Annotated in this window: 48 protein-coding genes (1 of these 48 running past the window's edge); 19 read left to right on the top strand and 29 right to left on the bottom strand. The window is 74.0% G+C overall.

Annotated features, from left to right (window positions below):
- Nucleotides 1-688 carry the 5' end (the start) of a DEAD/DEAH box helicase gene (locus ACZ6O2_RS17895; RefSeq protein ID WP_466023573.1) on the bottom strand. Its footprint begins 2162 nt before the window's first position, so only the first 688 of its 2850 coding nucleotides appear in the window; its start codon is at nt 686-688; its stop codon lies beyond the left edge, outside the window.
- A gap of 86 nt (nt 689-774) precedes the next feature.
- Here ACZ6O2_RS17895 and ACZ6O2_RS17890 point away from each other — a divergent pair, with 86 nt between their 5' ends.
- Nucleotides 775-1548, top strand: coding sequence for an HAD family hydrolase (locus ACZ6O2_RS17890; protein ID WP_466023572.1), 774 nt, complete (start codon nt 775-777; stop codon nt 1546-1548).
- A 60-nt stretch (nt 1549-1608) separates the two neighbouring features.
- The gene (locus tag ACZ6O2_RS17885) at nt 1609-2325 is read left to right on the top strand and encodes a TetR/AcrR family transcriptional regulator (protein WP_350704243.1); all 717 of its coding nucleotides are present in this window, start codon (nt 1609-1611) and stop codon (nt 2323-2325) included.
- Between the two features lie 42 nt (nt 2326-2367).
- Here the strand turns inward: ACZ6O2_RS17885 and ACZ6O2_RS17880 are convergent, their stop codons facing one another.
- On the bottom strand, nt 2368-3300 hold the full coding sequence (locus ACZ6O2_RS17880; RefSeq protein WP_466023617.1) for a diacylglycerol kinase family protein: 933 nt from the start codon (nt 3298-3300) through the stop codon (nt 2368-2370).
- Between the two features lie 339 nt (nt 3301-3639).
- Between ACZ6O2_RS17880 and lanKC the strand changes: the two genes are divergently transcribed.
- The 4 genes from lanKC (at nt 3640) to ACZ6O2_RS17860 (ending at nt 9864) form a co-directional block, all read left to right on the top strand.
- Nucleotides 3640-6177: a class III lanthionine synthetase LanKC gene (gene lanKC / locus ACZ6O2_RS17875; protein WP_466023571.1), complete on the top strand. Its 2538-nt coding sequence runs from the start codon at nt 3640-3642 to the stop codon at nt 6175-6177.
- A 6-nt stretch (nt 6178-6183) separates the two neighbouring features.
- A complete protein-coding gene (locus ACZ6O2_RS17870) occupies nt 6184-6303 on the top strand; it encodes a SapB/AmfS family lanthipeptide (RefSeq protein ID WP_350704247.1) in 120 nt (39 codons plus the stop codon).
- A gap of 73 nt (nt 6304-6376) precedes the next feature.
- Nucleotides 6377-8104, top strand: a complete 1728-nt coding sequence (locus ACZ6O2_RS17865; RefSeq protein WP_466023570.1) for an ATP-binding cassette domain-containing protein — start codon at nt 6377-6379, stop codon at nt 8102-8104.
- The gene (locus ACZ6O2_RS17860; protein ID WP_466023569.1) at nt 8101-9864 is read left to right on the top strand and encodes an ATP-binding cassette domain-containing protein; all 1764 of its coding nucleotides are present in this window, start codon (nt 8101-8103) and stop codon (nt 9862-9864) included. The genes ACZ6O2_RS17865 and ACZ6O2_RS17860 overlap by 4 nt, the downstream gene beginning before the upstream one ends.
- Before the next feature lie 116 nt (nt 9865-9980).
- Here ACZ6O2_RS17860 and ACZ6O2_RS17855 read toward each other — a convergent pair whose 3' ends face one another.
- The 7 genes from ACZ6O2_RS17855 to ACZ6O2_RS17825 form a co-directional block, all read right to left on the bottom strand.
- On the bottom strand, nt 9981-10556 hold the full coding sequence (locus ACZ6O2_RS17855) for a response regulator transcription factor (RefSeq protein ID WP_350704252.1): 576 nt from the start codon (nt 10554-10556) through the stop codon (nt 9981-9983).
- A gap of 145 nt (nt 10557-10701) precedes the next feature.
- Nucleotides 10702-11307 (bottom strand): LuxR C-terminal-related transcriptional regulator, encoded by a 606-nt coding sequence (locus tag ACZ6O2_RS17850; protein WP_466023568.1) that lies wholly within the window; start codon nt 11305-11307, stop codon nt 10702-10704.
- A 638-nt stretch (nt 11308-11945) separates the two neighbouring features.
- Nucleotides 11946-12896 carry a twin-arginine translocase subunit TatC gene (tatC, locus tag ACZ6O2_RS17845; RefSeq protein ID WP_363701985.1) on the bottom strand — a complete coding sequence of 317 codons (951 nt, stop codon included), beginning with the start codon at nt 12894-12896 and terminating at the stop codon, nt 11946-11948.
- A gap of 17 nt (nt 12897-12913) precedes the next feature.
- Nucleotides 12914-13201: a Sec-independent protein translocase subunit TatA gene (gene tatA, locus ACZ6O2_RS17840; protein ID WP_357456895.1), complete on the bottom strand. Its 288-nt coding sequence runs from the start codon at nt 13199-13201 to the stop codon at nt 12914-12916.
- Between the two features lie 198 nt (nt 13202-13399).
- Entirely contained in the window at nt 13400-13648 is a 249-nt protein-coding gene (locus ACZ6O2_RS17835; protein ID WP_357456897.1) for a hypothetical protein, read from the bottom strand.
- Between the two features lie 10 nt (nt 13649-13658).
- Nucleotides 13659-14723, bottom strand: a complete 1065-nt coding sequence (locus tag ACZ6O2_RS17830) for a helix-turn-helix transcriptional regulator (protein WP_466023567.1) — start codon at nt 14721-14723, stop codon at nt 13659-13661.
- Nucleotides 14720-15718 (bottom strand): helix-turn-helix transcriptional regulator, encoded by a 999-nt coding sequence (locus ACZ6O2_RS17825; protein ID WP_350704263.1) that lies wholly within the window; start codon nt 15716-15718, stop codon nt 14720-14722. The genes ACZ6O2_RS17830 and ACZ6O2_RS17825 overlap by 4 nt, the downstream gene beginning before the upstream one ends.
- 123 nt (nt 15719-15841) lie before the next feature.
- Between ACZ6O2_RS17825 and ACZ6O2_RS17820 the strand changes: the two genes are divergently transcribed.
- Complete coding sequence (locus ACZ6O2_RS17820) at nt 15842-16804, top strand: cation diffusion facilitator family transporter (RefSeq protein ID WP_350704265.1); 963 nt, start codon at nt 15842-15844, stop codon at nt 16802-16804.
- A 140-nt stretch (nt 16805-16944) separates the two neighbouring features.
- Nucleotides 16945-18030 carry a DUF3866 family protein gene (locus tag ACZ6O2_RS17815; RefSeq protein ID WP_466023566.1) on the top strand — a complete coding sequence of 362 codons (1086 nt, stop codon included), beginning with the start codon at nt 16945-16947 and terminating at the stop codon, nt 18028-18030.
- A 54-nt stretch (nt 18031-18084) separates the two neighbouring features.
- Here ACZ6O2_RS17815 and ACZ6O2_RS17810 read toward each other — a convergent pair whose 3' ends face one another.
- The 9 genes from ACZ6O2_RS17810 to arc all read right to left on the bottom strand — a co-directional run bounded on the left by ACZ6O2_RS17810 (nt 18085) and on the right by arc (nt 26916).
- Nucleotides 18085-18633, bottom strand: a complete 549-nt coding sequence (locus ACZ6O2_RS17810) for a carboxymuconolactone decarboxylase family protein (protein WP_363702061.1) — start codon at nt 18631-18633, stop codon at nt 18085-18087.
- A 162-nt stretch (nt 18634-18795) separates the two neighbouring features.
- Nucleotides 18796-18981: a hypothetical protein gene (locus tag ACZ6O2_RS17805; RefSeq protein WP_350704269.1), complete on the bottom strand. Its 186-nt coding sequence runs from the start codon at nt 18979-18981 to the stop codon at nt 18796-18798.
- A 69-nt stretch (nt 18982-19050) separates the two neighbouring features.
- The gene (gene pafA / locus ACZ6O2_RS17800; RefSeq protein ID WP_350685647.1) at nt 19051-20409 is read right to left on the bottom strand and encodes a Pup--protein ligase; all 1359 of its coding nucleotides are present in this window, start codon (nt 20407-20409) and stop codon (nt 19051-19053) included.
- 351 nt (nt 20410-20760) lie between these two features.
- On the bottom strand, nt 20761-21591 hold the full coding sequence (gene prcA / locus ACZ6O2_RS17795) for a proteasome subunit alpha (RefSeq protein WP_466023565.1): 831 nt from the start codon (nt 21589-21591) through the stop codon (nt 20761-20763).
- Nucleotides 21592-21653: 62 nt separating this feature from the next.
- A complete protein-coding gene (gene prcB, locus ACZ6O2_RS17790; RefSeq protein WP_350704275.1) occupies nt 21654-22493 on the bottom strand; it encodes a proteasome subunit beta in 840 nt (279 codons plus the stop codon).
- Nucleotides 22412-23098 (bottom strand): endonuclease VII domain-containing protein, encoded by a 687-nt coding sequence (locus ACZ6O2_RS17785; RefSeq protein ID WP_466023564.1) that lies wholly within the window; start codon nt 23096-23098, stop codon nt 22412-22414. Before ACZ6O2_RS17785 ends, prcB begins: the two co-directional genes overlap by 82 nt.
- 21 nt (nt 23099-23119) lie before the next feature.
- The gene (locus ACZ6O2_RS17780) at nt 23120-23335 is read right to left on the bottom strand and encodes a ubiquitin-like protein Pup (protein WP_067366797.1); all 216 of its coding nucleotides are present in this window, start codon (nt 23333-23335) and stop codon (nt 23120-23122) included.
- Nucleotides 23336-23439: 104 nt separating this feature from the next.
- Nucleotides 23440-24957: a depupylase/deamidase Dop gene (gene dop, locus ACZ6O2_RS17775; RefSeq protein ID WP_350704279.1), complete on the bottom strand. Its 1518-nt coding sequence runs from the start codon at nt 24955-24957 to the stop codon at nt 23440-23442.
- A gap of 177 nt (nt 24958-25134) precedes the next feature.
- Nucleotides 25135-26916, bottom strand: coding sequence for a proteasome ATPase (gene arc / locus ACZ6O2_RS17770; protein ID WP_350685640.1), 1782 nt, complete (start codon nt 26914-26916; stop codon nt 25135-25137).
- A 177-nt stretch (nt 26917-27093) separates the two neighbouring features.
- On the opposite strand from arc, the gene ACZ6O2_RS17765 reads away from it, so the two are divergent.
- The gene (locus ACZ6O2_RS17765; RefSeq protein WP_350685639.1) at nt 27094-27390 is read left to right on the top strand and encodes a ferredoxin; all 297 of its coding nucleotides are present in this window, start codon (nt 27094-27096) and stop codon (nt 27388-27390) included.
- Between the two features lie 52 nt (nt 27391-27442).
- Here the strand turns inward: ACZ6O2_RS17765 and ACZ6O2_RS17760 are convergent, their stop codons facing one another.
- From ACZ6O2_RS17760 to ACZ6O2_RS17750, 3 genes are all read right to left on the bottom strand, one after another.
- Nucleotides 27443-28015 (bottom strand): hypothetical protein, encoded by a 573-nt coding sequence (locus tag ACZ6O2_RS17760; protein WP_466023563.1) that lies wholly within the window; start codon nt 28013-28015, stop codon nt 27443-27445.
- Nucleotides 28016-28096: 81 nt separating this feature from the next.
- Nucleotides 28097-29116, bottom strand: a complete 1020-nt coding sequence (locus ACZ6O2_RS17755; protein ID WP_466023562.1) for a tRNA (adenine-N1)-methyltransferase — start codon at nt 29114-29116, stop codon at nt 28097-28099.
- Nucleotides 29113-30264, bottom strand: a complete 1152-nt coding sequence (locus ACZ6O2_RS17750) for a M50 family metallopeptidase (protein WP_466023561.1) — start codon at nt 30262-30264, stop codon at nt 29113-29115. The genes ACZ6O2_RS17755 and ACZ6O2_RS17750 overlap by 4 nt, the downstream gene beginning before the upstream one ends.
- Nucleotides 30265-30346: 82 nt before the next feature.
- Between ACZ6O2_RS17750 and ACZ6O2_RS17745 the strand changes: the two genes are divergently transcribed.
- The 5 genes from ACZ6O2_RS17745 to ACZ6O2_RS17725 all read left to right on the top strand — a co-directional run bounded on the left by ACZ6O2_RS17745 (nt 30347) and on the right by ACZ6O2_RS17725 (nt 37249).
- The gene (locus ACZ6O2_RS17745) at nt 30347-31258 is read left to right on the top strand and encodes a RecB family exonuclease (RefSeq protein ID WP_350704284.1); all 912 of its coding nucleotides are present in this window, start codon (nt 30347-30349) and stop codon (nt 31256-31258) included.
- A 364-nt stretch (nt 31259-31622) separates the two neighbouring features.
- Entirely contained in the window at nt 31623-32819 is a 1197-nt protein-coding gene (locus ACZ6O2_RS17740) for a sensor histidine kinase (RefSeq protein WP_466023560.1), read from the top strand.
- An 83-nt stretch (nt 32820-32902) separates the two neighbouring features.
- Entirely contained in the window at nt 32903-33589 is a 687-nt protein-coding gene (locus ACZ6O2_RS17735) for a response regulator transcription factor (protein ID WP_350704288.1), read from the top strand.
- Between the two features lie 343 nt (nt 33590-33932).
- A complete protein-coding gene (locus tag ACZ6O2_RS17730) occupies nt 33933-34700 on the top strand; it encodes an ABC transporter ATP-binding protein (protein ID WP_350704290.1) in 768 nt (255 codons plus the stop codon).
- On the top strand, nt 34700-37249 hold the full coding sequence (locus ACZ6O2_RS17725) for an ABC transporter permease (RefSeq protein ID WP_466023559.1): 2550 nt from the start codon (nt 34700-34702) through the stop codon (nt 37247-37249). The genes ACZ6O2_RS17730 and ACZ6O2_RS17725 overlap by 1 nt, the downstream gene beginning before the upstream one ends.
- A gap of 51 nt (nt 37250-37300) precedes the next feature.
- Here ACZ6O2_RS17725 and ACZ6O2_RS17720 read toward each other — a convergent pair whose 3' ends face one another.
- The 4 genes from ACZ6O2_RS17720 to ACZ6O2_RS17705 all read right to left on the bottom strand — a co-directional run bounded on the left by ACZ6O2_RS17720 (nt 37301) and on the right by ACZ6O2_RS17705 (nt 40885).
- Nucleotides 37301-37954 carry an HAD family hydrolase gene (locus tag ACZ6O2_RS17720; RefSeq protein ID WP_350704294.1) on the bottom strand — a complete coding sequence of 218 codons (654 nt, stop codon included), beginning with the start codon at nt 37952-37954 and terminating at the stop codon, nt 37301-37303.
- A 187-nt stretch (nt 37955-38141) separates the two neighbouring features.
- Nucleotides 38142-38900, bottom strand: a complete 759-nt coding sequence (locus ACZ6O2_RS17715; RefSeq protein WP_466023616.1) for a neutral zinc metallopeptidase — start codon at nt 38898-38900, stop codon at nt 38142-38144.
- A 149-nt stretch (nt 38901-39049) separates the two neighbouring features.
- Nucleotides 39050-40150, bottom strand: a complete 1101-nt coding sequence (locus tag ACZ6O2_RS17710) for a calcium:cation antiporter (RefSeq protein ID WP_350704295.1) — start codon at nt 40148-40150, stop codon at nt 39050-39052.
- Nucleotides 40151-40255: 105 nt separating this feature from the next.
- Nucleotides 40256-40885 carry a DUF899 domain-containing protein gene (locus tag ACZ6O2_RS17705; RefSeq protein WP_466023558.1) on the bottom strand — a complete coding sequence of 210 codons (630 nt, stop codon included), beginning with the start codon at nt 40883-40885 and terminating at the stop codon, nt 40256-40258.
- A gap of 476 nt (nt 40886-41361) precedes the next feature.
- Between ACZ6O2_RS17705 and ACZ6O2_RS17700 the strand changes: the two genes are divergently transcribed.
- Nucleotides 41362-41739: an iron chelate uptake ABC transporter family permease subunit gene (locus ACZ6O2_RS17700; protein ID WP_466023615.1), complete on the top strand. Its 378-nt coding sequence runs from the start codon at nt 41362-41364 to the stop codon at nt 41737-41739.
- Complete coding sequence (locus ACZ6O2_RS17695) at nt 41736-42527, top strand: ABC transporter ATP-binding protein (protein ID WP_350704305.1); 792 nt, start codon at nt 41736-41738, stop codon at nt 42525-42527. The genes ACZ6O2_RS17700 and ACZ6O2_RS17695 overlap by 4 nt, the downstream gene beginning before the upstream one ends.
- Here ACZ6O2_RS17695 and ACZ6O2_RS17690 read toward each other — a convergent pair.
- Both ACZ6O2_RS17690 and ACZ6O2_RS17685 read right to left on the bottom strand, forming a co-directional pair.
- A complete protein-coding gene (locus ACZ6O2_RS17690; RefSeq protein ID WP_350704307.1) occupies nt 42449-42988 on the bottom strand; it encodes a MarR family winged helix-turn-helix transcriptional regulator in 540 nt (179 codons plus the stop codon). The two genes, ACZ6O2_RS17695 and ACZ6O2_RS17690, sit on opposite strands and share 79 nt — an antisense overlap.
- A 223-nt stretch (nt 42989-43211) precedes the next feature.
- Nucleotides 43212-52880 carry a hypothetical protein gene (locus ACZ6O2_RS17685; RefSeq protein WP_466023557.1) on the bottom strand — a complete coding sequence of 3223 codons (9669 nt, stop codon included), beginning with the start codon at nt 52878-52880 and terminating at the stop codon, nt 43212-43214.
- Nucleotides 52881-53294: 414 nt separating this feature from the next.
- On the opposite strand from ACZ6O2_RS17685, the gene ACZ6O2_RS17680 reads away from it, so the two are divergent.
- On the top strand, nt 53295-54170 hold the full coding sequence (locus ACZ6O2_RS17680; protein ID WP_466023556.1) for an alpha/beta fold hydrolase: 876 nt from the start codon (nt 53295-53297) through the stop codon (nt 54168-54170).
- Nucleotides 54171-54264: 94 nt separating this feature from the next.
- Nucleotides 54265-54600: a YnfA family protein gene (locus tag ACZ6O2_RS17675; RefSeq protein WP_350704311.1), complete on the top strand. Its 336-nt coding sequence runs from the start codon at nt 54265-54267 to the stop codon at nt 54598-54600.
- Between the two features lie 104 nt (nt 54601-54704).
- On the opposite strand, the gene ACZ6O2_RS17670 is transcribed toward ACZ6O2_RS17675, so the two are convergent.
- A complete protein-coding gene (locus ACZ6O2_RS17670; protein ID WP_466023555.1) occupies nt 54705-55466 on the bottom strand; it encodes a hypothetical protein in 762 nt (253 codons plus the stop codon).
- Nucleotides 55467-55529: 63 nt separating this feature from the next.
- On the bottom strand, nt 55530-56534 hold the full coding sequence (locus ACZ6O2_RS17665) for an AraC family transcriptional regulator (RefSeq protein WP_466023554.1): 1005 nt from the start codon (nt 56532-56534) through the stop codon (nt 55530-55532).
- Between the two features lie 88 nt (nt 56535-56622).
- Here ACZ6O2_RS17665 and ACZ6O2_RS17660 point away from each other — a divergent pair, with 88 nt between their 5' ends.
- On the top strand, nt 56623-57456 hold the full coding sequence (locus tag ACZ6O2_RS17660) for an NAD(P)H-binding protein (protein ID WP_466023553.1): 834 nt from the start codon (nt 56623-56625) through the stop codon (nt 57454-57456).
- Nucleotides 57457-57671 lie beyond the last annotated feature (215 nt).

Here is a 57671-nt window from a genome sequence, read left to right as displayed (position 1 = left end):
CGCGCACGGTGACCAGCCAGTCGGCGAACTCCTCGGCGTTGGACACGGTGGCCGAGAGGGAGACCAGGGTGACGGAGGCGGGCAGGTGGATGATCACCTCTTCCCAGACCCCGCCGCGGAACCGGTCGGCGAGGTAGTGCACCTCGTCCATCACCACGTACGCCAGGCCCTCGAGGGTGGCCGAGCCGGCGTAGAGCATGTTGCGCAGCACCTCGGTGGTCATCACCACCACCGGGGCGTCGCCGTTGATGGCGTTGTCGCCGGTGAGCAGACCGACCTGCTCGGCGCCGTAGCGGTCGACCAGGTCGTGGTACTTCTGGTTCGACAGCGCCTTGATCGGGGTGGTGTAGAAGCACTTGCGCCGCCGGGGCGCGGCCGGGGCCGGAGCGGCCTCGCCGCCGGCCGCGGGCACCACCTCGTCGCCCGCGCCGCCGGGACCGCCGGCCTCGCGCCCCGACGCGCCGCGCAGCGCCAGGTGTACGGCGAACTCGCCGACCACCGTCTTGCCGGCGCCGGTGGGGGCGCAGACGAGCACGCCGCTGCCGCGCTCCAGCGCCTGGCACGCCTCCCGCTGGAAGTCGTCGAGATCGAACCCCAGATCGAGGGCGAACTCGTCCAGCGCCGGGAACTGGGAGGCCTGCGCGGCCCGGCGGCGCGCCGCGGCGTACCGCTCGGCGGGGCTCGACATGTCCTCAAGATTAGTGCGTGCCGACGGCGGCCACGTGACAAGGCCAACCGACAGCGGGGTCGGGGGCGGTCGGTAGGGTGCACGACGTGCCGGACCATGCCGAACCGCCCCACGCCTCACCCGGGGCCGACGACGCCGTCGTCCCGGGCCCGTCCCGCCGCCCCGTGGAGGCGGTCCTGTTCGACTTCCACGGCACGCTGGCCCAGGTGGAGGAGCCCCGCGAGTGGGTGCTCGCCGCCGCGGCCTCCTGCGGCGTGACGCTGGAGCGGATGCGGGCCACCGCGCTGGCCGACCGGCTGTTGACGGCGGGCCGGGCGGGCGGGCCCCTGCCGGCCCGGGTGCCGCCCCGGCTGGCCGAGCTGTGGGCCGACCGGGATCTCTACCCGCACGCCCACCGCGGCGCCTACACGGGGCTCGCCGAGACGGTCGACGCGGGCATCGAGGGCTTCGCCGAGGCGCTCTACGAGCGGGTGCTGGTCCCCGACGGCTGGGTGCCGTACCCGGACACCGCGCCGACCCTGGCCGCCCTGCGCGCCGCCGGCGTCCCGGTGGCCGTGGTCAGCAACATCGGCTTCGACATCCGGCCGATGTTCGCGGCGTGGGGGCTGGCCGACCTGGTCGACGCCTACGCCCTGTCGTACGAGGTCGGGCGCTGCAAGCCGGACCCGGGGATCTTCCTGCGCGCCTGCGGAATGCTCGGCGTCGACCCGGAGCGCGCGCTGATGGTGGGCGACACGCCGGCCGACGCGGGCGCCGTCGCGGCCGGGTGCGGGGTGCTGGTGCTGCCGGCCGCCGAGGCGGGGCGCGCCAACGGCCTGGGCACCGTGCTGGACGTGGCCGGCGTCGACCAGCACCGCTAACAACGAGGCGACAGCAGCGTTAGCCACCGTCGCTAACGCGAGGGCGTTATCGTCGTTGCCATGATCACCGAGACGTCGCCCCGGGACCGGATCGTCCGGGCCGCCGCCGCCCTGCTCGCCGAAGGCGGCCGGGAGGCGGTCTCGACGCGCGCGGTGAGCCGGGCGGCCGGGGTGCAGGCGCCGACCATCTACCGGCAGTTCGGCGACATGCGCGGCCTGCTGGACGCGGCGGCCAGCTACGGGTTCGCCGCGTACCTGCACGCCGAGGCGTCCCGGGACCTCGCCGGCGACCCGGTCGACGACCTGCGCCGGGGCTGGGAGCTGCACGTCGGCTTCGGCCTGGCCAACCCGGCCTGCCACGCCCTGATGTACGGCGACCCGCGCCCCGGCGAGACCCCGACCGCGGCCCGGGTCGCGGCCGACATCCTGCGCCAGCTCGTGCACCGGGTGGCCGAGGCGGGCCGGCTGCGCGCGGGCGTCGACGAGGCCACCGAGATGCTGCACGCCGCCGCCTGCGGGGTGACCCTCGCCCTGATCCGCACCCCGCCGCCTCAGCGTGACCCCGCCCTGTCCACCCGGACGCGGGAGGCGGTGCTCGCCGCGCTGGTCACCGACTCCCCCGCCGCCCGGGCGACCTCCCGGGCCGGCAACCCGGTCCGGCACGCGGTGGCGCTGCGCGCCGCCCTCGACGGGCTGACCACCGACCTCTCCCCGGCCGAGCGCGCCCTGCTCGCGGAGTGGCTGGACCGCATCGTCCGCACCACCCCCACCCCCTGACCGCGAGGATGCAGGAGCGGACCGACCCGGCCAGCCTCGCAGTCAGCGGAGCAGGTGGACGGCGGCCGGGACGGCGGTCACGGTCACCGGGAGGTCCATCGCCCGCTCGCCGTCGGCGTACGTGGTGATGCCCTCGGCGCTCAACTCGACCGTACGGACGCGGTAGCTGCGCACCAGCGGGTGCGCCACGTGGGTGCCCTGGTAGATGCGCGGCTTGACCCGCATCAGGGTGCGCCTGTCGAACCGGCCGCCCACCACCACGTCGAGCAGCCCGTCGGCGGGGTCCGCGTCGGGGCAGATCCGCATGCCGCCGCCGTAGCTGGCACAGTTGCCCACCGCCACCAGAACGGCGTCCACCTCGTGCGTCACCCCGTCGAGCCGCAGCGTGTAGCGGCGCGGGCGCAACCGGGCCAACTCCACCAGGATCGCCAGGTCGTAGCGGCGCGGCCCGCGCGGCAGGCGCATCCGGTTGGCGCGCTCGTTGACGATCGCGTCGAAGCCGGCCGCGAGCACCGCGCCGTACCAGCGGCGCACGCCGCCGGCTCCCGTCAGCCGCGCCAGGTCCACCGGCCGGGTGCGGCCGTCGCGCAACGCCGCCGCGATCACGTCGACGGCGGCGAGCGGGTCGGCCGGGAAGCCGGTGTCGACCGCGAAGTCGTTGCCGGTGCCGGCCGGCACCGGACCGAACGGCACCGCCGTGCCGGCGACCGCCTGCAACGCGCGGTGCACCGTGCCGTCGCCGCCCACCGCGACCAGGGCGGACGCGCCGTCGCCGACCGCCGCGCGGCAGGCCGACTCGGCCTCGTCGGCGCTGTGCGCGTGCAGCAGGCGCACCGGCCGGCCGGCGGCCGCGAGCCGGTGCAGGACCTGCGGCAGCAGCCCCCGGTGCCGTCCTCGGCCGGCGGTCGGGTTGGCCAGCACGGCGACGGGTCCGCCGGCGGCGGAGGGGTGATCGTCTGCGGTCACGGCGAGCACCGTACCGCCACCCACCGGGGCGCCCGCACCGCCCGCCCCGGCGACGGCGACATCGCCCGCCAGCCGCTGGCGCGACCGACGAGCACCCCGGGCGCACCTGACATTTGTCACGGCCGGCCGTGCAGCACGCATCCACTGTCATGACTGATCGCACTGGATCCGCCATGGCCCGAACGGACAAACTCAGATCAGCCAGCAGGACCAAGGGATGGACCGAACAGCGGAGGGAGTGGTCACGGTGGACGATCGCTACGACAGCTACTGCGCCGCCGACCGGCTGTTCTACGACTCGCTCGGCAGCGCGGTCGAACAGCCCACCTTGCGGCGGCCCGGCGGCCCGTGCCCGACGGCTGGCGCTCGGAGCCGCTCGACGACTGGCTCATCTACGCCCCCGAGGGCGGCACGCTGCCCCAGCAGGGCTGGAAGATCCACGTGTCGGCGACCCTGGCCAACGCCGAGCGGGTGCTGGACACCGTCTGGGAATACTGCGTCCCGCGGGGGCTGTCGTTCAAGTTCCTCCGCGGCCCGCGCACCCTGCTGCTGCGCAACGCCAAGTACGCCTCCCGCGGGGCCAGCGGCAAGTTCGTCACCGTCTATCCCCGTGACGACGCGGAGCTGGAGCTGGTCTGCAAGGAGCTGGACGAGCTGCTCGCCGGCGAACCCGGCCCGTACATCCTCAGCGACCTGCGCCACGGCACCGGGCCGGTGTACGTGCGCTACGGCGGCTTCGCGGCCCGCTACTGCCACTCCCCCGACGGCCAGGTCGTCCCGGCGATCGAGGACGACACCGGCACCCTCGTGCCGGACCGCCGCGACCCCGTCTTCCACGTGCCGTCCTGGGTGACGCTGCCCGACTTCCTCGGCCCGCACCTGGCCGCCCGCAACGCCACCAGCACCGACGAGGTGCCGTACCGGATCGAGAAGGTCATCCACTTCTCCAACGGCGGCGGCCTCTACGTCGGACGGGACCTGCGCAGCGACACCCAGGTGGTGCTGAAGGAGGCCCGACCGCACGCCGGGCTGGACGCCGACGGCACCGACGCCGTCGCCCGGCTGGGCCGGGAGGCCGAGGCGCTGCGCCGCCTCGCCGACCTGCCGCAGGTGCCCCGGGTGCACGACGAGTTCACTCTCGGCGAGCACCGCTTCCTCGCGCTGGAGTTCGTCGAGGGCCGGGCGCTGAACAAGGTCCTGGTCGACCGGTACCCGCTGATCGACGCCGACGCCACGGACGCCGACCGCGCCGACTACACCCGGTGGGCGCTGGACGTCCACCGGCAGGTCGAGGAGGTCGTCACGGCGATCCACGAGCGCGGCCTCGTCTACGGCGACCTGCACCTGTTCAACGTCATGGTCCGCCCCGACGACCGGATCGCGCTGGTGGACTTCGAGGTCGCCGCCCCGATCGACGGACACCGCCGGCCGGGCCTACGCAACCAGGGCTTCGCCGCGCCCCGGGACCGCACCGGCCCCGCCGTCGACCGGTACGCCCTGGCCTGCCTGCGGCTGGCGCTGTTCCTGCCGCTGACCCAGCTGCTCCGGCTGGCGCCGGCCAAGGCCGCGCACCTCGCCGACGTGGTCGCCGCCCACTTCCCGGTGCCGAGGAGGTTCCTCGACGCCGCCGTGGAGGAGATCACCGGCGCGCCCGCCGCCGCGACGGCCGACACGACCGCCGCGACGGCCGACACGACGACCGACGGGGCGGCGGACGACCTCGCCGTCGGCGTCGGGCCCGCGTACCGCGACCGGCTCGCCCGGGCGATCCTCGCCAGCGCGACGCCCGACCGGGACGACCGGCTCTTCCCCGGCGACATCGAGCAGTTCCGCAGCGGCGGGCTCAACCTCGCCCACGGCGCCGCCGGGGTCCTGTACGCCCTGCACGCCAGCGGCGCCGGGCACTGGCCCCACCACGAGCAGTGGCTCGTACGCCGGGCCACGGCGCCCGCCTCCGGCACCCGGTGCGGCTTCTACGACGGCCTGCACGGCGTCGCGTACGCCCTGGAGCTGCTCGGCCGCCGGCAGGACGCCCTCGACGTGCTCGACATCTGCCTGCGGCAGCCGTCGGACGGGCTGGACCACAGCCTCGCCAGCGGCCTGTCCGGGATCGCACTAAACCTCGCCGAGCTGGCCGGGCGCACCGGCGAGACGGCCCTGCGCGACGCGGCCTGGCGGGCCGCCGAGCGGGTCGTCGACCGGCTCGCCGACGACCCGGGGCCGGACGTCAGCGGCGGGCGGCACCCGTACGCGGGGCTGCTGCGCGGCCGGACCGGCCCGGCGCTGCTGCTGGTGCGGCTGCACGAAGTGACCGGCGACCCCGCCCTGCTGGAGCACGCCGCCACCGCCCTGCGCCAGGACCTGCGCCGTTGCGTGGTCCGCCCCGGCGGCGCGCTGGAGGTCAACGAGGGCTGGCGCACCATGCCCTACCTGGGGCAGGGCAGCGTCGGCATCGGGCTCGTGCTCGACCAGTACCTGCGGCACCGCGCCGACGAACGGTTCGCCGAGGCCAGCGCCGGCGTGCGCCGCGCCGCCCGGTCCCCGTTCTACGCGCAGTCGGGCCTGTTCGCCGGTCGCGCCGGCATCGTCGCCTACCTCGCGGCGTACCCGGACGACCCGGAACGGCGCCGCGAGCGGGACGCCCAGGTGCGGCGGCTGGCGTGGCACGCCCTGCCGTACGGGGACGGGACCGCGTTTCCCGGCGAGCAACTGCTGCGGCTGTCCATGGACCTCGGCACCGGCACCGCCGGCGTGCTGCTGGCGCTGGCCGCCGCGCGGCACGACGCGCCGGTGGCCCTGCCGTTCCTCGCGCCCCTGGCGGGCGCCCCCGACTCCCTCACCGACGCGAGGGCGACCGACCCCACCGACCAGCACGGAAGGAGGTGACACGACATGGCGCTTCTGGACCTCCAGGGCCTGGAGACGGCCCCCGCCGACCGCTCCGGCGGCGGCAGCAACGCGAGCCTGCTGCTCTGCGGCGACAGCTCGCTGTCCATCACGACCTGCAACTGACCAGGTCACCACGCGAGGCCCTGGGCGGGTAGACGTACCCGCCCAGGGCCGCACGTCTTTCCCGGGAGATCCGATGCGGACGCTGACCGGCTCCGACCGGCTGCTGCGCCGGGTGGTTCGCGACGGCAGCGGCTGGACGGTCCTGCTCGGGGCGGTCGCGCTCGCCGGCGCGGCCGCCGAACTGGCGCTTCCCGCGACGCTCGGGCTCGCCGTCGACGCCGCCGTCGGCGGTCACGGCTCCTGGTGGCCCGCCGCCGCCTGCGGGCTGGTCGCCGTCCTCATCGTCACCGACGTCCTCGGCGACCTCGCCGGCGGGCACGGCGCGGCCCGCGCCACCGCCCTGCTGCGCCGGCGCCTGCTGCGCCACCTGTTCGCCTCCGACGTGCGCACCGTCCGCCGCTACCCGGTGGGCGACCTGGTCGGTCGGCTCGTCGGCCAGGCCGCCGACGCCGGGCAGGCCGGCACCGCCGTGGTGCTGGGCGTCGTCGCGCTGCTCCCCCCGGTCGGCAGCGTCGTGGCGCTCACCCTGATCGAGCCGCTGCTCGGCGTCACCCTCCTCGGCGGGCTGGCTCTGCTCGCGGTGCTCATGCGCGCGTTCGTCACCGACGCCTCCGCCGCCGTCGGCGGGTACCAGCGGGTGCTGGGCGCCATCGCGGGCCGGCTGCTGGAGGCGCTGGGCGGCGCCCGCACCATCGCCGCCGCCGCGACCGCCGACCGGGAACGCGACCGGGTGCTGGCGGCCCTGCCGGAACTGCGCGGGTACGGCCTGCTCGGCTGGCGGCTGCTGGCCCGGGCGAGCGCCCGCACCGCCGCCGTGGGTCCGTTGCTCCAGGTGGCCGTCGTGGCCGTCGGCGGGTACGCGCTCACCGCCGGCTGGCTCACCCCCGGTCAACTGGTCGCCGCGGTGCAGTACGCGGCCCTCGGCGCCGGGCTGGGCGCGGTGCTGGCCGCCCTCAACCGGCTCGTCCGCAGCCGCGCGGCGGCCGGCCGGATCGCCGAGCCGCTGGCCCACCCGGTACGCCGCGACGGCACCGAGCCGCTGCCGCCCGGCCGCGGCGAACTGCGGCTACGGGCCGTCGGCGTCCGCGCCGAGGACGGCAGAGCGGTCCTCGACGGGGTCGACCTGACCGTGCCGGCCGGCGCCACGGTGGCCGTCGTCGGGCGCTCCGGCGCCGGCAAGTCGACCCTCGCCGCGGTGGCCGGCCGGCTGCACGACCCGGACTCCGGCGAGGTGCTGCTCGACGGGCTGCCGCTGCGTCGGTTGCGCCCCGCCGCGCTGCGCCGGGCCGTCGGGCACGCCTTCGACCGGCCGGCCCTGGTCGGCGAGACGGTGCACGACGCGATCGGGCTCGCCCTGCCTGACGGGCCGGCACGCCCGCCCGACGGCGGTGCCCCGGCCACGCCGGCCGTGCTGGCCGCGGCGCGGGCGGCGCAGGTCGCCGACGTCGTCGCGCGGCTGCCCGACGGGTTCCGGACCCGGCTGGTGGACGCGCCGTTGTCCGGGGGCGAGGCGCAGCGGCTGGGGCTGGCCCGGGCGTTCCCCGCCGAGCGGCTGCTGATCCTGGACGACGCGACGTCCAGCCTGGACACCGCCACCGAACACCGGATCGCCCGGGCGGTGGCCGACGGCGCGCAGGGGCGTACGCGGCTCGTGGTGACCCACCGCGCGACGACGGCGGCGGCGGCCGACCTGGTCGCCTGGCTCGACGGCGGACGGCTGCGGGCCGTGGCGCCGCACCGGCGGCTGTGGGGCGACCCGGACTACCGGGCGGTCTTCGCGCCCGGTGGTGACGCCCCGTGAGCGGCGTACGCGGCACGACCTGGGGGGCGCTGCGCGCCCGTCGTCGGGCGTTGGGCCGGCTCGCCGCCTGGTCGGTGGCCGAGTCCCTGCCGGCGCTGCTCAGCGGGCTGCTCGTGGCCCGCGCGGTCGACCGGGGCTTCCTGGCCGGCCAGCTCGGCACCGGCCTGGCCTGGCTGGCCGGGCTCGCCGTGGCCGTGCTGCTCGGCGCGTCCGCCACCGGGCAGGTGTACCGCAGCCTCGGCGACGTGGTGGAGCCGTTCCGCGACGAGCTGGCGGCCAGGGTGGTGCACGCCGCGCTGCGCGACGCCACGCGGGCCGGCGGCCGGCCGGACAGCGCTGCCGTGGCCCGGCTGACCCACCAGGTGGAGGTCGTCCGGGACACCTTCGGCGGGCTGCTGCTGGTGGTCCGCGGGTTCCTGTTCACCGCCGGCGCGGCGCTGCTCGGCCTGCTCGCCCTGGCGCCACCGCTGGCGGGCGCGGTGGCCGCGCCGCTGCTGGTCGGGCTGGCGGTGTTCGCCGCGGCGCTGCCGGCGATGGTGGCGCACCAGCGGGCCCAGGTGGCCGCCGGTGAGGAACTCGGCCGGTCGGCGGCTTCCGCGCTGGCCGGGCACCGCGACGTGGTCGCCTGCGGCGCGCAGGACCGGGTCGTGGCCGGGGTCGCCCTGCGGGTCTCGGCGCAGGCCGACGTCGAGCGGACGCTGGCCCGGATGGCGGCGCTGCGCAGCCTCAGCCTCGGGCTCGGCGGCTGGCTGCCGGTGGTGGTGCTGCTGCTGGCCGCGCCGTGGCTGGTGCGGCAGGGGCTCAGCACCGGCGCCGTGCTGGGCGCGCTGGTCTACGTCACCACCGGCCTGCAGCCCGCCCTGCGCGCGGTCGTGCAGGGCGTGGGCGGCGGCGGCCTGCGCTACGCCGTCACCCTCGACCGGATCCTGCGCACCTGCCCGCCGCCCGGGCCGGTGCCGCGCCCGCCCGCCGTGCCCGGCCCGGCGCCGTGCCGCGCCGACCCGACGGCCGCCGCGCCCGCGGTCCGGCTGCGCGGGCTGACCTTCCGGTACGGCCCGCACGCCCGGCCCGTCCTGGCGGACCTCACCCTGACCGTGGCCCACGGCGAGCACCTGGCGGTGGTGGGGCCCAGCGGCGCCGGCAAGTCCACGCTGGCCGCCCTGGTCGCCGGGCTGGTGCCGCCGGAATCCGGCACGGTGCACCTGGCCGGCACGCCCGTCGCCACCACCCCGCCCGAGGCGCTGGCCCGGCTGCGGGTGCTGGTGCCGCAGGAGGCGTACGTGCGCAGCGGCACCCTCGCCGACAACCTGCGCTACCTGCACCCCGAGGTGGACGACGCGACCGTGGCGGCCGCCGTGGACGCCCTCGGGGCCCGTCCCCTCGTGACCCGCCTCGGGGGGCTCGACGCCGAGCTCGACCCCGCCGCCCTGTCCGCCGGGGAACGGCAGCTCGTCGCCGCGGTCCGGGCCTACCTGGCCCCGGCGCCGCTGGTGATCCTCGACGAGGCGACGTGCCACCTGGACCCGACGCTGGAGGCGACCGTCGAACGTGCCTTCGCCCGCCGCCCCGGCACGCTGGTGGTGATCGCGCACCGGATCAGCTCGGCGACCCGCGCCCGCCGGGTGCTGGTGTTCGACGGCGACCGGCCGCTCGTCGGCACCCACGACGACCTGCTGGCCCGCTCCCCCACGTACCGCGAACTGGTCGGCCACTGGCAGGACGTCGCACCGCCGGCCCGCGTGCCTCTCGGCCGGGTGTGACCGCCCGCGTGGCCGGTCACGCCCGGGACGCCACCGGCGGTGCCGGATCGTGGTGGGATGCGGCTCCGCGCCGAACGGTCCGTGCCTGGGCCCGATCGTGGTAGGAGACGGCGCCGTCAGATCCAGCCGGCCTCGCGGGCGACCCGCACCGCCTCCACCCTGGTGCGCGCGCCCGCCTTACGGGTGATCCGCCCGAGGTGGTTGCGCACGGTCCCCGGCGAGAGGCCGAGCATCCGGGCGATCTCCACGACCGGCGCCCCGGCCGCCGTCAGGTCGAGGATCTCGGTCTCCCGCACGGTCAGCGGGCTGTCCCGGACCAGCGCCGCCATCACCAGGTCGGCGTCGATCACCGACTCCCGCCGGGCCAGCCGCCGGACCCCGTCCACCACCCGCTGCGGAGCGACGTCGTTGCCGAGGATGCCGACGGTCCGACCCGGCGTGAGGACCCGGTGCAGGCTGCGCGCGCGGCGGCGGTCGGCGAGCACCAGCAGGGGGCACTGCCCGGCCACCCCCGCCCCGACGAGATCGAGGTCGACGACCGCCACGTCGGGGCGCTGCGCCCGGACCGCCGGCGGGAGGGCGTCCTCCCGGTCCAGCTCCGCCACCACACTGATGTCATCCTCGGCGGCGAGGACGAGCGAAAGGGCGCCACGGACCAGGGCACCGTCGAGGGCCAGCAGGGTACGGATCACCGTTGACCTTCCCGAGCGTCGTCGGACCGAGCACGACCGTCCGCATTCAAACACGTACCGAGCGGCGCCGCTCGGTTCAGGCGCCGCGCGCTGTTCCGCGCGCAGCGCGGAGAGAAAGCCCTGTCCTCCGGGGCGGCGGAGATCGTCAGATCCAGCCGTCGCGGCGGGCGCGCCACACCGCCTCCATCCGGTTGCGGGCGCCCGTCTTGCGCATGACCGCCGACAGGTGGTTGCGCACCGTGCCGTGCGCGAGGAACAGCCGGCGGGCGATCTCCTTGAGCGGCAGGCCCTCGGCGGCCACCCGCAGTACCTCCACCTCCCGACGGGTCAACGGGCTGGACGGGGGTCGAAGCGCCGTCACGGCGGCCGCCGCGTCGATGACCTTCCCGCCGGCGGCGAGTTCCCGGACGGCCTCGACCAGCGCCTCGAGCGACGCGTCCTTGCCGACCAGGCCGCGTACCCCGGCGGCCAGCAGGTCCCCGACCGCGGCCTGGCTCCACCGGCGGCCCATGCCCAGCACGGCCGTCTCGGGCGCCGCGCCGATGATCTCGGCGACCACCTCGACCGGCTGCGGCGCGTCCGACGCCAGGTCCACCACCACCACGTCGGGCCGGTGCCGACGCACCACGGCGGACAGCTCCGCCACCCCGGTCACCTCGGCAGCGACCTCGATGTCCTCCTGGCTCGACAGCGCGGCGCACAGCGCGGTGCGCAGCAGCCCCATCTCCTCGGCAACGACAACGCGGATCAACGCGTGGCTCCGATCTCGGGTACGCGGTGGCGACCGAGTCCCCTGGACGGGACTGTGCGGGCCGGCCGCGTGGACGGATTGTGGGGTCCCGCCCGCGACGTCGGACGTGGCGACGGTCACGGGCACCGTGTGACCACGCGCCGGGCGGTGCGACCGGACGGGCCGGACGACCGCGCGGGCGTGGCCGCCGGAACTCAGCCGGGGCGTGCGCTCATACGGTGGAGCCGGTCGCCGGATGCCACCGCTGGCTCTGTGGGGACGGCCACGCCGGGCCGAGAGCAGCACGGGCGCAGGGCGGCGCGCCCCGCCCGGCGGCCCTCAGCGGGGCGGTCGACCGGGCGACGGGCAGCCTGCGCCGCCCGGCGAGGGGGGCGGCCCCCGGCGCGGCGACGGGCGGAGGACGGAACGTCGGGCGACGCACTGGGCAGCGACCTCCCCGTGTCGGGAACGTCGACACATCGTAAAGACGCGATCACCCGACCGCATCTTGTGAACGCCTCGTGACATATTGCCGACTGGATCGCTCACGACGGGGGTGGCGTGCGCTAGGCGCACCGACGCCGGACACCGGCCCGAAACGACACCAGCCCCGGCGAAGGGGGCTGGTGTCGTACGCGGGTGGTGCGGTCGAGCCGCGATCAGGTCATGTCGTCGTAGCGGCGGTCGATCGGCGCCGGCGCGGCGACCGGCTCCGGGGCAGCGACCGGGGAGCTGGCGTCGACCCGCTGCCCGGCCTCGACCGGCTCCGGCTCGAACTCCAGCGGCGACACCTCGTCGTCGTCGATGCCGGCGTAGATCTCCTTGCCGCGGCCCTTGCGCTTGTCGTTGAGGTATGCGACGCCGACGGCGGCGAAGTAGAGCGCGCAGAGGCAGATCGCCAGCGCCGTCATCCCGAACGGGTCGGGCGTCGGGGTGACCACCGCGGAGAAGGCGAAGAAGACGAAGACCGCCACCCGCCACCAGCCCAGCAGCCGCTTCGCGCTGGCGATGCCGACGAAGTTGAGCATCAACACCAGCAGCGGGAACTCGAACGCCACCCCGAACAGCAGGATCAGGTTCGTCACGAACGAGACGTACCTGGTGATGTCCAGCGTCGTGTTGATGTCGCTGCCGGAGATGTCCAGCAGGAACTCCAGGCCCTTCGCGGTCACGAAGTACGCCAGCACCGCCCCGGCGGCGAACAGCGGCGCCGCCAGCCCGGTGAAGACGTACGCGTAGCGCCGCTCGTGCCGGTGCAGGCCCGGCGCGATGAACGCCCAGAGCTGGTAGAGCCAGACGGGCGCGGCGATGATCAGCCCGACCCACAGACCGATCTTCAGGTTCAGCAGGAACAGGTCGGCCGGGCCGAGCTGGACGAAGTCGCACGCGCCGTTCGTCGTCTGCGCCTGCGGCAGGTCACAGTACGGCCGCTTGAGCACGTTCAGCACCGGCCCGGCGAGCCAGATGCCGAAACCGAACCCGACCAGGATCGCCAGGGACGCCTTGAACAGCCGGTTGCGCAGCTCGCGGATGTGCTCGACCAGCGTCATCGAGCCGTCGGCGGCCCGCTCGAAGTTGCTCGGACCGCGCTTACGGAGAGCGAAGGCCACGGTGTTCGGGCCCTCGGTCAGTTGTCGCGGACGCGGTGCACCGGGTCAACGACCGGCTGCTGCTGCGGCGGGGCCTGGTGAGGGGCCTGCTGACCGGCGTGCGGCGGGAGCGGCTGGTAGCCGGCCTGCGCGTCGGCCTTCTCGGCGAGGTTGCGGTCGTCGTCGTGCAGGCTCTTGGTCTCGGCCTTGATGATCCGCAGCGACCGGCCCAGCGAACGGGCCGCGTCGGGGAGCCGCTTCGCGCCGAAGAGCAGGATCAGCACGACCACGAGTACGGCGATGTGCCACGGCTTGAGGGCACCCATGGGAAGCTCCAGTCGCTCTGTGTCGTCGTGAGGGGTGTACCGCAGCCATCGTACGTGCGCCGACGGCCGTTGCCACCCGCCGGGTTCGTCCCGGCCGGTGAAGTCTTGACCAACCCGGGATGTCCCGTCAACACTCCCCAGACGGATCGTTCCTGCGCGGTACCGGACCGGATCGCGCAGGGACGCGACACCGATCGATCAACCGCCGCGCTTGGCCTTGATCAGCTCGACTCGCCGGTGGGTGACGTCGAGCTGCTGCTGGAGGGCCTCGGCCCGCTGCTGGAGGGCCTCCGCGGTGTCCCGCAGCGCCTCCGCCTCGGTCGCCCGGCGTTGCAGGGCGACGGCCGCGCGGCGCAGCCGGGGCAGCCGCGCCAGCACCGGCCGGACGGCCAGGGCCAACACGACGAGCGCGAACAGCACCACCGCGAGCACGATCCACTTCACCACGGCGGCCAGCCTACTGGGTGCCCGCGGTCACCGCCGGGTCGGCCGAGGGCACCGCCGGCGGCGTGTCCGACCCGTCCGCCGGGCGCCGGGGCGCGGCCGGGGTCGGCGTCGCGTACGCGTCGAGCGCGGCGGTCGCCGCGGCCCGGACCTGCTCGGCCAGCTCGGCCGGGGCGACCACGGCGACGTCCGGCCCCAGCCCCAGCACGAAGCGGCGGGCCCAGCCCAGGTCGGTGACCCGCAGCGAGACCAGCCACTGGTCGCCGCCGCCGGCCTCGACGCGCTCGCACGGGTAGTACTCGGTGATCCACCGCTCGCCCCGGCCGACCCGCAGGGTGATCAACGGCAGGTCCGGCGAGGGCCGGAACACGCCGTCGGTGAGGTCGTGCGGGCGGGCCTGCGGCGGCACCGTCGCCGGCTCGTCCAGCTCGGTGACCGCGTCGATCCGGTCGGCCCGGAACAGCCGCACCGCCTCCGCCCGGCGGCACCACGCCTCCACGTACGCCCGGCCACCGACCATCAGCATCCGCAGCGGATCGACGACGCGGTCCGTGCTCTCGTCCCGCGCCGCCGTGTAGTAGGTGATGCGCAGCGCCCGGCCGCTCTCGACGGCGGCCCGCAGCTCCTGCACCCGACGGGTGTCGGCGGGCAGCCGGACCTCGACGGGCGCGGCCACCAGGTCGCCGGCCGCATTCTCGATCTTGGCGAGGGCCCGCTCCACGGCGTCCCGGTTGGCCACCCCGGGCGTCTCGGCGAGCATCCGCAGCGCCACCACCAGCGCGAGGGCCTCGTCGGGGGTGAGCCGCAGCGGCCGGTCGATGCCGGCGTCGTAGGTGATGGTCACCCGGTCGCCGTCGAAGGCCATGTCGATCAGGTCGCCCGGGCCGTAGCCGGGCAGCCCGCACACCCACAGCAGCTCCAGGTCCTCACGCAGCTGCCGCTCGGTGACGCCCAGGTCACCGGCGGCCTCGGCGATCTCGATGCCGGGCCGGGCGAGCAGGTAGGGCACCAGGTTCAGCAGCCGGGCCAGCCGGTCGGCCGACGCGCGGGAGCCGCCACGGGCGGCCGGCCGGGTCACCGGGCACCCCCGACGACGGCGAGGTCGTCGTGCCGGGCCGCGATCTCCTTGAGCCGCTGGATGACCGCCTCCCGCACCTCGGGCGGGTCGAGCACCCGCACGTCCGGACCGTAGCCGACGAGCTGACCGGCGAGGACGTCCACGTCGGCGTACGGCAGGACGAGCCGGTCGCCGTCGGGCCCGGTGGTGACGCCGACCGCCCAGCGGCGCAGCCCGGCGGCGCGGCCCGGGGCGGCCAGCACGGTGGCCCGCCCGGTGCGCTCCACCGGCCCCGACCAGCGGGCCACGTGACTGATCAGGTCGACACCGGCCGGCGGCTCGTAGCCGCCCGGCGCGCCCGTCACCCGGACCGCGCCGACCACCCGCGACAGCCGGAAGCAGCGGGTCGCCTCGCGGTCGAGGTCGTGGCCGACCACGTACCACCGGCCCCGCCAGCACACCACACCCCACGGCTGCAACCGGCGGCGGTTCGGCTCGTCGCGGTCGGGCACCCGGTAGTCGAAGGTGACCTCCCGCCGGTCCCGGGCGGCGGCGGTGAGCGGCGCGAACGCCGGGTCCACCGTCACCATCGGCTCCAGGCCCAGCGTGGCCTGCGGGTCCACGTCGACGCCGGCGGCGCGCAGCTTCGCCAGCCCGGAGGAGGCGGCGGCGGCCAGCCCGGCGTGCTGCCACAGCCGCGCGGCGATGCCCACCGCGGCGGCCTCGTCCGGTTCGAGGGGAATGTCCGGCAGCGCGTACTCGCGGTGGGCGATCCGGTAGCCGGGCTCCGCGTCGAAGACGCTCGCCGTCCCGGTCTCCAGCGGTACGCCCAGCTCACGCAGCTCGGCCTTGTCCCGCTCGAACTTGCGCTGGAACGCCTCGTGGTCGCGCGCGTCCTCCGGATCGTGCTCGTAGCCGGGCACGGTCGCGGCGATCTGCGCGGCGGTCAGGAACCGTCGCGTGGACAGCAGGCAGATCACCAGGTTGACCAGGCGTTCGGTGCGGGTCCGCGACACGGGTAGACGCTAGCAGCCCGCGCTCCGGGCACGTGCACCCACGCGGGCACCACGTGGGTCGCGTCGCACCGGCCCGCGTCCGGTCAGCCCGCACGGCACGTCCGGCGGTCATACAGTGACCTGGTGGCGCGGCCGGAAGTCAAGACGGAGAGCGTCGGCACCGTCGTGGTCGCCGGGGCCGCCAACCTCGCCATCGCCGTCGCCAAGCTGGTCGCCGGGCTGATCTCCGGGTCGGCGGCGATGCTCTCCGAGGCCGTCCACTCCGTCGCCGACACCACCACCGAGGTGCTGCTCTACCTCGCCCTGCGGCGCGGGGCGCGCCCGGCAGACGCCCGCCACCCGTTCGGGTACGGAAAGGAGAGCTACGTCTGGGCCTTCCTGGCGGCGGTGTTCACGTTCGTCGCCGGCGCCGGCTTCGCCATCACCCACGGCGTCACCACCATCCTGGTGCACGAGCACAGGAACGACTACCTGGCCGCGTACGTCGTGCTGGCCGTGTCGTTCGCCATCGAGTCGGTCTCGCTGGCCCGCGCCGTACGCCAGATCCGCACCGAGTCCCTGCAGTTGCACACCACCCCACGCCGGTTCCTGCGGCTGACCGCCGACCCCGCCGTCAAGGCGGTGTTCTTCGAGGACGCCGCGGCCCTGATCGGGTTGGTGCTGGCCGCCGTCGGGCTGGCCCTGTCCCAGCTCACCGGCGAGGAGCTGTGGGACGGCCTGGCGTCCATCCTGATCGGGGTACTGCTGCTCGTGGTCGCCACCGTCCTGGCCCGCAGCAACATCTCGCTGCTGGTCGGCCGGGCGGTGCCGGAGCGGGTGCACCACGAGATCGCCGGCGAACTCGCCGGGCTGGCCACCGTGCGCCGACTCGACACGCTGCTGACCATGCAGCTCGGCCCGGACGACGTCCTGGTCGCCGCGAAGCTGGACTTCGACGACGAGGCGAGCGGCGCGACCATCGAGGCCGTTGCCGACGAGGCCGAGCGCCGCCTCACCGCCCGCTACCCGCAGATCCGGTACGTCTTCCTCGACCCCACCGGCGCCCCACGCGGCGACCCCCGGCGGCCGGACGACTCCGCCGGCTGACCGCCCTGCCCTCGCCCGGCCGCCCCGCCCTGCTCTCCCCGGGCCGGGCCGCCCTGCTCTCCTCCAGCCGCCCCGCCCGCGGCAGTGCCCGGCCGCCCCCGGGCGCGGCCGGCCGGGGCGGCGACGCTAGCGTGCCGGGCATGGTGCGATGGCGGTCCGGAACGGTGACGGCGCTGCGGCGGCAGTGGACCGGGGCGGTGGAACTCGACGTCGACCTGCCCGACGGCGCCACGGTCCGCGCCCTGGCCTACCCCGAACTGGTCGGCCGACCCGAACCCGGCGACCGGGTGCTGCTCAACGCCGGCGCGCTGCTGATGGGCCTCGGCACCGGCGGGTACGCCCTGGTCGTGGCACTGCCCGACCGGCTGCCGCCGGACCCGCCACAGGCCCTCGACACCCGCGACGCCGGCCACCTCGTCAAGGCCCGCTACACCCCGCTGCAGCCGATCCTGCTCGGCGTCGACGAGGAGGCGTCCCCGCACCGCGAGGTCCTGGCCGCCGCCGACGACCTGGGCGGCCTGCCGGTCGTCACCGCCGACCTGCACTCCGCGCTGCCGGCGGTCCTGGCCGGCATCCACGCCGACGCCCCGGACGCCCGGGTGGCGTACGTGCTGACCGACGGCGGGGCGCTGCCCGCCTGGTTCTCCCGCACCCTCGCCGGGCTGCGCGACCACCTCGCCGGCACGGTCAGCGTCGGGCAGGCGTTCGGCGGCGACCTGGAGGCGAGCACCGTGCACAGCGGCCTGCTGGCCGCCCGCCACGTCCTGGGCGCCGACGTGGCGATCGTCGCCCAGGGGCCCGGCAACCTCGGCACCGGCACCCGGTGGGGATTCTCCGGCGTCGCCGTCGGCGAGGCCGTCAACGCCGTCGCCACGCTGGGCGGGCGCCCGGTCGGGTCGCTGCGGATCTCCGACGCCGACCCCCGGCCCCGCCACCGGGGCGTGTCGCACCACAGCCTCACCGCGTACGGCCGGGTGGCCCTCGCCCCCGCCGAACTGGTGGTGCCCGACGGACTGGACCCGGCGCTGGCCCGCGAGGTGGACGCCGCGCTGGCCCCCCTCGCGGTGCGGCACACCGTCGTCTGGGTGCCCACCGACGGGCTCGACGCCGCGCTGCGGGCGACGCCGGTGCCGCTGTCCACCATGGGCCGGGGCCTCGACGCCGACCACGCGTACTTCCTGGCTGCCGCCGCGGCCGGCCGGCACGCCGCCCGCCTGCTGACCTGACCCGGCCCGCGCCCGACCCGGACGCCCGACGACCGACGTGCCCGGCGGCGGGCTTCAGGTCGCCAGGTAGCCCTGCCGCACGATGCGCTCCGCGGCCTTCTCGTACACCGCCGGGTCGTCCGGGACCAGGGTGCCCAACCCGTCCACGTAGCGGTTGTACATGCAGAACGCCGCCGCGATCAGGACCGTGTCGTGGATCTCCAGGTCCGTCGCGCCGGCACCCCGGGCGGCCTCCACCAGGTCCACCGTCACGTCCCGGCCGCTGCGCTGCACGGCCTCGGCGATGCGCAGCAGCGCCCGCAGCTTGTCGCTGACCTCCGCGTCCACCGGATCGACGAGGACCCGGTCCACCAGCGGCATGCCGGAGGGGAGCTGCGCCGCCGCGAAGGCGGAGTGCGTCGCGCAGCAGAAACGGCACTCGTTCAGCCCCGACACGTACGCCGCGATCAGCTCCCGCTCCCCCGGCGTCAGCGTCGGGTGCGGGGCGCGCAGCAGCGCCTCCGCCAGCGCGTTGAGTGGCTTGGCCGTCTCCGGCCGGAACCGCATCGGGCCCCGGATGCCCGGATGCTCCCGCTCGTCGATACCGAGGTCGATGTGTGCGATGACGTCACCATCCCTTGCCGCCGCGGCGGGGCGTGCCCGGTCCACGGACCGACAACGCCGAACGGGACGATCGTCCCAGCGCCGCCGGGCCGAGGCCACTTCGAGCTTGCGGTGCCGCCGGGGCCGGGTCAGGCCGTGACGACCAGCGCCACCGGAGCCCGGTCAGGCCATGAAGATCAGGGTGAGCCAGGCGCCCACGATCAGCACCAGCGCGAGCGCCAGCACCCAGGTCGGCACCGTGTACTCGCCGCGCCGGTTGCGCTCGATCTCGGCGCGGATCTTCTCGCGGCGGCGCTCGACCCAGTTCTGCCGCGCCCGGCCGCTGTCAGGAGGTTCGGAAGTCGTCATGGCGCGGTCAGCCTACCGGGCCGGCCGACCCGGCAGGCGGTCACCACCACACCGGGCCGGCCCACGCCGTCACATGCTGGCGATCAGCCGCTCCACCCGCTCGTCGTACGCCCGGAACGGATCCTTGCAGAGCACCGTGCGCTGCGCCTGGTCGTTCAGCTTCAGGTGCACCCAGTCGACGGTGAAGTCACGCCGCTTCTCCTGGGCGTGCCGGATGAACTCGCCGCGCAGCCGGGCCCGGGTCGTCTGCGGCGGAGTCTCCTTCGCCTCGAAGATCTCCGGGTCGGTGGCCACCCGGTCCACCTCGCCGCGCCGCTCCAGCAGCCCGTAGAGGCCCCGGCCCCGACGCAGGTCGTGGTAGGCGAGATCCATCTGGGCGACCCGCGGGTGCGACAGCGGCAGGTCGTGCTTGCGCTGGTAGCGCTCGATCAGCCGCAGCTTGGTCACCCAGTCGATCTCCCGGGCCACCGGCTCCAGGTCGCCGGTCTCCACCGCGCGCAGCACCCGACCCCACAACTCCACCACCCGCTTGGCGGTCTGGTCGCCACCGCGCCGCTCCACGAACTCGGTCGCCTTCGCCAGATATTCCTGCTGGATCTCCAGCGCGCTGACCTCCTTGCCGGACGACAGCCGCACCTTACGCCGGCCCGTGATGTCGTGCGACACCTCGCGGATCGCCCGGATCGGGTTCTCCAGCGTCAGGTCCCGCATCACCACCCCGGCCTCGATCATCCGCAGCACGATGTCGGCGGTGCCGACCTTGAGCAGCGTGGTGACCTCGTTCATGTTGGAGTCGCCGACGATCACGTGCAGCCGGCGGTAGCGCTCCGCGTCCGCGTGCGGCTCGTCCCGCGTGTTGATGATCGGCCGGCTCCGGGTGGTCGCCGACGAGACGCCCTCCCAGATGTGCTCGGCCCGCTGCGACAGGCAGTAGACCGCCCCGCGCGGCGTCTGCAACACCTTGCCCGCGCCGCAGATCAACTGCCGCGTGACCAGGAACGGAATCAGCACGTCGGCCAGCCGGCCGAACTCGCCGTGCCGGGAGACCAGGTAGTTCTCGTGGCAGCCGTACGAGTTTCCGGCCGAGTCGGTGTTGTTCTTGAACAGGTAGATCTCGCCCGCGATGCCCTCGTCGTGCAACCGCTTCTCCGCGTCGACCAGCAGCCCCTCCAGGATCCGCTCGCCCGCCCGGTCGTGCGCGACCAGGTCCACCACCGAGTCGCACTCCGGGGTGGCGTACTCCGGGTGCGAGCCGACGTCGAGGTAGAGCCGGGCGCCGTTGCGCAGGAACACGTTGCTCGACCGGCCCCAGGACACCACTCGGCGGAAGAGGTACCGGGCGACCTCGTCGGGGGACAGCCGCCGCTGCCCGCGGTAGGTGCAGGTGACGCCGTACTCGGTCTCAAGGCCGAAGATTCGCCGCTCCATGATGAGACATTAGCCGCCCGAGGCCCCAGATGGGCAGCGCTCACCACGTCGTCTCACGCCGGAAACACCCGCCGGCCCGCCGGGGGCCACGCCGACGCGCCGGCCCCACCGTCACCCGGGCACGACCCCGCCGTACGCCCCGCCGGGCGCGTCCCAGGTGGACCATGCCGCCGCACGGGGCGCACCGGCACGAAGGGACGGCGTCACGCCGGTGCGGGCGGCGTCCGGCCCCGTTGATCCACGCGGGTCGGTCGGGACCGGCCCGCCGCGGCCGGACCGTCGACCTGCGGGCGTACGACGACCGCGCGGACGCCCGGGCCCACGGCCCCGACGCCCGCGCGATCGACTCCGCTACGCCTCGGGGGCCTCCGGCTGCTGGCCCTCCAGATCCGCCGAGCCGGCCGACGTGGTGGGCTTCCCCGCCTCCCCGGTCGGCGCGGTCGGGGTCTCCGGACGGGCCGGCACGGCCGGCTCCTCGGCCTTGCCGCCGTCCAGCAGGGCGGTCAGCGCCGCTCCGGTGATGCGGCGGAACGTCCGCCCCACCCGGCGCCGGTCCAGGACCGCCACCTCCAGCTGGTTCGCGGCGATGGTGCGGGACGCGCCGCCCTCGCCCCCGACGCTGCCCAGCGCCTGCACCGCGACCTGCACCGCCTCGCCCAGCGACATGTTCGGACGGTGGTGGGACTTCAGCACGCCGGTGATCGCCTCGGCCTGCCCGCCCATCGCCATCCGGCCCGGCTCGTCGTTGACGGAGCCGTCGTAGGTGAGCCGGTAGAGCTCGTCGTCCTCGGCGCTGGCGCCGACCTCGGCCACGCAGATCTCCACCTCGAACGGCTTCGACTGCTCGGTGAAGATGGCGCCCAGGGTCTGCGCGAACGCGTTCGCCAGGGCCCGGCCGGTGACGTCGCGCCGGTCGTAGCTCAGGCCGTTCAGGTCGGCCATCCGCACGCCGGCGCGGCGCAGGTTCTCGAACTCGTTGTAGCGACCGACGGCGGCGAAGCCGATCCGGTCGTAGATCTCACTGACCTTGTGCAGGGCGCTGGAGAGGTTCTCGGCGACGAAGAGCACCCCGCCCTCGTAGCTCAGGACGACCGCGCTGCGGCCCCGGGCGATGCCCTTGCGGGCCAGCTCGGAGCGGTCGCGCATGATCTGCTCGGGCGAGGCGTAGAACTGCATGGCCACGGCGGCGGTTCTCCTTCAGGGCGCTGTGCTGACGGCTGCTGACTGGTGCGGGCGGGAGCGGATCAACCGCCCGGGTTCTCCATCCGGCCGGAGACCACGCTCTCGGCGATCGCCGACATCTCCTCGTCGGTGAGCCGGTGGGTGCCCTCCGCCGTCGCCGTCATCACCACCGGGTAGATCCGGCGGATCAGGTCCGGCCCGCCGGTGGCGGTGTCGTCGTCGGCCGCGTCGTAGAGCGCCTCGACCGCGAGCCGGACCGCCTCGTCGATGGAGAGACCCGGCTGGAAGCGCTTCTTCAGCGCGGAGCGGGCGAACAACGAACCGGAGCCGATCGCGTCGTAGCCGGTCTCCTCGTAGGGGCCGCCGGTGACGTCGAAGCTGAAGATGCGGCCGGCCCGCGCCGGGTCCTTCGCGGCCAGGTCGAAGCCGGCGAAGAGCGGGATCACCGCCAGGCCCTGCATGGCGGCGCCCAGGTTGCCGCGGATCATCGAGGCGAGCCGGTTGGCCTTGCCGTCGAGCGAGAGCATCGCGCCCTCGATCTTCTCGTAGTGCTCCAGCTCCACCTGGAACAGTCGCATCAGCTCGATGCCGATGCCCGCCGTGCCCGCGATGCCCACCAGGGAGTACGCGTCGGCCGGGTGCACCTTCTCGATGTCGCGCTGGGCGATCAGGTTGCCCATGGTGGCCCGCCGGTCGCCCGCCATCACGACGCCGCCGACGGCCGAGATGGCCACGATGGTCGTCGCGTGTGGCGCCATGTCGGCGGCCATGCCCGGCGGCAGCGGCCGTCGGCCGGGCAGCATCTCGGGGGCCACCTTGCTCAGGAACGAGGTGAAGGAGGACGTCCCCGCGTTGGTGAACACATCTGGTAGACGCCCGGATGGATCAAAACCCGCTGCCACGTGGTTCCTCTCAGATATGTGATCGCCCCGGCCAGCCGCGACTGATCGTCACGGAACTGGCCGAGACCACCGTTGCAGTTGAAGCACAATATCCCGCGCACCCAGCCGGTGCGATGATCGTGGTCCAGATGTTGGGGGTCCGGCGCGCCGCAGATGGCGCAGACGCCGCCCTGCTCGGCCAGGAGCTCTTGGAACTCCTGCTCACCGATCCCGTAACGCCGCCGCAGGTGGTACTCGCGACTGCCGCCGTAGAGTCGCTGCTTCGTGTTTCGGGTCCTGACGTTGTGGCACGGCTTGCAGTATGTGCCGTAGCCGGTGCTGTCCGACCGGTTGCGGGGAAAGTCCGCCAGCGGCTTGACCGAACCGCAATCAGCGCAGTATCGGTGCCCATCCGGAACCTTCCGGACCGGCTTGACCTCTCGCCCCCGGGTTTCCCGCGTCCGTTTGGCATAGCTGGCCTTGGACCGCTGGTTGAAGCACGGCTTGCAGTAGCTGCCGCGACCGCTGGGACGCTTACTGCTCGAACAAAATTCGTCGAGCAGCTTCCATTCCCCGCAGTCGCGGCAGCGGCGTCGGCCGTCCCGGTCGTCAAGAGGAAGTGACATGTCCGTTTCGTCCCGGAATGTTCACTGTCCCCCCTTCTGTACGTAACCACGCACGAATTCCTCGGCGTTCTCCTCCAGGACGGAGTCGATCTCGTCGAGCAGGTCGTCGACGTCCTCGGTGATCTCGGCGTGCCGCTCGGCGACCTCCGGGTTCGCCTCGGTGGTGACGTCCTCGATCTCCTCGCCCTGCCGGGACTTGCCCGACTGCGACTGCCCGCCGCTGTCACGAGTGGCCATTGCTGCCTCCTCCACGATCGCCTGCGATCAACTTACCTCGCGGAGGCGACGAAAAGCCCGCCGCGCGCCGGCTTCGGCACGCGGCGGGAATCCGTCCACGCCGATCAGCCGCCGGTGAGGGTCTCGAGCAGGTCCTTCGCGCTGGGGCAGCGGTCGAAGAGCGCGCCGACGTGCTTGCGGGTGCCGCGCTCGGGCTCCATCATCGGCACCCGCACCAGCGACTCCCGGCCCACGTCGAAGATGACCGAGTCCCAACTGGCCGCGACCACCTCCGAGGCGTACTGGGCCAGGCAGCGGCCGCGGAAGTAGGCGCGGGTGTCCTCCGGCGGCTCGGTCATCGCGGTGCGGGTCTGCTCGTCGTCGAGCAGGGTCTTCATCGCGCCCCGGGAGACCAGCCGGTGGTAGAGGCCCTTCTCCGGGCGGACGTCCGAGTACTGCAGGTCGACCAACTGGAGCTTGTGCGAGCCCCAGCCGAGCTTCTCGCGCTCCCGGTAGCCCTCCAGCAGCCGCAGCTTCGCCACCCAGTCCAGTTCGTCGGCGCAGAGCATGACGTCGCGGCCCAGCCGGTCCAGCACGCTCTCCCAGCGGGCGAGCACGTCCAGGGTCTGCTCGTCGGCGTCGGCGCCGTATCGGTCGTCCACGAAGGACCGCACCCGCTCGTAGTACGCCCACTGCACGTCCAGGGCGGTGAGTCGCCGCCCGTCGCGCAGCCGCATCAGGTGGGTGAGCGACGGGTCGTGGCTGACCGCGCGCAGCTCGCTGACCGGGTCGGCGATGCCCAGGTCGGAGCCGAGCGCCTTCTCCTCGATCATGGTGAGGATCAGCGCGGTGGTGCCGACCTTGAGGTAGGTGGAGATCTCCGACAGGTTCGCGTCGCCGATGATGACGTGCAGCCGCCGGTACTTGTCGGCGTCGGCGTGCGGCTCGTCGCGGGTGTTGATGATCGGCCGCTTGAGGGTGGTCTCCAGGCCGACCTCGACCTCGAAGAAGTCGGCGCGCTGGGAGATCTGGAAACCGGTCTGCCCGCCGTCCTGCCCGATGCCGACGCGGCCGGCGCCGCAGACGATCTGCCGGGTCACGAAGAACGGCGTCAGGTACGCCACGATGTCGGCGAAGGCCGTCTGGCGGCGCATCAGGTAGTTCTCGTGGGAGCCGTAGCTGGCGCCCTTGTTGTCGGTGTTGTTCTTGTAGAGGTGGATGGGCTGGGTGCCGGGGATGGTGGCGGCGCGGCGGGCCGCCTCGGCCATCACCCGCTCCCCCGCCTTGTCCCAGCGCACCAGGTCCCGCGGGTTGGTCACCTCGGGTGTGGAGTATTCCGGGTGGGCGTGGTCGACGTAGAGCCGCGCGCCGTTGGTGAGTATCACGTTGGCCAGCCCGAGGTCCTCGTCGGCGAGCGCCTCGGCCGGGTCGTACGCGGCGCCGGAGTAGGTGAAGCCGCGCGCGTCCCGCAGCGGCGACTCCTCCTCGTAGTCCCAGCGGGCCCGGCCGCCCCGGTTGAGTTCCGGGCGCGCCCCGTAGGCGTTGACCACCTGGGAGGAGGTGACCATGGGGTTGGCGCCGGCCTGGCCGGGCACGGAGATGCCGTACTCGACCTCGGTGCCCATGATCCGTCTTACGCTCATCGACCTACCTGCTTCGCTCGCCCGACCCGGTCCCCCGTCACGTCGAGCGTAGTCGGCCGCGCGGCGGATGGGGGCGCGCCGGACCGGGGCGGCAGGCGCGGGCCGGACGGGGACGGGTGGGTCCGGACGGGACGGGGCCCGCGGCGCGTCGCGCCGCGGGCCCCGTGCGGGTGTGGGTCAGAGGTACTGACCGGTGTTGCTGGCGGTCTCTATCGACCGGCCGGCCTCCGCGCCCTTGCCGCCGGAGACGAGCGTGCGGATGTAGACGATCCGCTCGCCCTTCTTGCCGGAGATGCGGGCCCAGTCGTCGGGGTTGGTGGTGTTGGGCAGGTCCTCGTTCTCCCGGAACTCGTCGACGCAGGCGTCGAGGAGGTGCTGCAGGCGCAGGCCCTTGCGGCCGGAGGTGAGGAACTCCTTGATGGCCATCTTCTTGCCCCGGTCGACGATGTTCTGGATCATCGCGCCGGAGTTGAAGTCCTTGAAGTAGAGGACTTCCTTGTCGCCGTTGGCGTAGGTGACCTCGAGGAAGCGGTTCTCCTCGGTCTCCGAGTACATCCGCAGCACGACCGCGTCGATCATGGCCGCGACGGTGGCCTGGGGGTCGCCGCCGTGCTCGGCCAGGTCGTCCGGGTGCAGGGGCAGCCCGGAGAGGATGTACTTGGAGAAGATGTCCTTGGCCGCCTCGGCGTCCGGCCGCTCGATCTTGATCTTCACGTCGAGCCGGCCGGGGCGCAGGATCGCCGGGTCGATCATGTCTTCCCGGTTGGAGGCGCCGATGACGATGACGTTCTCCAGGCCCTCCACCCCGTCGATCTCGCTGAGCAGCTGCGGGACGATCGTGTTCTCCACGTCGGAGGAGACACCGGAGCCCCGGGTCCGGAACACCGAGTCCATCTCGTCGAAGAACACGATGACCGGGGTGCCCTCGCCGGCCTTCTCGCGGGCCCGCTGGAAGATCAGCCGGATGTGCCGCTCGGTCTCGCCGACGTACTTGTTGAGCAGCTCCGGGCCCTTGATGTTGAGGAAGAAGCTGGTGTGCCGCTCCTTGCCCTCCCGCTCGGCGATCTTCTTCGCCAGCGAGTTGGCCACCGCCTTGGCGATCAGCGTCTTGCCGCAGCCGGGCGGGCCGTAGAGCAGGATGCCCTTCGGCGGGCGGAGCTGGTGCTCCCGGAACAGATCGGCGTGCAGGAAGGGCAGCTCCACCGCGTCGCGGATCTGCTCGATCTGGGCGTGGAGGCCGCCGATGTCGGTGTAGTCGACGTCGGGCACCTCCTCCAGGACCAGCTCCTCGACCTCGCTCTTCGGGATCCGCTCGTAGGCGTACGCCGAGCGGGGCTCGATCATGAGCGAGTCGCCGGCCCGGATCGGCGAGCCGATCAGGGTCTCGGCGAGGTGCACGATCCGCTCCTCGTCGGAGTGCGAGACCACCAGCGCCCGGTCGCCCGGGCTGCCGTCGGGACCCGCGAGGATCTCCTTGAGCATGACCACCTCGCCGACCCGCTCGTAGCCGAACGCGTCGACGATGTTGAGCGCGTCGTTGAGCAGGACCTCCTGGCCGCGCCGCAGCTCGGCGACGTCCAGCGAGGGCGAGACGGCGACCCGGAGCTTGCGCCCGCCGGTGAACACGTCCACCGTGCCGTCGTCGTGCCGCGCGAGGAAGACGCCGTAGCCACTCGGTGGCTGCGCGAGGCGGTCGATCTCCTCCTTGAGCGTCACGATCTGCGCGCGAGCCTCCTTGAGGGTGCTCACGAGCCGGTCGTTGTTCTCGGTCAGCCGCGCCAACTGTGCCTGGGTGGCCGCCAGCCGCTCTTCGAGCTGCCGGACGTGTCGGGGGCTTTCGGTCAACTTGCGCCGCACCAGAGCGAGTTCCTCTTGAAGGAACGCGACCTGCGTGGAGAGATCGTGGGCCTCCTTCTCCCACCGTGCGGCGCGCGAGTCCGCGTCGTCGCTGCGTGCCACGTCCCACCTCCCCGGGGGGCTTGAACGTTCTGCCCTAACACTAGCCGCTATGAGGCCGATTCGGTCCCACGCAACGCGCTCGTCACCGAACCTTGATCGCCAAGGGTGGCCCCGAGGGCCGGTCCGGGCGTTCGGGTACCGTCGGGGCGTGGGACGGGAGAACATGGGGGGTGCGCCGTGGCGGAGGTCATGACCGACCAGCTGCAGGTCTGGGTGGACCAGGATCTCTGCACGGGCGACGGGCTCTGCGTGCAGTACGCGCCCGAGGTCTTCGAGTTCGACGTCGACGGGCTCGCCTACGTCAAGGGCCCCGACGGTGAGCTGCGGCTCGCGCCGGGCAGCCGGGTCGACGTGCCCGAGCACCTGCGCCTCGAGGTGATCGACTCGGCGAAGGAGTGCCCGGGCGAGTGCATCCACGTCGTACGCGGCAGCGACGGCGTCGAGGTCGCCGGCCCGGAGGCCGAGGAGGACTGAGCGCCCCGCCCTCCCGCGCCGCCGGGGGCGGGAGGGCTGCCGGGCGTACGCCTCAGAGCATCGGGCGGCCGACCACCGAGGCGACCAGGCGGGCGAACTCCTCCAGCCGGGCGATCTGCCCGGCGCCCCCGTCGTCGAGGGTCTTGCCGAAACGCAGCGCGTCGTGCCGGGGCGCGCCCACCGCCTCGTCGCTGGGCGGCGCCTCGTCGAGCGAGGTCAGCAGCAGGTAGACGTCGATGCTGTCGACCCGGATCCCGCCGTCGTCGTCGCGGGTGAGCCGCCGCCGGCAGCCGACCTCGGTGACGGTGGAGACCGGCACCACGCGCAGCGAGGACGTCATCGACCCGGGCGGCCCCTCCCCCGGCGGCACGTCCTCGCCGTGCCAGAGGACGAGCCGGCTGCCGTCGCAGACCACGACCTCCTGCCACACCCCGTTGACCTCGTTGACGAAGCGTTCCAGGGTGAAGCCGAGCACCGACGCCCCACGCAGCACCCCGCCCAGCGCCTCCAGGGCGACGTCGGGGTCGCGCAGGTAGGCGCGGGCCGCCGATTCGAGGTCCTGGTAGGGCGACCAGTCCGGGAACACCGCCGGCAGGTCTCCGCCGCCGAAACCCGGCCGGTTCATGCCACCTCCCCGTAGCCGTGCCACCGGCCCGCACCGGCCGGCAGGTTCCGTCCGCTCACTCCCAGCCGCCCCGTCCCACGGTCACGGCTGCGTCGTGTCCCCGGCCGCTGCCGGCTCCGCCGCGGCGGCCCGCGCGGCTGCGGCCTGCCGGGCCGCCTCCGCCTCGCGCAGCGCCTGCCGGCGTTCGGCGTACGCCTCGGCGCCCTTGCTGGGCTTGCGGCGCCGCGGCGGCGCGGTGACGCCCGGAGCGAGCTTACGCGCGGACACCAGGAACGCGGTGTGCGCGATCATGCGGTGGTCCGGGCGGACCGCCAGCCCTTCGGCGTGCCAGTCGCGCACCAGCGACTCCCAGGCGCGCGGCTCGGTCCAGCCGCCGCGCTCGCGCAGCGCCTCGACCAGCTCGGACAGCTGCGGGGTGGTGGCGACGTAACCGATGAACACGCCGCCGGGCACCAGGGCCCGCTCGACCATGTCGAGGGTCTCCCACGGGGTGAGCATGTCGAGGATGATCCGGTCGAAGCCCGTCTCGGTGCAGGTGGCGACGTCGCCGACGTGCAGGTGCCACGCCGGGTGCGGCCCGTTGAAGAACGCCTCGACGTTGCGCTTGGCGATCTGGGCGAAGTCGTCGCGCACCTCGAACGAGTGCAGCTCGCCCTCGGTGCCGACGGCGCGCAGCAGCGAGCAGGACAGCGCTCCGGAGCCGGCCCCGGCCTCCAGGACCTTGGCGCCCGGGAAGATGTCGCCCATGGCGACGATCTGGGCGGAGTCCTTCGGGTAGATCACCTGCGCGCCGCGCGGCATGGAGAGCACGTAGTCCGACAGCAGCGGGCGCAGGGCCAGGAACGCGGTGCCGCCGCCGGAGGTGGTGACGACGCTGCCGTCGGGCAGGCCGATCAGGGTGTCGTGCTCCAGGATGCCCCGGTGGGTGTGGAACGCCTTGCCCGGCTCCAGGGTGACCGTGTGCATCCGCCCCTTGGGGTCGGTCAGCTGCACCCGGTCGCCGGGCCGGAACGGCCCGCGGTGCACGGGGGGCAGCGCCCGGGTGTCGGCGGGCACCGGGGTGCCCGGGTCGGCCGGGGCGGCGGGGGGAGTTGCGGTCACGTGTTCATCTTCCGTTGAGGTTCGAGGAGCTGAGCCAGATCCGCGATGTGCAGGATGCCGACGACATCTTCGCCTGAGGTCACCAGGTACTGCGCGCCCGGGTGGGTCTGTACCGCCTCCATCACCCGCTCCCCGTCGAGCCCGACCGGCATGGCGGGCAGGTCGGCCAGGGACCGGGCGACCGCGTCGACGGCCAGCCAGGGGCGGCGTTCCGCCGGAACGGCCTCCGCCGCGGTGGGGTCGACCAGGGCGACCGGTCGGCCGGCGGAGTCGGTGACCAGGAGCGCGGCGCCCGGCGTGGCGCCGGCGGCCCGGCGCTGCGCCTCGGCCAGCGGCGTGCCGGTGGGCACGGCGAGCACCGGCCGGGACAGCCGGGACAGGTCGATCAGCGGGAAGCGGCGGCTGATCCGCGCCATCCGGATCGACTGTCCGGCGCCGCGCCAGAGGGTGAACGCGACGAGCAGCATCAGCGGCAGCGCCAGCGGCGCCAGGTCGCCGGTGAGGGTGAACAGGGTGACCAGCGCGGCGGTGCCGACGGCGACGGCGCGCCCCACCCACCCGGCGACCTCGGTGCCCCGGTGCCGGTCGTGGGTCACCGCCCAGACCGCCGCCCGCAGCGCCCGGCCGCCGTCGAGCGGCAGCCCCGGCAGGATGTTGAACAGCGCGACGATGACGTTGCTCACCGCCAGCTGGAACGCGAGCTGGTTGGCCAGGGTGCGGTCGGGCAGGGCGAGGGTGGCGGCGACGGCGACCGCGCCGAGCACGGCGGAGACGGCGGGACCGGCGAGCGACACCAGCAGGTCGACGCGGGGAGACGGGGCGTCGCGGTCCATCTCGGTGTAGCCGCCGAGCAGCTCCAGGGTGATGCCGCGCACACCGATGCCGTACCGGCGGGCGGTCAGGGCGTGGCCGAGCTCGTGCAGGAGCACCGAGCCGAGCAGGGAGACCACGAAGCCGAAGCCGATCAGGTAGCCGGCGAGCTGGGACAGGTCGAGCTGGCGGCGGGCGAACTCCGCGTACAGCACGGTCACCAGCAGGGTGAGCAGCACCATCGAGCCGTTGAGGTGCAGCGGCACCCCGAAGACCCGGCCCACGGTCAGGCCGGGCCGCGGGTCGGGCCGGCGCCGCGGTTGCCTCGTCTGCTCCATCGGACCGATGCTACGCGGCGAGAGATCATGCACCGGAGCGGCGACGGCGGAGGTGTCACACCGGTGCCCTAACCTTCCGGGCATGACGGCGGAACCGGTGACCACGCAGCAGCCCGCGACCCCGGCCGAGATACCGGCGACGGTGCGGGCCTCGTTGTCGCCGTCGCGGGCGGCGGATTTCAAGACCTGCCCGCTGCTCTACCGGTTCCGCAGCATCGACCGGCTGCCGGAGCGGCCGACCGTCGAGCAGGCCCGGGGCACGCTCGTGCACGCCGTGCTGGAGCGGCTGTTCGACCTGCCCGCCGGCGGGCGCACCCCGACGGCGGCGGGCGACCTGGTGGCCCCGCAGTGGGACCGGCTGGTCACCGAGCAGCCGGAGCTGGCGGGGCTGTTCGCCGACGGCGACACGCCGGCCGCGGCCGAGTTCCTCCGCTCGGCCGCCGCGCTGCTGGAGGGCTACTTCGCGGTGGAGGACCCGCGCCGGCTGGAGCCGGCCGAGCGGGAGAGCCTGATCTCGGCGGTGGTCGACGAGGAGCTGCTGATCCGGGGCTATCTCGACCGGCTCGACGTGGCGCCGGACGGCGCGCTGCGGGTGGTCGACTACAAGACCGGCGGCGCGCCACGGGAGGCGTTCGAGGCGCGGGCGCTGTTCCAGCTCAAGTTCTACGCGCTGGTGCTGTGGCGCACCCGGGGCGTGGTCCCCCGGGTGCTGCGGCTGCTCTACCTCAAGGACGCGGAGGTCTGCGACTACGCCCCGGACGCCGAGGAGCTGCTCCGCTTCGAGCGCACGGTGGTGGCCCTGTGGCAGGCGATCGAGCAGGCGACCGCCCGCCAGGATTTCCGTCCCCGGCCGAGCCGGCTCTGCGACTGGTGCAGCCATCAGGCCCTCTGCCCGAGCTTCGGCGGCACCCCGCCGCCGTTCCCGGCGCAGGTGGCGACGGATCCGCTGCGCGACGCCCGGTCCCGCCCGGCGGCCCCCGGCGCCGACGAGTGACGCCGCCCCGCGCGCGACCGCGGCCCCACGTCGTCAACGGGATGCCCACGGTCGACCGGTGGCGCAGCGACCACACGGACCGGTGAGCGACCGGACGCGCGGGCCGGCGAACCACCGGGCGCGCGGGCCGGCGAACCACCGGGCGCACGGCCCGGGGAGCCGGCCGGCGCGAGGGCCAACGAGCCGCCCGGATGCCCCGGCCGGGGAGCCGGCGGGCGCGAGCGACGGCGAGCCACCCGGATGCCCGGCCCGGGGAGCCGGCGGTCGGGCCCTGGCGCGGTGGAGGCATTCTCCTCCTCAGGGATGAGGCCGGGCTCACCGTCGGCGACGATCAATCCGGCGTGGCGGCGGCTAGCGTCGCGGTATGACTTCGGGCCCGAAGGCGTGGCTGCGCCGGCACCCGCTCGCCGCGGACGCTCTCCTCGCCGTCGGGCTCGTCGCGACGGAGGTGGTGCTCACCAGCCTCACCCCCCGCGAGTACTGGCCGCCGCACCTGCTGGCGGCGCTGGCCTGGAGCCCGGTCTGCGCCGCGCCGGTGGCCCTGCGCCGGGTCGCGCCGTGGCCCGCCGTCGCCGCGGCCGTGGCGACGCTGGCGTTGCCCCTCCTGCACGGCTTCGCGCCGACCGCGCAGGGCCTGACCTTCATGGTGCTCACCTACACGGTGGCCGCCACCCGGCCGCTCCGGACGGCGGTCACGGCGACGCTGGCGCTCTGGCTGCCGGTCGCGGTGGTGAACACCGTCGCCCCGCCCGCCGGGGTGGTGGAGGGCGTCAGCTCCGCGTACCTGGCGTTGAACACCCTGCTGATCGGGGCGGTGTCGTACTCGGTGGGCCGGGCCGTGCACGGGCGCCGGGCCGCCACGGAGGCGCTGCGGGAGCGGGCCCGGGCCGCCGAGGAGAACCAGCGGTCACTCGCCGAGCAGGCGGTCGCCGACGAGCGCCGCCGCATCGCCCGGGAGCTGCACGACGTCGTCGCGCACCACGTCAGCGTGATGGGGGTGCTGGCCACCGGCGCCCGCCGGGTGCTGCCGAAGGACCCGGACGCGGCCGACGAGGCGATCGCCACCATCGAGGCGACCAGCCGGGCCACCCTGCGGGAGCTGCGCCGGCTGCTGGACGTGCTGCGTACCGACGCCGAGCCGGCCGCCGACCTGGCCCCGCAGCCGGGGCTCGCCGGCATCGAGGCCCTGGTCGACCAGGTGCGCGAGGCCGGCCTGCCGGTGACGCTGCGGGTCGAGGGCACCCCGGGGGCGCTGGAGGAGGGGGTGGCCCTGACCCTCTACCGGATCGCCCAGGAGGCGCTGACCAACGCGCTCAAGCACGCCGGCGCGGCCACGGCGGAGGTGCGGCTGACCTTCGACGAGGGCGCGGTCGGCGTCGAGGTGGCCGACACCGGGCGCGGCCCGGGGCCGGGTGGCGACCGGATCGGGCACGGCCTGGTCGGGATGCGCGAACGGGTCGCCCTCTACGGTGGGGTCCTACGCACCGGGGCACGCCCCGGCGGCGGCTTCCGGGTTTCCGCGCGGATCCCGGTGGAAGGCCGTGGCGCGGTGGCGGCATGACCGGCTCGGGGGCGTACGGGAGAATTGCGGCCGGGCCGCGGGACGGGGGACGGCGTGACCGGGGATCAGGGACGGGGGATCAGGTGACCGAGGCGACGGTGCCGGCGCGGCCGGTGCGCATCCTGCTCGCCGACGACCAGCCGTTGCTGCGTACCGGCTTCCGGATGGTGCTCGGCACGGAGGACGACCTGGACATCGTGGCCGAGGCCGCGGACGGCGTCGAGGCGGTGGACCTGTCGCGCCGGCTGCTGCCCGACGTGGTGCTGATGGACATCCGGATGCCGCGGATGGACGGTGTCGCGGCGACCCGGGCGATCGTCGACGCCCGGCTGCCGGTGCGGGTGCTGATCCTGACCACCTTCGACCTGGACGAGTACGTGGTGGGGGCGCTGCGGGCCGGGGCGAGTGGCTTCCTGGCCAAGGACGTGCCGGCGGAGGACCTGGTTACCGCGATCCGCACGGTGGCGGCCGGGGACGCGGTGGTGGCGCCCCGGATCCTCAAGCGGCTGCTGGACCGCTTCGCCGACGTGCTGCCGGACCCGGCGGCGGCCCCGCCCAAGGGCCTCGGCGCGCTGACGGAGCGGGAACGCGAGGTGCTGGTGCAGGTGGCCCGGGGGCTGTCCAACGCCGAGATCGCCCGTGCGCTGACGGTCAGCGAGACCACCATCAAGACCCACGTGGGGCACGTGCTCACCAAGCTGGGGCTGCGCGACCGGGTGCAGGCCGTGGTGCTGGCGTACGAGTCGGGTCTGGTGCGCCCCCGAGCGTAGTGGCGCCCGCCCTGGCTGTTTCCGCAGGCGTACCCGAAGATTCCCCGCGGCCGGGAGGGGGCCGTTGCCGTCGTCACCTACCGTGACCGGAGATGGCGCGGCGCGGTTGACCCTGACGTGGCGTCACTGTGCAGGATCGGTCCCCGACGGGCGGGAACGCGCTCGACCGGGCGCCGGGTCAGGGGCAACCCTGAGCCAGGGTCGGGGGCACCCGCACCGCGAAATAGGCACCGGCTCCGCCCGGAGTCGGACGGATCGGCGCCGACGAGCACCGATGATGAAACTGCCGCGCCGGACCAGCGGGGGCGGCGCGGATCAAAATCAGACGGAAGAGGTAGATGACGTGACCGCGACGGTAGGCCAGCAGGCGCAGGCCGCGGCCCGGGCGAACGATGTGTGGAAGGTGTACGGCAGCGGCGAGGCGCAGGTCATCGCGCTGCGGGGGGTCAGCGCGGAATTCGAGCGGGGCCGGTTCACGGCGATCATGGGCCCGTCGGGCTCGGGCAAGTCGACGCTGATGCACTGCCTCGCCGGCCTCGACTCGGTCACCCGTGGCACCGTGTCGATCGGCGACACCACCGTCACGGGCCTGGGCGACGCGGGCCTGACCAAGCTGCGCCGGGACAAGGTCGGCTTCATCTTCCAGCAGTTCAACCTGCTGCCGACCCTGACGGCGAAGGAGAACATCCTGCTGCCGCTGTCGATCGCCGGGCGCAAGCCCGACCCGGCGTGGTACGACACGGTCATCGCCACGGTGGGGCTGCAGGACCGGCTGGGCCACCGCCCGGCGCAGCTCTCCGGTGGGCAGCAGCAGCGCGTGGCCTGCGCCCGCGCGCTGGTCTCCCGCCCCGAGGTGATCTTCGCCGACGAGCCGACGGGCAACCTCGACTCCCGCTCCGGCGCGGAGGTGCTCAACTTCCTGCGCAATTCCGTACGCGAGCACGGGCAGACGATCGTCATGGTCACCCACGACCCGACCGCCGCCGCGTACGCCGACCGGGTGGTCTTCCTCGCCGACGGGCAGATCGTCTCCGAGCTGATCGAGCCGACCGCCGACACCGTGCTCGACACGATGAAGAAGCTGGACACCCCCACCGAGGTGGCCCGCTGATGTTCCGGGCGACTCTGAAGAGCCTGCTGGCCCGCAAGGTCCGGCTGATCCTCTCCGGCCTGGCCGTGGTGCTGGGCGTCATGTTCGTCTCCGGCGCGTTCGTGCTCACCGACACGCTCGGCCGCTCGTTCGACGCGATCTTCGCCGACGCGTACGAGGGGGTGGACGTCAACGTCGCCGCCAAGCCGAAGATCGACGTCGCCGAGGCCGAAGGCATGCAGGCGGCCCAGCCGCTGCCGGCGGCCACCCTGGACAAGGTCCGGGCGGTGCCCGGCGTGGCCGAGGCGACCGGCGTCGTCGGCGTCGACGGGGCACGGCTGATCGGCAGCAACGGCAAGGTGGTCACGTCGTTCGGTCCGCCGCAGCTGGGCGAGAACTGGACCGGCGAGAACGACCTGGTGCAACTGCGCGAGGGACGGCCGCCGCAGGCCGACAACGAGATCGTGGTCAACAAGGCCCTGGCCACGGCCGGCAAGGTGAAGGTCGGTGACCGGGTCGGCGTGCTGACCCTCCAGCCGAAGCAGGAGTTCACCATCGTCGGCGTCTTCGGCTACAGCGGCGGCCGGGACTCCATCGGCGGCGCCAACGAGATCATGTTCACCACGCCCGTCGCGCAGCGGCTGATGCTCGGCGCACCGGACACCTTCAGCAGCATCACGGTCACCGCCGCCGGCGGGACGTCCGACGAGGCGCTGCGCGACGCCGTGGCCGCCGCGGTGGGCGCCGACTACGAGGTCAAGACCGGCGAGCAGCTCTCCGAGGAGGCGGCGGCCAGCATGAAGGAGGCGCTGTCCTTCTTCAACCGGATCCTGCTCGGCTTCGCCGCGGTGGCGCTGCTGGTGGGCACCTTCCTGATCCTCAACACCTTCTCGATCATCGTGGCCCAGCGCACCCGCGAGCTGGCGCTGATGCGTGCCATCGGGGCCAGCGGCCGGCAGATCATCGGGTCGGTGGTGCTGGAGGCCATCGCGGTGGGGCTGATCGCCTCGGTGCTCGGCCTCGGCGCCGGCATCGGCATCGGCGCGCTGCTGGCGTTCCTGTTCAGCACCTTCGCCGGCGGGCTGACCCTGGCCGGGGTCGGCGTGCCGCTGTCCGCGGTGATCGGCGCGTTCGCCGTCGGTCTGGTGATCACCGTGGTGGCGGCGCTGCTGCCGGCCCTGCGGGCGTCCCGGATCCCGCCGATCGCGGCGATGCAGGACGTGGCCAACCCGGACCGCCCGCTGACCAAGGTCACCGTGGCCGGCGCGATCGTCACCGCCGTCGGCGCCGGGCTGCTGGCCCTGGGACTCACCGGCAACGCCGGAGGCAACACCCTGGCCACCATCCTCGGCGGCGTGCTGTTCGCCTTCATCGGCGTGGCGCTGCTGACCCCGCTGATCAGCCGCCCGGTGGTGAGCCTGCTCGGCGCGATCTTCGCCTGGTCCGTGCCGGGCAAGCTGGGTCGACTCAACTCCGGCCGCAACCCGCGCCGCACCGCCATCACCGCCGCGGCGCTGATGGTGGGCATCGCCCTGGTCACCGGCGTAACGGTGATCCTGGACTCGGCGAAGAGCAGCATCGGTGCGCTCGCGCAGGACACCCTCAAGGCGGAGCTGGTGATCTCCGGGGCGCAGAGCGGCCCCCGGCCGCCGAGCTTCGACCCGGCGGTGCTGGAGGAGGCCGCGGCGATCCCCGGGGTGCGCCTGGCCGACGGCGAGTACGGCGACATGGCCGTGGTCGGCGGCGAACGCACCTGGGTGGCGGCGAGCAGCGACGTCGCCGCGCTGCGGCAGGTCTTCGGTGCCGAGGCCACCGCCGGCGACATCGACCGGCTCGCGCCGGACGGCATGCTGGTCAGCTCGGACACCGCGAAGTCGCGCGGGCTCTCCGTCGGGTCGCAGGTGCCGGTGCAGCTGTCCCGGGGCGAGGCGCGGACCTACACGGTGACCGGCATCTACGCCAGCTCGCAGCTGACGAACCCGGTGGTGCTGCCGCCGCAGGCGGCGCGCGACTTCACCATCCCGCAGCCGATCCAGGGCTTCATCCAGTTGGCCCCGGGCACCCGGGTCGCCGACGTGCAGCCGCAGATCGAGGCGCTGCTGGCCGACTCCCCCGAGGTGTCGGTGGCCGACCGGGAGGCGTTCATCGACCAGCAGACCGGCCAGCTCGACGGCCTGCTCACGATGATCCAGATCCTGCTGGCGCTGGCCATCGTGATCGCCGTGCTCGGCATCATCAACACCCTGGCGCTGTCGGTGCTGGAGCGCACCCGGGAGCTGGGGCTGCTGCGGGCCATCGGCCTGCGCCGGGCACAGACCATGCGGATGGTCACCGTCGAGGCGGTGGTGATCTCGGTCTTCGGCGCGCTGCTCGGCGTCGCCGTCGGCACCGGTCTCGGCGCGGCCGTGGTCGAGGCGCTGCGGGACGAGGGGATCACGGACCTGGTGCTGCCCTGGTCCCAGATGGGGGTCTTCCTCGGCCTGGCCGCGATCATCGGGGTCATCGCCGCGGTGCTGCCGGCGGTCCGGGCCGCCCGGATCAACGTCCTGGGCGCCATCGCCCACGACTGACCCACCAGGCACGACGAGGGGCCCCGCCGACCGGCGGGGCCCCTCGTCGCGTCAGACGCCGGCCGGCGGCGCGCCGAGCAGGGCCGCCAGCAGCTCCAGGTCCGCGCCGGTCAGGCTCTCCAACTGGTGTACGCCGTCCAGCGGCCCGATCGGCACCTCCGCCGGCACGGCCAGCACCGCCGCGCCGGCGGCGAGCGCGCTGGCCACCCCGGTCGGCGAGTCCTCGATCGCCACGCAGCGGGCGATCGGCACGTCGAGCAGCCGGGCGGCGGTCAGGTACGGCTCCGGGTGCGGCTTGGCCGCGTCGACCTCGTCGCCGCAGACCACCGCGTCGAAGCTGTCCCGCCCGAGGGTGTCCAGCGCGACCTCCACCAGGGGCCGGACGCTGGAGGTCACCAGCGCCGTCGGGATGCCCGCCGCGCGGACCGCCCGCAGCAGCGTCAGCGCGCCGGGACGCCAGCGCAGTCCGGTGCGGAACAGCTCCAGGATCCGGGCGTTGATCCACGCCGCGCTGATGTCGGGGTCGCGGTGCGGCTGGCCCAGGTCGTCGTGCAGGATGCGCATCGACGCGGCCATGCTGGTGCCGACCATCGCCTTGCGGGCCGCCTCGGAGAGGGTGGCGCCGTACTCGGCCGCCAGCTCGCGCAGCGCGACGTCCCACAGCTTCTCGCTGTCGACCAGGGTGCCGTCCATGTCGAAGAGCACGGCGGCGGGGTGGTGGCTGCTCAGGACATCCTCCCTCGGGTGGCGTACCCCGGGGATCCTCTCAGCCGGGACGCCGCCGGCGCGCCCAGGTGCCGCCGGCGTGACCTGGCCGACGGGTTGCGGGCGGCGGCGAGACCGGACGACGCCGGACGCCGTCGCCCGGTGCCGGGCGAGCCGCGGGCGCCGCTCAGCCGAGGCCGCAGGCGCCCAGGGACTGCTCGTAGCCGCGGAAGAAGGCCTCGGTGCGCTGCTCGGCGGTGCCGTGCGAGCCCTCGGCGAACCACGGCTGACCGGGGTCGTCGCCGACGGCGAGCAGCCCCTCGCGGAACTCCTCCAGGTCGCCGTCGTCGAGTTCCAGCACCCCCGAGCGCACCGAGTCGCCCAGGTACGCCCCGGCCATGCAGTCGGCCTGGAGTTCCTGCTCGATGGTGAAGCGGTACTGGATGCCGAGCCGGGTCTGGACGCCGTGGGCGTACTCGTGGCCGAGCAGGTAGAACACGAACGCGTCACCGACCTGGCGGAACGCCCCGACGGACCAGGTCACGTCGTAGGCGATGAAGTCGCCGGCCGAGCAGTAGACCGCGTTGTTGCGCGGTAGGCCCTGCCCGCCGCAGGACACCTCGCCGTCGCGCTGGTACGGGACGACTCGCCGGATCGGGCGGAACCGCTCCCCCGAGGCGCGGAACCGGTCGGCCCAGTACCGCTCGGCGATGCGCCGCGCGTCGGTGACGTCCCGCTGGAACTCCTCGACGCTGGTGGTGCCGTCGGCGCGGGTCTGCGCGGCGCCGGGCGAGGCCGCGCCGCCGGGCTCCTGCCCCGCGGGTTCGGACGTCCCGCCGACCACGCACCCGGCCGCCACGACGAGAGCCACCGCGAGGCCGGCGAGCACGCTCGGCGGCCGGCGTCCCACGCGCGTCGTCACTGGGCCCTCCCCGGCGTCGGCGATGCCGTGTGCAGTACCCCGGCGGTTTGCGGGTCATGCCCGGCCGCAGCCAACGACGCCGGTCGGGGCGGCGGCGGTGCGCGGGTCCGGCCGGCGGGACAGGGCCGGATCCCCGGCGCGCGGCGCTTGAGCCCCAGCGCCCGGTCGGGTGGTCAGGGGCTGGCGGCGAGGAACACGAACGCGGCGAGCAGCACCAGGTGCACGCCGCCCTGGAGCACGGTGGCCCGCCCCGGCACCACGGTCAGCACGCCCGTGACGACGGTGAGGGCGAGCAGGGTCAGCTGCGTGCCACCGAGGCCGAGCAGCAGCGGCCCTTCCAGCCAGATCGAGGCCAGCGCTATCGCCGGGATGGTCAGCCCGATGCTGGCCATGGCCGAGCCCAGCGCCAGGTTCAGGCTGATCTGCACCCGATCGCGGCGGGCCGCCCGGGCGGCGGCGATCGTCTCGGGCAGCAGCACCAGCAGCGCGATGACCACGCCGACGAAGGACTGCGGCAGGTTCGCCCCGGCGACGGCGGACTCGATCGCCGGGGACACCGTCTTGGCGTCGCCGACCACGGCGACCAGCGCCACCAGCAGCAGGCCGAGGCTGAGCAGTGCGGCCCGGTTCGACGGGGGCGCGGCGTGCCCATCGGCGTCCACCACCCGCCCCTCGGCGGTGACCGGCAGGAAGTAGTCGCGGTGGCGGCCGGTCTGCACCATCACGAACAGGCCGTAGAGCGCGAGCGACGCCACGGCGGCGAAGGCCAGCTGGGCGGGGCTGAACTGCGGACCCGGCCGGCTGGTGGTGAAGGTCGGCACCACGAGGCTCAGGGCGGCGAGGGTGGTCACGGTGGCCAGCGCGCCACCGGTGCCCTCGGAGTTGAACACCGCCACTTTGCGGCGCAGCGCGCCGATCAGCAGCGACAACCCGAGGATGCCGTTGCACGTGATCATGACGGCGGCGAAGACGGTGTCCCGCGCGAGGGACTGCGTCTTCTCGCCGCCGCTGATCATGAGGGTGACGATCAGCGCGACCTCGATGACGGTGACGGCCACGGCGAGGAGCAGCGAGCCGTACGGCTCCCCCACCCGGTGCGCGACCACCTCGGCGTGGTGGACGGCAGCCAGCACCGCTCCGGCCAGGAACGCGGCCACCACGACGACGACCGGACCGGGTAGGTCGCGTCCCCAGGTGAGGATCAACGCCACGACCGCGAGCAGCGGTACGGAGACGGTCCAGTCGGTCAGACGTGAGCGGAGCAGCGCGGCCATTCCCCAACCCTGCCAGGAGTCGCGATCATGTGACCACCGACTGGTGGTACGCGGTGGCGGTCGGCTCACCGTCACGGTGTGCAGGTGCGCCGCCAGCCCGAGCCGTCAGCCGTAGGTGGGCTGCTGCGGCCAGCCGGGCGGGGAGTCCTCCCAGTCCTCCTGCCGGCCGTACGGGGTGAGGTCGAGGATGCTGTTGACGAAGACGAGCCGGTCGACGCCGCGCGCCGTCGTGTTGTACGTCCGGTAGACGTCCGCGCCGTCGCGCAGGAAGACGCTGAGCATGAAGCCGCGCTCCGCCCCGCAGTCCGCGGCGAACGACGTGCCGTGCGACGACACGAACGGCAGGGTCCAGCCGCGACGCGCCTTGTACGCCTCGATCTGCGCCAGCGGCATGTCCGACACGGTCGCCCAGCTGATGCCCCGCTCCGCCAGCCGCGCCAGCCCGGTCACGGGGACGCTGTCGGTGAACCAGGTGCAGCCGGGGCAGTGGTGGTCGGGGCCGTTGTCCATGAACTGGTAGACCACGAGCTGGCCCCGGCCCTCGAACAGGTCGAGCAGGGTGGCCGGGCCGGTGGGCGTGTCGAAGCGGTAGCCGCTGTCGAACCTGACCATCGGGAGGCGGCGACGCCGGGCGGCGAGCGCGTCCTGCGCGCGGGTCAGCTCCTTCTCGGCCTTCAGCAGGTCGTCACGGGCCTGCTGCCACTCGTCGGCCGGCACCGTCCGGGGCTTCTCCATGAGGCGATTGTGCCCAGGGGGCCCGGCGACACGCCGGTGCGACGCGCCGGCGGGGACGGGGCGTGGCCGCCCCCTGGCCCGGGCGGGCGGCGGCACCCGCCGTCGGAGTCGCGCCGCGTCCCACCTGGACGGCGGCGGGCGGGCGACCGACCGGGGTGGAGCGTCATCCGTCCACCCCGGCGGGCGGTGCCGTACGGCGCCACGGATCCGTCCGGCGCCACGGATCCGTCCGAGAGGGATCAGGCGGCGGCGCGGAGCCGCTCGATGTCGTCGAGCACCTTGCCGGCGGCGATGGGCCCGGCCCCGCTGCTCCACACGCTGCCGTCGACGGCCGCGACCCGGTCGTTGCGGGCGGCTTCGAGGCGGGCGAACGCGGGCTGCGCCCTGGCCGCCGCGAGGGCCTTCTCGCCGTCGGCGTTGAGGGTGGCGACGTAGATGAAGTCGGCGTCGAGCTGGCCGAGGTTCTCCAGGCCGGGATGCTGGTGGGCCGGCGACTCGCGGCGCTGCGGTTCCCGGACGCGGTGGCCGCCGGGCTCGGCGTGCGGGTCCGCGTCGTCCGGCTCGCCGCGCTGGCGGTCTGCGTGACGTGCGCGGGACTGGCGGTCGCCGTCGGCGGTCCCCTCGGCCTCGTCGCGCTCGTCGCCCCCGAGGCCGCACGCCGCATCTGCGGCCCGCGCGGCGTCCCCGTCCTCGGCAGCGCCCTCGCCGGCGCCGCGCTGGTGCTGCTCGCCGACACCCTCGGACGCACGGTCGCCGCCCCGGTCGAGGTGCCGGTCGGGCTCGTCACCGCCGTCGTCGGCGGCCCCTACCTCATCTGGCTCCTGCTCAGCTCACGCCCCCGGAGAGTCCCGTGACCACACCCGCCGTCCTGCACGCCGACGACCTGACCCTGGCGTACGAGCGCACCGTCGTCGTCGACGCCGTACGGCTGACCCTGCCGCCCGGTCGCCTCACCGCCGTCGTCGGGCCGAACGGCTGCGGCAAGAGCACGCTGCTCGGCGGGCTCAGCCGGCAGCACCGGCCGAAGGGCGGCGCCGTCCTGCTCGACGGGCGCGTACTGGCGAAGCTGCCGGCCCGCGAGGCGGCCCGCGCGATCGGCCTGCTGCCGCAGTCGGCCGAGGCCCCGGACGGGCTCACCGTGACCGACCTCGTGCGCTTCGGCCGGCAGCCGCACCAGGGGTTGCTGCGGCAGTGGTCCGCGCAGGACCAGGAGGCCGTGCACCGGGCGCTCGCCGCCGCCAACGTCGCCGACCTGGCCGACCGGCCCCTGGAGACCCTGTCGGGTGGGCAGCGGCAGCGGGCCTGGATCGCGATGGCGGTCGCGCAGGACACCCCCGTACTGCTGCTCGACGAACCCACCGCGGCGCTCGACCTGGGTCACCAGCTCGAGGTCTTCGAGCTGCTCCGTGAGCTGGCCGCCGCCGGTCGCACGGTCGTGGTCGTGGTCCACGACCTGACCTCGGCCTGCCGCTACGCCGACCACCTCGTGGCCATGCGCGCGGGCCGGGTCGTCGCCGAGGGCGCGCCGGACACGATCGTCACCACCGAGCTGGTGCGGCGGCTCTACGGGGTCGAGTCCGCCGTGCTGCGCGACCCGGCCACCGACTGCCCGGTCGTGGTGCCCCTGCGGCTGGCGTCCTGACCGGCCGCTGCCTCCAGGACGGCCAGCAGTCGGCGGACCGCCGGCACGGCCTGCCCGATCGCCCGGCGGTCGGCGTCGTCGAGGCGCAGCAGCGCGGCCGACAGCACCTCCTCCCGGGCGGCTCCCCACGACGCCAGTCGCTCGACGGCCGCCGGCGTGAGCCGCAGCCGCGCGGCGCGGCGGTCCGCCTCGTCGCGCTCGCGGACCAGCAGGCCCGCGCCGACCAGCTCGCCGACGATGGTCGACACCGTGTTCGGCACCAGTTGGAGGCGCTCGGCCACCGACCGGATGCCGACACCCGGGTTCGCCTCGACGGTCCGCAGGACCTCGACCTGCGCCTCGGCCAGCCTCGGCACGTCCGCCTGCCGACGCACCGCCCGGCGGGCGGCTCGGGCGACCGCGCCGAACACGGGTAACTGGCGGGCCAACGACACGGCGTCGTCGCCGTGCGGGCCGGTCACGGACGGGTCGCCCGTTCTGGCGCGCGCCCGGCGAGGGACGCGGGATGACGATGCACGGGACGACCCTACCGACGTCGCGCTGACGATGCCCGCCGCGGCGCGGACGGCAGCGCGACGTCGGCTCTGAGGGACGGTGGCGACGACGGGCCGGCCGGCCCGAGGACCGGCGACGGGCAGGGCCCGACCCTCCCGTGGGAGAGCCGGGCCCGATCCGCTTCGACGGTCAGTCCGTGCAGGACGGCTGGTCGAAGTGCCCCGGGGTGCCGGGGAACGCCACCCCGGCGCCCTGTTCGCGGTTGTCGCGTGGGTAGACGTACGACAACTCGAGGAACGCCGAGGTGCCGGCCGTGGTCACGTCGGTCGCGCTTCGACCGGCGCCGGAGGCCCAGGCCAGGCTGGTCAGGAACTCCTGCATGGCCGGGCTGTGCTGGCGGACGTCGTTGAACCCGCCGTAGGCCGAGTTGCAGTGGGTGAACAGGTTGTAGGCGCCGTTCCAGTCGAACATCCGGTCGCCGTTGTTCGGCCCGTTCGCCGTCACGTCACCCTGCAACACGTCCCGGTCCCAGCCGCCGTACATCCAGTCGGTGCCGTGGTGGTGCTGGTTGTCGGCCACGACGTCGTTGTCCAGGCCCGTCATCTCGAACCACAGGCACGGGTCGATGGTGCCCGCCGCCAGGTCCACCGGCCAGGCCCCGGCCGCGCAGTTGTCCGGGTACGACCCGCGGGGACGGAAGTCGAGCAGGTCGGAACTGAGCACCGCAGCCACGGCCGGGCCGTCGGTCGCCCCGGCGCCGCCGAAGAGGTGGTCGACGTACTGGTCGCTGTCACCTCGGGCGGCGGCGCTGAAGACGCCGTCCACCTGGCACTGCGGGTTGGCCGCGTCGAGCACCGGGTCGCAGCCCTTGCCGCCCCACAGCACGTCCGACCCCTCCGACCCGAACAGCTCGTCGCCTCCGCTGTCGCCGTTGGCGACGTCGTCACCGAACCCGGTGTGGATGTTGTCCGCCCCGGCGCCGCCCCGGACGCGGTCCCCCGCGCCGGCGGTCAACCCCGAGTGCGGCATCGGCGCCGAGGTGGAGCTGCCGATCCAGGCGTCCCCGTCGGTGTCGTGCAACAGATCCACGCGCCGGTCGTAGGCACCGGCCCGAAATCCGGTGTACGTCTCCTGCGGCACCGACGACAGCGTGGTGGTGAAGCCCAGCGCCGCCACGTCGTCGGGGTTGAGGTACTGGCTCACCACGCCGCCCCGGTCGCCGAGGATGGCGTCCCGGCCGTCGTCGCCGTACAGGGTGTCGGCGCCGAGCTCACCGAGGAGGTCGTCGTCGCCGTCGCCGCCGCGGATCGTGTCGTCGCCGTCCTGGCCCCAGACGCCGTCGTTGCCGGCGTCGCCGTAGAGCTGGTCGCCGCCGAACGCGCCGGCCGGCTCGCACGTGGCCTGGGCGGTGGTGCAGAACCGGGTGGACGGGCCGGGCAGGGCCGGATCGTGGGTGCGGGCCCGGGTGGCGTCGGCCGGCACGACGCCGGTCGGATACCGCTCGGTGTAGACCCGCTCGGTCGGGCTGCCCTGGACCACGGTCACCGTCCGCAGCAGCGACCCGTTGTCGCCGAGGAGCACGTCGTCGGCGCCGTTGCCCTCCATCACGTCCCCGGTGTCCCGGAAGCCCGGGGCCGAGCTGCCGCCGATCAGGTCGTCCTGCCCTGCCGGCGCGCCGTCGCCGACCAGGTCGGCCACGGCCGCCGGGTCGCCCGGCCAGCCCGGGTCGGGCAGCGGGGCGACAGTGGTCCGTCCCGCCGCGCCGAGGGCGCTGTCCCCACGCAGGACGTCCGCCCCGCCGTTGCCCTCCAGGTAGTCGCCGTCGCCGTCACCGGTCAGGGCGTCGTCGCCGTCCTGACCCCAGAGCGTGTCGACGCCGTCGCCGCCGCTGATCCGGTCGTCGCCGTACCGGCCGGCGGTGGCCGCCGCCCGGTCCAGCAGCACCACGATCCGCGGGCCGAACAGGGCACCGCCGGCACCGACCCGGACCGTCGCCGAGGTCGGCTGCTCACCGGCGAGCGGGCGCAGCACCGCGCCGTTGTCGCCGATGACGGCGTCGGACCCGGGGCCGCCGAAGACGGCGTCCGCGGTGTCCGGCTGGCCCGTGGTGGCCGCCCCGGTTCCGTCGTACGCGGTGCTGGAACCACCCACGAGGTCGTCGTCGCCGTGGTTGCCCTCGACCCAGTCGGCGCCGGGGCCGCCCTCGGCGAAGTCGGCGCCGCCGTCGGCGTGCACCCGGTCGGGCCCGCCCTGGCCGAAGATGACGTCGTCGGAGTCCCCACCGAAGATCAGGTCGCCGCCGCTGGTGCCGGCCGCCGGGGTGAATCCGAGGTCGAGCAGCGTGACCTTGCGCGGCGGCCCGGCCCGGCCCTGGGTCACCCGGGTCGCGTCGGCGTCCGCCGGCACGAAGCGGGCGTTGTCCCCGGCGATCAGGTCGCTGTCGCCGTCACCGTGGAGCTGGTCGCCGACGTCGGGCCGGCCCGTGCCGGCAACCGGCTCCTGGCCGGAGCCGCCGACGATCTCGTCCCGGCCGTGGTCGCCGTGGACCAGGTCGGCGCCGTTGTTGCCCTCCAACCGGTCGTGCCCGCCGTCGCCGTTGATCCGGTCGTCGCCGAGCCCGCCGTAGGCGAGGTCGTCGTCCCCGCCGCCGGAGATCACGTCCCCGGCGCCGGCCCCGGCAACGTCGCCGGCCAGGTCCAGCGGGTAGGGCCCGACGTCGCCGACGCGCGGGGTGCCGTTGTCGCCGACGATCCGGTCCGTCCCCTCCTCGCCGTAGAGGCGGTCTCCACCGTCGGCCGCGCCGGCGGTGCGCCCACCGCCGTAGAGCACGTCGCCGTCGCGACCACCGAAGACCTGGTCGCCGCCGGCGTTGCCCTCGGCGGTGTCCGCGCCGGCGTCGCCGAAGAGGCCGTCGTCGCCGGCGTTGCCGAAGAGCAGGTCGTCGCCGTCGTCGCCGTGCAGCTGGTCGACGCCCGCCGCGCCCCAGGCCCGGTCGGCGCCGCCGCCGAGGTGCAGGGTGTCGTCGCCGAGTTGACCGCAGGCGCGGTCGTCGCCGCCGCCCAGGTCGGCCCGGTCGTCGCCGCCACCGGCCGAGACCACCTCGACCCCGGCGCCGCCGAGGATGAGGTCAGGGGCGCCCTGGTCGGCGGGGGCCGGCTGAGCGTCGGCGAGGGTGGCGTCGGCGCAGGTCTCGGCGGGCAGGTGCCGGTCGCCGAAGACGGTCGCGCCGCCGTCGCCGCCGATCACGTGGTCGCTGCCGGGTCCGCCGACGAGCAGCTTGGTCTGCGACTGCGTGCCCGCCGGCAGCGGCTCGTGGGTGACCTGGCGGAACGGACCGTAGCCGTCCGACCCGTCCGGCTCGCCGACCTGGGAGGGCTCGGCGATCACGTAGTCCTCGTCGGGGCCGCCGAACAGCTCGTCGGTGCCGTAGCCGCCGACCAGCACGTCGTCGCCGCCGTAGCCGTAGACGCGGCCGGTCTGGCCGTTCGCCGAGTGCGAGACGACCAGGTCCACGCCGGCGCTGCCGTGCACGACGTCCTGGCCGGCACCGGTGTCGACCTGGTTGACCAGCCCGGCGTCGCCGGTGCCGGCCTGGTCCGCGTCGGCGGGGACGTCGGTGTCGTACGTGTGGATGGTGTCGTCGCCCCGGCCGCCGTTGACGGTGTCCGCGCCGGGGCCGCCGACCAGCGTGTTCGCGCCGTTGGGCCGGTCGTCGACGAGCACGCCGAGCACGTCGTCGCCGCCGTTGCCGTAGACGGTGCTGGCGCCGTGCCCGACGGTGACGTGGTCGTCCCCGCCGGCGTGGTCGGCGGTCGGGGCGGTCAGCGTGGTCCAGTCGACCAGCCCGTTGAGGGTCTTGTCGCCGGCCCCGGTTCGCACGGTGGTGGCGCCCCGGTCGGTGCCGCCGAGGCCGCTGTCGCCGGCGACCACGTTGTCGCCGTCGCCGGTGGTGATGCTGTCCTGCCCGGCGCCGCCGGCGACCCGGCTGACCGTACCGGCCGCCTCGGCGGTGACGATCACGTCGTCGCCGCCGCGGCCGTCCACGTACGCCGGCCCGGTCCCGGTGCGGATCCGGTCCTTGCCGTCGGAGCCGAGCACCACCGCGGTCTTGTCGAACGCGGAGGTCCTGGTGCCGTCGCCGCTGCTGTCGCCGTCACCGAGGAGCAGCACCGACAGGGACGTCTTGTCCGGGTCGGCGACCTCGTAGCCGCGCCCGTCGACGACCACCCGGGTCAGGGCCGGGTCGAGGAACTCCTGCCGGCGGCCCAGGGCCTCCACCGCGAAGCCGTCGAAGTCGTCCGTGGCGCCCGGGGTGTCCGCGTCGGCGTAGTGCAGCGCGTACACCTTGACCACGTCACCGGCGTAGGTGTCGGCGCCGTTGTCCCACGCCTTGTCGCCGCGCTGGTCCTTGGTGCCGAACTTGCCGGCGAAGACGACCAGGGTGTCCCCGACGGTGCCGGCGAGTTCCGGTGGCGGCGGGGAGCAGTCCGGTTGGGCCCGGAAGTCGAGCAGCGTCGCGTCGACCAGGGTGAAGGCGAACTTCTTCTTGAACAGGAACAGGTCGATGGTGACGTAGACCCGCAGGAAGACCGAGAGCCGCCCGCTGGTGGTGAACAGGCAGATCGGGTTGACCAGGAGCGCCTGGAGGAACTCGCTGGTGCGGAACTTCCCGTCGTTGTTCGGGTCGTTCCAGCTGAAGCCGACGGTGAGCTGGATGCCGCCCTCGATGCCGACCTTGACGATCAGCACGCTCACCTCGGCCCCGGCGGCGATCTCACCGCGCAGGGTGACCACCGGGACGGCCTTGCCGCTGCTGTCGGCGGTCTTGAAGTACAGCCCGTCGAGCAGGCTCACCGCGTCGACGGCCGTGCCGTCGGTGGCCGCCTCGACCGCGTGCCGGATGCCGGCGGTGTCCAGGCCGGCGATGAACCGGGCGGTCACCGAGGCGCTGCCGGACAGCGTGACGAAGACCGGCGGCGGGGCGTAGACCGGGCCGAAGGACTGCCGCCAGCTGAAGCCCAACTCCAGCGGTCCCGAGTCGAAGCTGATCAGCTCGACGTCCTGGCCGAGCAGCAGCCCGAACAGGGAGCCCGGGTTGTCGAAGATCGGGAAGCTGAAGCCGGTCTTCTGGGCGTTGCTCCTGCCGTCGGCGGCCGGGGTGAACAGCTTCTCGCCGTCGTCGCCGGCGGCCTCGTCGACCTTCGCCTTCACCTGCGCGCCCGAGGCCGGGTTGTACTCGGAGGTGCGGTCGATCAGGCTCTCGGCCGAGGCCGGGGAGGCCTCCGTGGTCAACGCCTTGGCGCTGTCCATCTTGAACCCGCCGAGCGGGATGGAGCAGCCCGAGTCGCAGTCGGGTATCCGGTTGATGAAGGTGACCACGGCGCGGACGGTGTCGATGAAGTCGAGCTTCGGACCGCCGTTGAGGGTGCTGAAGGTCTTGGCGAGCCAGACCAGGGTGATGTCGGGGCCGCCGGTGGCCTTCGACAGGTCCGACAGCACAGGGATCGGCGCGTACAGGGTGTCGATGACCGGCTGCAGCGGCCCGGTGACGGCCTTGAGCTTCTCCACCACCGGCTTGAGGATCTTGTCGAAGAAGGCGCCGGCGTCCAGGGCGATGTCGGTGAACGTCACCTTCAGCGGCGTGGTGACGCCGTCGCCCGTGGCGGTGAGCCCACCCCGCTTGTGCTTCAGGCCCCACTGCAGGCCGAAGGTGGCGCTGATGCCCGGCAGCGCGGAGTCCTCGCCACCGGTGTCCACCGCCGCCGCCAGCTTCCAGTCGATCTTGACCTCGGCGGTGAGGTCGGTGGCGAGCAGCGAACCCAGGTCGGCGAACTCGGCCAGGGTCAGCCGGTCGTCCGGGTTGGCCGTGCAGTCGGCGGTGACGGTGGGGTCGAAGCAGCTCTTCTCCCCCGGAGAGCCCTTCAGGTCGATGCCGAAGTACGCCTTCACCAGCGGGTCGGTGGCCCGCTTCGTCGCCTTCACCTGGATGAAGGCGAGCTGGGCGGCGAGGTCGCCGGTCATGTCGAACTGGGCGCCGACCTGCACCTCGGGCGAGGTGTCCCCGTCGTGGGTGGGGACGTAGAAGCCCTCGTCCCGGTCCAGGACCAGGTCCAGGTGAAGCTTCCAGCCCAGCTTGGCCTGGATGCCGTCCGGGGCGCCCTTCTTCGCCTTCAGCGACAGGCCGGGGATGCCCAGGTCGAGCGGCACGTTGAGCTTGAGGCACTCGTCGGACGCGCTCGCGTCCTTGCACCCGTCGGCTGCCGAGGGTGCGCCCTTGGAGGTGGTGAGCTTGATCCGGATCGCCTGGAAGTCCTCGGGCGCGCAGGGCGCCGTGACGCCGCTGCGGCAGCTGACCACCGCGCTCACGCCCGGGTCCAGGTCGGCGAGCACCTCGTTGAGGGCCGCCTGCACACCCGCGCTGTCGAGCGTGGCGTTGGCCAGCACCGGCCCGATCGCGGCCTTGACGTCCTCACGCAGTTGCGCGACGAAGCGCTGGCCCTGCTGCAGGTCGTCGCCGACCAGGGGCAGCTTGCCGTCGAAGCTGGCCAGCCGCAGCGCCTCCTCGACCTTGGCCAGGTACCCGTCGATACCGACGTTGAAGTCGGTGAGCTTGAGCGACAGGTTGGCGAAGCAGGAGTCGAGGTTCGGGGTGCCGGCCGTGGGCGTCAGGTCCAGGCCGACGGTGAAGGTGAGCAGGTTGGTGTCGTCGGCCGGGTCGCAGTTGTTGACGAACAGCGGCGCTTTCGCACAGAGCGGCACGTCCGCGCCGCCGACCCCGTCGCCGCAGTCGACGCCGGCGGTGGTGAACTTCGGCGTCAGTCCGAGCAGGCCGGTGATCGGCCCGTCCTCCGTCAGGCCGTCGAGGCCGACGCTCAGGTTGGCCTTCACGGTGGCGAAGTCCGGAGCCTTGCCGAGGTCGAGGGCGAGCGGCCCGACCCGCGCGGCGATCGCCGCGTCGGTGACCCCGCCCGCGACGGTGACGCTGGCCGAGGAGCTGCGGTCCAGCAGCGGCGCGGCGTTCAGCCGCAGGGGCAGCAGCAGGCCGAGCTGCGCCCGGGCGTCGACGTCGACCGCGAACGTGCCGGAGCTGTCCAGGGTGATCAGCTCGCGGTGGGCGTCCCAGGCGAAGTTGAGCGGCCCGCCGGTGTGGAACTTGCGCTTCCAGTCCAGCCCGAGGCGCAGGAACGGTCCGCCCTCGCGCTGGTCCAGGGTGAAGCTGATCCCGCTGTCCTCGCCGATCGCCGCGTTGAGCTTGTCGAGGGCGTCCTGGAGGTTGTCGGGGGGCGAGGCGAGCAGCTTGTCCAGCGCGTCGGCCAACTCCGGGCGCAGGGCGTACGCGCTGCCGTCGGCCGGCTTCGGCGTACCGGCCGCGTCGACGCGCAGGGTCTGCCCGTCGATCTGCTTCAGTACCCGGTACGCCTTGCTGCCGATCACGACGGTCCGGCCCTCGAGCCGGGCGTCGAAGCCGGAGTCGCCGTCGCGGGAGGCGTCCTTGAGCAGGAAGTTCGCCCCGTCGGCAACGAACGTGACGTCCTTGCCGACGCCGCTCTCGTCGGCGCCGAGCAGCTGCCGCGCGGAGCGGCCGAGCAGCGGGATCTCCTTGTCCAGCGGGCCGCTGCCGCCGGGCTGGGACAGCGCGACGTTGATCAGCCGCAGCGCCTCGACGACGACCGCGAAGAGCGCCTTCGGGTCGTCGGGGTTGAAGTCGACGGCGAACAGTTCGGACAGCGCCGAGGTGTCGACCACCGGCTGCCCACCGGCCGTCCAGCTCACGTCGACGCCGATGCCCTCGCCGAGGGCGCCCGTGGCGCCGGGCACGCTGACCGTGACCCGGCCGGTGGTCTTCACCGACGACGACACGGCCAGCAGGTTCCCCGGGTCGGACTTCAACCGCTCGAAGAGCGTGCCGAGGCTGAGGTCCTGCGCCTGCTTGAAGCTGACCTGGAGCATCCGCTCGCCGGCGGCGGCCGGTCCGACGGCGAGGTCGCCGGCCAGCTTGACCTTGAGGAAGCCGGCGGTGGCGAAGAAGTCCACCCCGGTGGTGATCGGGAAGTCGGCGGCGAACAGCGGCGTCGCCGGGTCGGTACGCAGCAGCACCCGGTCGGCGTTCGCCTCCGGGCTGCCGAGGTCGTTGCGCAGGTCGAGCACGAGCGTCACGGACGCGCTGTAACGGGGCTTCACCTTGGCGAAGCTGGCCTGCGCGTTCGCCGCCCGCAGGCCGACCTTCCTGTCGCCGCCGACCGGCTTGGTCAGCGTGCCGGCCAGCTCGACGGCGCCGATGTTCGGGCTGGAGCCGCTGATCACCCACACGCTGTCGTTCGGCGGCTGCCCGCCGATCCAGTCCTGGGTGAGGGTGACGGAGTTGGCGGTGTTGGCGGCGACGGTGCCGGCGGAGGTGCCGGCCACCACCCGCTGGCCGACCAGCTGGCCGGGCGTGAACCGGCTGCCGGTGACGCTGAAGCCCTTGGCGGTGAACGTCGCCCCGCGCCCGGACAGCTCCGCGGCACCCGGGTCGAGCGGGACCTCCACCGTGGACTCCCGCTCCAGCTTGACCCGGAACACCAGCTTGTCGTTGTCGAAGGAGAGGTTGTCCACCGGCAGCCCCTCGGCGGCAAGCAGGGCGAGCAACTGCTGGATGGAGCTGAACTTCGGCTGTCCGGCCAGGGCCGGGTCGTCAGTGGCCGGGTCGAACTGCGGGTCGTCCGGCCGCGGGTGGACGTACTTGCGGAGGAAGTCGGTGAGCTTCTCGTTGACCTTCACGGCGTCGGCGAACGTGCCGCGCAGGAAGGGCAGGTTGAGGTTGCCGGCCGGGCCGCTCTGTTGCACGCCGCTGAGCAGGGTGGCGAGCTGCGCGAGCCCGGAGGCCAGGTCCAGCGGGCTCATGTTGCGGAACTTGGCGATCGTCTCGTCCAGGCCGGTGGTGGTCACCGTGGGGGTGCCGACGGAGATGTCGTTCCAGTCGACGTTCACGGTCGCCGCCACGGCGGGCAGCGCGAAGGGCGCGCCGGAGACGGCCGCCCCGAGCTTGACCACGCCGTGCACCGAGCCGGGGCCGGGCTCGGTCTCGGTGTCGGAGATCTTCCCACCGCCGGAGTTGTCGAGGGCCACCTGCACCAGGCCGGCGAGGGAGCCCGCCGCGCCGAGTTCGCCGGTGTTCGCGCCGGCGGCCGTGTCGAAGGCGAGCCGGCCGTCGCCGTTGGGGTCGGTCATGGTGACCTTGAGATGGGTACGCGCGGAGAGGGTGCTGCCGGCGGTCAGCGTGACCCCGAGGATGCCGACCGAGGCGGTGGCCTGGTCGAGGTCGGCGCGCAGCCGCGCCGCCGCGTCGATGTCGATGCGCGGGGTGTCCCCGTCGCGCACCAGGTAGGTCTCCCCGGCGGCGGTGTGCCGGGCCCGCAAATGGAGGGTCGCCCAGCCGGTGACGCTGACCGCCTTGTCCAGCGTCACCCCGGCCAGGGTGAGGTCCTTGTCGACCACTTCGCGCTTCGTGGTCAGCAGCACGTCCAGCAGGTGGTCGCCGCCGCTGGTGCTCACCGAGCTGGTGAGCCGGGTGCCGCCGCCGAGGTCGACGTCGTCCTTGGTCAGGCCGCTGGCCAACGCGTCGGACGCCTTGTCCACGAGCGTGTCGGCGTCGACGAGCGCGCCAGGGCTGACGCCGAGCAGAGGCAGCGGCTGGCCGAGCAGCCCCAGTTGGGAGAGTCCGCCGTCGGCCCAGGTGGCCGTGCGGGACATCAGGTTCTTCAACGCGCTCTCCCACGCCTCGTCGGCCTGGGCGGGCGCCGCCGTCCACACCAACCCCATCGCGGCGGTCACCGCCGTCGCGATCGCCACGGCTAGCAGCCGTCGTAGAGCCACCATGAGCCACCTCGTTCGTCCGATGGCCGTCACCGACGGCGCTGGTCCGCGCCAGCACATCGATCGCGGGAAATGCTCACAACTTGTGTGTCGGCATGGTGACAGTGCGTCAGACCGAACGGTCGGCACCTCCGGACCGGGTGGCCCGAGAAGACTGTGCTGCGGGCCGTACCGCCCGGCCATGTCGCGCCCGTCCCCCGCCCCCACTGGTGGAGGCCCTGTGCCACGTCGGATCCCCGCCGTCGTCACCGCGCTCGCCGGCGGGACCCTGCCCGCCACCTCCGCACCGGCCACCGGAGCGCCTCCCGCGAGCGCCACGGCGACCCGGCGCCCTACCGACACCGGCTCGCCTGCGCGCGGGATCGTTTTCTGGCACCGTCAGAGGAGCCGCCCGTACCGCCCGGTGAGGAGACGATGGTGGGCCACGCCGCCGTGCACCACAGGACCGTCGACGTCGACGGGATCAGGATCTTCTACCGGGAGGCCGGGCCGGCGGACGCGCCGGTGGTGCTGCTGCCGCACGGCTATCCCGCGTCGTCGTTCCAGTTCCGTCACCTCCTGCCCGCCCTCGGCGACAGGTGGCGGGCGATCGCGCCCGACCAGCCCGGCTTCGGATACAGCGACGCACCCGACCCGGCCCGGTTCGCGTACACCTTCGACGCCCACGCCGAACTGCTCCGCCGGTTCGCCGAGACGCTGGGCCTGACCCGGTACGTCATCTACCTCCAGGACTACGGCAGCCAGTTCGGGCTGCGCCTCGCGATGTCCGCCCCGGAGCGGGTCGCCGGCCTGGTCATCCAGAACGGCGACATCTATCCCGACCAGCACGGCCCCAAGTACGAGCCGCTCAAGCAGTTCTGGCGCAGCCCCACCGACGAGGGCCGGGAACGCCTCGCCGCGGCGGTCGGCGAGGAGGGCTTCCGCAGCGAGTTCCTGGGCGAACTGCCCGACCGGCTCAGGGACCGGGTGAGCCCCGACCTGTGGCGACTCGCCGCGGCTTCCGCCGCCACCCCGCAGCGCCGCGCCAATCTGGTCCGCCTCCTCGCCGACCAGGGCAGCACCGTCGCCTGGTTCCCCCGGCAGCAGGCGTACCTGCGCGACCACCAGCCGCCGACGCTGATCGTCTGGGGACCGCACGACGGCTACATGCCCGAGGGCGCCGCGCGCGCCTATCTGCGCGACCTGCCCGACGCGGAACTGCACCTGCTCGACGGCGGGCACTGGCTGCTGGAGACGCACCTCGACGAGGTGGTCCCACTCGTACGCGACTTCCTCGGGCGGGTCCATCCCTGACCACCCGCGCGGCCGCACGCCGCACCCCGCCCGACCGGCCCAGCGGAGTGGGTCGTCCTGCTGACCGGGAGGTGCTTCCGCTACCGTCCGACGGATGACCGTCGCCCGCTCGATCCTGCTGTTCCTGCTCGCCGCGCTCGCCGAGATCGGTGGCGCGTGGCTGGTGTGGCAGGGCTGGCGCGAGCACCGAGGGCTGCTGTGGATCGCGGCCGGAATCATCGCGCTCGGGTTCTACGGCTTCGTCGCCACCTTCCAACCCGACCCGAACTTCGGCCGCGTCCTCGCCGCCTACGGCGGCGTCTTCGTCGCCGGCTCCCTCGCCTGGGGCATGGTCGTCGACAAGTTCCGCCCCGACCGCTACGACATCATCGGCGCAGCCATCTGCCTCGTCGGCGTCGCCGTCATCATGTACGCCCCTCGCAGCGGCTGATCCCTGGCGCTCCGCAACCCAAACGGAAACCAGGAGTCGCCACCCCGCGACCAGCGGCAACGGCGGTCGGCACCCGCCCGGCCCCTACCCGTGACCGGGGTGGATCAAGGGGTGCGTCTGGCACCGTCCGGCCGCGCGTCGCCCACCGTCGCCGCGGCAGCGTTCAGCACGGCCCGGAGCGGGGCGTGTGGAAACCCGTCGCCCGTGCCGGTATCCGGCCCTAGCCGGGTGCTGTAGAAGGGTTCGTCGTGGCGGTCGTCCTGCTGGGCCCACAGGTCGCCGGCCTCGTCCCGCTGCCAGGTGACGTTCTCACCACGGAAGTCGGCGCGGTCGAGCCAGTCGGCGCCGCACGGCCAGTAACCCTCCCAGTGCGGAGGGCGCAATGCGGCGTATGCCTCGTCGACGGCGGCGACGGCCTGGTCCACGTCGTCATCGTCAAAGACGGCGGCGAATCGGCACAGCAGGGCCAACGGCGCCCCGGGGTGCTGCAGCTGCGGATCCCGCGCGGCGATCGCCCGGCAGATCAGGTCGAGCTCGGACCAGCGCAACGCGTACGGGTGCCAGTGGGCGAGATCGTCCCATCCGAGCTCGGCCGGCTCGGCCGAGTCAGGGGTGGTGACCTCCAGGCTGTAGGAGTCGGCCGAGGCGTCCATGCTCAGTACGACGTGGTGGCCGTCGCCGACCTCGAAGGCCACGTCGAGCGACGAGTCGTCGGAATCCTCATCCGCATCGTCATCGTCGTCGTCCAGCAGGTCTTCGAGGTCACCGAGCCGATCCGCCCCGGGTCCCTCCTCGTGGGCGAAGGTGTACCGCGCCCAGAACACCGGATCGCGCAATGACTCTTGCAACACTGATGGAGTCGCCACCGAGAGAACTATAGGAACCGCACGAGCGGCATCCCGAACGGGGTCAGCGGCGTGGTGGGCTGGTCAGCGGCTGCCATGAGGGGACGGCTGGTCGTGCGCGTCAGCGGGCGAGGTTTGTCGAGGGACCTGTCCCGGGGGCGGCTCACTGCTCGCCGCCGGGGATTGTGCGAGCATGCGGTGCTTGCCGGGGCTCACGCCGTGGATCCGCTTGAAGGCCGCGCTGAAGCCGAAGGCGTCCGCGTACCCGAGCCGGCGCGCCACGGCGGCGACCGTCTCGGTGGTCTCGGCCAGCATGTCGGCGGCGAGTGTCATTCGCCAGTCGGTCAGGTAGGTCAGCGGCGGCTCGCCCACCAGTTCGGTGAACCGTTTGGCCAGCGTCGTGCGGGACACCCCGGCCCGGGCGGCCAGGGAGGCGAGCGTCCACGGCTCACCCGGGGCGTCGTGCATGGCGCGCAGCGCCGAGCCCACCGTGCCGTCGCTCAGCGCCCGATACCACCGGGGGGCCTCGGCGCCCGGCTGGTCGAACCAGTCCCGGATCGTGCAGACCAGCAGCCAGTCCAGCAGACGGTCCAGCACGATCTGCCGACCCGGGCGGCACCCGCCGAGCTGGAAGTCCAGAAAGTCACGGAGCGATGAACAGTCGTGTTCATCCGGTACGACCAGCACCGGCGGGAGCACTCCGAGCAGCCGCTGCGGCGCCTGGCTCCGGACGTGGTACGCCCCGGCCAGCAGCACCATCTGCTCGGCCGGGCCGGTGTCCGGTGGCTGGGCCACCGGTGACTGGCCACAGCTGACCTCCCGCAGCTCGTCCGGTCGGAAGGTCGACCGGGGCTCGGCGGAGAAGACGAACGGTTCCGGTCCCCGCACCACGACGGCCTCGCCGACCCGTACCAGAAGTGGCTTGTCGCTCTCCGGGTGGACGATCCAGCCCTCGCCACGCAGCGGCACGCAGAGCGTCAGGGGCGCGCCGTCGGTGAACCGCAGCGCCCACGACGGTGACAGCACCGACCGGCCGAAGGCGGCACCCTCCGCGCGTACGTCCCGCAGCAGGCTGTCGAACGGGTCCATCCCTTCACGATAGGGCGCGGACGATCACGCATGCCCGGCGTACGACCAGCCATGTCCGGCCGGCGGTCGGGCCGGTTGACTCGTGGCCATGACGAAAGAAACGAACGAGATCCTCGTCATCGGGGGAACCGGGAAGACCGGACGCCGGCTGGTGCGCGCGCTACGGGCGGCGGGCGCGCGCGTACGGGCGGCTTCCCGCTCCGGCGAGGTGCGATTCGACTGGACGCAGCCGACCACCTGGCGGCCGGCCGTGGAGGGAGCGTCGGCGGTCTATCTCATCGCTCCGGCGGACCCCGGGATGGCTGACGACTTCGTGTCGCGGGCGGTGAAGGCGGGCGTCGGCCGGCTCGTGGCGCTCTCGGGACGCGGGATCGACAAGATCGACGGGGATTTTTCGCCGAGCATGGTGGCCGCGGAGCAGGCCGTGCGCGACTCCGGCGCGGAGTGGACGATCATCCGCCCGAACAACTTCAACCAGAACTTCGACGAGGACCTGTGGCGCCAGCCGCTTGCCGACGGCCGCCTGGCCCTGCCGATGGGCGCCACGCCGGAGCCCTTCATCGACGCCCAGGACATCGCCGACGTCGCCGCGACTCTGCTGACCGAGGACGGCCATCACGGGCAGGTGTACGAGCTGTCAGGCCGCCACGCGCTCACCTTCGCCGAGGCGGTGACGACGATCGCCAGGGCGGCCGGCCGATCCATCCGGTACGTGGAGTTGACGCCGGAGGAGTACCGGGCCGAACTGCTCGCCGAGGGTTACTCGACGGCCGACGCGACGGCGCTCAACGCCATGTTCGCGGGGATGCGCGCCGGGTATCTCGCCGAGCCGACCGACGCGGTGCGGCGACTCCTCGGCCGCGACCCGATCGACTTCGACACCTACGCCGCGAGGGCTGCCGCGGCCGGCGCATGGTCGTGACGCAGCCGATCTAGCACGGCAGTCCGGGATCGCCCGTTGGACGACGCCGCCTACCCAGCGATCCCGGGCTGCCTCCTGTCGACGACACCTGGAGCCCGGCAGGACCGGCTGTCGTGCCCGCTAGTGCCGCATCAGGCAACGTTTGCCCCGTGACGACGCGCCGCGCGGGGTGCTGGTCCGGGCGGCGTGGTGTCGTCAGGCTGTCCGGGTGGTGG

This window comes from Micromonospora sp. NPDC048040, assembly GCF_055587185.1.
The sequence above is the reverse complement of the archived record's forward strand: the minus strand, read 5'-3'. Positions and strand labels throughout refer to the sequence as shown.

Excerpts from the sequence above, each read along its gene's own strand:
- ACZ6O2_RS17885 (WP_350704243.1), top strand. The coding sequence starts at position 1,609 with ATGATCACCGAGACGTCGCCCCGGGACCGGATCGTCCGGGCCGCCGCC.
- ACZ6O2_RS17870 (WP_350704247.1), top strand. The coding sequence starts at position 6,184 with ATGGCGCTTCTGGACCTCCAGGGCCTGGAGACGGCCCCCGCCGACCGC.
- ACZ6O2_RS17865 (WP_466023570.1), top strand. The coding sequence starts at position 6,377 with ATGCGGACGCTGACCGGCTCCGACCGGCTGCTGCGCCGGGTGGTTCGC.
- tatA (WP_357456895.1), bottom strand. The coding sequence starts at position 13,201 with ATGGGTGCCCTCAAGCCGTGGCACATCGCCGTACTCGTGGTCGTGCTG.
- ACZ6O2_RS17815 (WP_466023566.1), top strand. The coding sequence starts at position 16,945 with ATGGTGCGATGGCGGTCCGGAACGGTGACGGCGCTGCGGCGGCAGTGG.
- ACZ6O2_RS17805 (WP_350704269.1), bottom strand. The coding sequence starts at position 18,981 with ATGACGACTTCCGAACCTCCTGACAGCGGCCGGGCGCGGCAGAACTGG.
- pafA (WP_350685647.1), bottom strand. The coding sequence starts at position 20,409 with ATGGAGCGGCGAATCTTCGGCCTTGAGACCGAGTACGGCGTCACCTGC.
- ACZ6O2_RS17785 (WP_466023564.1), bottom strand. The coding sequence starts at position 23,098 with ATGTCACTTCCTCTTGACGACCGGGACGGCCGACGCCGCTGCCGCGAC.
- ACZ6O2_RS17780 (WP_067366797.1), bottom strand. The coding sequence starts at position 23,335 with ATGGCCACTCGTGACAGCGGCGGGCAGTCGCAGTCGGGCAAGTCCCGG.
- dop (WP_350704279.1), bottom strand. The coding sequence starts at position 24,957 with ATGAGCGTAAGACGGATCATGGGCACCGAGGTCGAGTACGGCATCTCC.
- ACZ6O2_RS17760 (WP_466023563.1), bottom strand. The coding sequence starts at position 28,015 with ATGAACCGGCCGGGTTTCGGCGGCGGAGACCTGCCGGCGGTGTTCCCG.
- ACZ6O2_RS17750 (WP_466023561.1), bottom strand. The coding sequence starts at position 30,264 with ATGGAGCAGACGAGGCAACCGCGGCGCCGGCCCGACCCGCGGCCCGGC.
- ACZ6O2_RS17745 (WP_350704284.1), top strand. The coding sequence starts at position 30,347 with ATGACGGCGGAACCGGTGACCACGCAGCAGCCCGCGACCCCGGCCGAG.
- ACZ6O2_RS17740 (WP_466023560.1), top strand. The coding sequence starts at position 31,623 with ATGACTTCGGGCCCGAAGGCGTGGCTGCGCCGGCACCCGCTCGCCGCG.
- ACZ6O2_RS17725 (WP_466023559.1), top strand. The coding sequence starts at position 34,700 with ATGTTCCGGGCGACTCTGAAGAGCCTGCTGGCCCGCAAGGTCCGGCTG.
- ACZ6O2_RS17710 (WP_350704295.1), bottom strand. The coding sequence starts at position 40,150 with ATGGCCGCGCTGCTCCGCTCACGTCTGACCGACTGGACCGTCTCCGTA.
- ACZ6O2_RS17705 (WP_466023558.1), bottom strand. The coding sequence starts at position 40,885 with ATGGAGAAGCCCCGGACGGTGCCGGCCGACGAGTGGCAGCAGGCCCGT.
- ACZ6O2_RS17700 (WP_466023615.1), top strand. The coding sequence starts at position 41,362 with ATGCTGGTGGGCCGGCGACTCGCGGCGCTGCGGTTCCCGGACGCGGTG.
- ACZ6O2_RS17685 (WP_466023557.1), bottom strand. The coding sequence starts at position 52,880 with ATGGTGGCTCTACGACGGCTGCTAGCCGTGGCGATCGCGACGGCGGTG.
- ACZ6O2_RS17675 (WP_350704311.1), top strand. The coding sequence starts at position 54,265 with ATGACCGTCGCCCGCTCGATCCTGCTGTTCCTGCTCGCCGCGCTCGCC.
- ACZ6O2_RS17665 (WP_466023554.1), bottom strand. The coding sequence starts at position 56,534 with ATGGACCCGTTCGACAGCCTGCTGCGGGACGTACGCGCGGAGGGTGCC.
- ACZ6O2_RS17660 (WP_466023553.1), top strand. The coding sequence starts at position 56,623 with ATGACGAAAGAAACGAACGAGATCCTCGTCATCGGGGGAACCGGGAAG.